Here is a 46,716-nt window from a genome sequence, read left to right as displayed (position 1 = left end):
AAAACACCACACTAGAGGCGCGGGAGAGCGCTGCAACCGCCTGAGTTTCGCTCTTGCCGGCAAGACAAGACGAAGCCCCGATCCGTTGCGCGGTCCGGGGCTCGTTCGTGTCGCGGGACGCCGATGCGCCCGCCCGACGTCAGCGTTTACTGCTGAGTCTTGAAGTACTTGGCGTAGATCTCGTCGTAGGTGCCGTTTTCCTTCAGCGTCGCCAGCGCCTCGTTGAAGCGCCCGGCGAGTTCCTCGTCGCGCGGACGGAAGGCGATGCCGAAGCCTTCGCCGAAGTACTTCTCCGGCTCGCTGATCATGTCGCCGACGGTGACGTAGTCGCCATCTTCGCTGTCGAGCAGGGTGGACTTGCCGACGGGGAAGTCGAGGAAGGCGATGTCGACGCGGCCGGCATCCATGTCCAGCACCAGGTCGTCGGCGGTGGTGTAGCGGCTGATATCGGCCACGTCGCCATACATGTCGGTGACGTAGTTGTCCTGCAGCGTGCCGCGCTGTACACCGATGGTCTTGCCTTTCAGCGTTTCGGGATAGACCGCATCGATACCGCTGTCGGCGGCGGCGAACCAGGCGGACGGCGGCTTGATGTACGGATCGGAGAAGAGCACGGTCTGGCGACGCTCGTCGTTGATCGTCATCGACGACATGATGGCGTCGTACTTGCGCGCCAGCAGCCCGGGAATGATGCCGTCCCAAGCCTGCACGACCCATTCGCAGTCGGCGTTGATCTGCTCGCACAGGGCGTTACCCAGTTCGATGTCGAAGCCGGTCAGCTCGCCGTCCGGCGTGCGGTACTCCATCGGCTCGTAGGGTACGTCGACGCCGAAACGCAGATGTTCGGTGTCCTGGGCCTGGGCGACGCCGGCGATCAGCGCGGCGCCGAGCAGGCTGGTAGTCAGCAGTTTCTTCATAGATCGCGTCTCTCTCGTGATGCGTATGTTCTTGTGTTGCGACTCGATCCCGGTGAATGCCGCCTCGTGAGCGGCGAGACGTCCAGGACATTCGATGGGCGACCATCGCAGCATAACGAATGCTTACACGATTGGATATCACCCAGTTTCAACGCCATGACGATTTCCGTGTACGTATACGGAAATCGGCTCATGGTGCCAGCAGATAGCCGCTGCGATGACTCTCGTGGCCAGCGATATCGGCGACGATCATCCCTGCAGTGGCCATGCGGCGCTGGCTGCGGGCATAGAACATGCCCGCTTGCGCGGCGCGTACCGGTTCGACGCGGTCAGTGAGCGGGTCGATGATCTCGGCGATCAGCTGGCCGGCCTCGACCTCGACACCGGGTTCCAGGTGGAACACCAGCAGCCCGCCGATCGGCGCATACAGGAAGTCCATCGCCGCCAGCTCGGTGGGCGGATAGGCCAGTTCGGGTAGCGCTGGCGCCTCGCCGGCGATCAGCCCGAGGTGCGTCATCCAGTCGAGAATCGCCTGGGCGTCGCGGCCGGCCAGATCGTGATCGACGTCCTGCTGGCCACGCAGTTCCAGCGTTATCGACTGGCAGCCGTAATCGACCGGAAAACGTTCGCCGAACTGCTGACGCAGCGTCTCCCACACCAGCGTGAAGCATTCGTCGAATGACTGGCCGCCGGAGTCGGTGGCCAGCATGCTGGCCTTGGCGCCGAAGTAGCGGGCCAGCGGTTCGAACACCGGCCAGGCCGCCGGCGTGGTATAGAGATGCTCGACGGCATCGAAATCGCAGTGCAGGTCGAGTACGAAATCGGCGCGGCAGGCCAGACGCTGCAGCGTGAGCCGCAGTGACTCCAGCGTGGTGGTTGGCCCTGTTTTCATGAGAGCCGCGTCCAGCGCGGCCGCGAAGCGATCGCGGATCATATTGCGGTTGTGGGCGACGTCGCTGCTCAATGCCTGTTCCAACTCATCGGCCACGATGTCGGCGACGCTTGCATAGCGACGATTGAAGTTGGTCAGGCTCTCGAAATCGTAGCGGCCCAGCGGCGTGTCCATCAGTTGCTGGTCGAGCCCGATCGGGTTGGCCACCGGCACCACGGTGACTCGGCACGCGAGTCGCCCCTGGCGCTCCAGTTCCGCCAGGCGCTGCTTCAGGATCCAGGCGACCAGCATGCCGGGCAACTCGTCGGCGTGCAGCGCGCCCTGGACATAGACATGACGCTCGGCATCGGCGGGACCGAAGTGAAAGCTGTCGATATGGCGCTCGGTGCCCGGCACCGGGCTGATCAGCGGCTGTTTCTGGTGCTCCACGACGCTTCCTCGAGTGGGCTTATTCGAATTTCTCGCAGTCGGCAGCGCTCGGCGGCACCGACAGGTCGTAGTCGAAATACTGGTTCATCAGCTTGTCGAAAGTGCCGTCGGCGTAGACTTCGCAGATCGCCTTGTCGAAGGTCTCGGCCAGATCGCGATCGCGCTTGCGGAAGGCCATGGCGGCGCCTTCGCCGAAGATCGACGTCGGCGTCTTGATGCTTTCGCCCAGTTGCTTGTACGGGCTGTCGTCGCCGCGGAAGTCGATCGCATCATTGGCGATCGGGAAGTCTTCGAAGGTCAGGTCGAGTCGGCCTGCCTTGAGGTCGTTGACTACCTCCTGGGAAGAGCCGTAACGGTGGATGTCGAGCACGTCGCCGTACTCCTGGGTGACGTAGACGTCACGAATGGTGCCGCGCTGCACGCCGACGGAGAGCCCTTTCAGCGAATCCTTGTCGTCGATGTCGATATCGCGGTCGCGGGCGGTGATCCACACGCTCGGCGTGTTGTAGTAGGGCAGCGAGAACAGCACCTGCCGCTCGCGCTCGGGGGTGATCGCCATCGACGACAGAATGGCGTCGTACTTGCGTGACAGCAGGCCAGGGATGATGCCATCCCAGCTCTGCTCGACCCAGTCGCACTCGAGATTGGCGCGGGCGCACAGCTCGTTGCCGAGATCGATTTCGAAACCTTCGAGATCGCCCTCCGCGTTGCGCACGACGAACGGCTCGTAGGGCACGTCGATACCCAGACGAATCGTGTTCTGGTCCTGGGCCATGGCCTGGCTGGAGACTTGGCCTATGAAAAGGGCGCCGACGAACAGGGCGCTGGTGATCCATTTATTCATGATGACTCTCGTTATGATGGTTTGATTGTGACGGTCGGTCCGGGTGACGATCAGGCCCCGCGAGGACGCAGGTGCGCCAGCAAGCGCTTTTCCAGTTTGCGGAAGACGAACATGATGCCGAACGTCAGGCACAGATAGATCAGCGCGACGAAGATGAAGGCCTGGAACGGCGCGTAGAAACGGGCGTAGACATAGTAGGCCGCACCGGTCAGGTCCATGATCGTGACGACGCTGGCGACCGCGCTGGCATGCAGCATGAATATCACTTCGTTACCATAGGCCGGCAGCGCGCGACGGAAGGCGCTGGGCAGAATGATGCGACGCATCATCAGCCTGCGCGACATGCCGTAGGCACGGGCCGCCTCGATTTCGCCCTTGGCGGTATTCTTGATCGCGCCGTGAAAGATCTCGGTGGTGTAGGCCGCGGTGTTGAGCGTGAACGCGATCAGCGCCGGGAAGAACGCCTGTTTGAACACCACCCAGAAGATGCTGTCCTGGATGCCGTCGAAGAACACCACGCCGTAGTAGACCAGGTAGAGCTGGATCAGCAGCGGCGTGCCGCGGAAGACGTAGGTGTAGGCGTAGATCGGCAGCTTGATCCAACGCCGCTTGGAACCCCGGCCGATCGCCAGCGGGACTGCCAGGATCACCCCGATCAGCAGCGACAGAAAGACCAGTTGAATGGTGGTGACCAGTCCGTTCCAGTAAAAGCCCAGGGTATTGGCGGTGAAGATCGCGTTACCGGACAGCAGTGCGGTAAACCAGCTATTCAATTGTTCCATTCGCTGGACTCCCCGAAACCGACGTTATAGCGCTTGGTCAACCTGGCGAAGCCCCATTCGGAAAGGGTGGCGATCAGCAGGTAGATCACCGCCACCGGCAGCATGAACAGAAAGGGCTCGTGGGTCGCCTTGGTCGCTTCGGCGGCTACCCGGACCATATCGGTCAGGCCGATGATCGAGACCAGCGCGGTGGTCTTCAGCAGCACCATCCAGTTGTTGCCGATACCGGGCAGGGCATGGCGCATCATCAGCGGAAAGCGCACGCGCCGGAATGCCAGCCAACCGCTCATGCCGTAGGCCCGGGCCGCTTCCATCTGGCCCTCTTCCACCGCCTGGAAGGCGCCGCGGAAGGTTTCGCCCATGTAGGCGCCGAAGATCAGGCCGATGGTGATCACGCCGGCGACGAAGGCATTGACGTTGATGAAAATGTCGATGTCGAAAGCGTAATAGAGCTGATCGGTGAGCATGTTGATGCCGATCTGGCCGCCGTAGAACAGCAGCATCATCAGCACCAGATCCGGCACGCCACGAATCAGTGTGGTGTAGAGCGTACCGATGCCATGCACGAAACGGTTGCGCGACAGCTTGGCACTGGCGGTCAGCAGCCCCAGGATGACCGCCAGAATCAACGACAGCACGGCCAGTTCGAAGGTGACCAGCGCCCCGTCGAGCAGGCGGGGGCCGTAGCCTTGCAGATCGATCATGATGTCCGCCTCAGTGCTTGGGCGCCAGGAACTGGCGCAGGCGCTCGGAGCGCGGGTTGTCGAGCACTTCGGCCGGGGGGCCGGACTCTTCGGCCACGCCCTGGTGCAGGTAGATCACCTGACTGGAGACATCCCGGGCGAAGGCGATCTCGTGGGTGACCAGGATCATGGTGCGGCCTTCCTCGGCGAGTCCACGCATGACCTTGAGCACGTCGCCGACCAGTTCCGGGTCGAGCGCCGAGGTCGGCTCGTCGAACAGCATCACCTCGGGGTCCATCGCCAGCGCGCGGGCGATGGCACCGCGTTGTTGCTGGCCGCCGGACATCTGGGTCGGGTAATAGTCGGCGCGCTCCAGCAGACCGACACGGTCGAGCAGGGCGCGCGCCTCGTCGACTGCCTGTTTCTTGGGTTTGCCGAGCACGTGAACCGGTGCCTCGATGACGTTCTCGAGCAGCGTCATGTGCGACCAGAGATTGAAGTTCTGGAACACCATCGACAGCTTGGCGCGGATCCGCTCGACCTGCTTCCAGTCCGCCGGTTCGCGGCCATGTTTGGTGGCGCGGAAATGGATCGCTTCGTTATGCACGATCAGTTCGCCCTCGTCGGGCTGTTCCAGCAGATTCATGCAGCGCAGGAAGGTACTTTTTCCCGAACCGGATGCCCCGATCAGGGTAATGACGTCGCCCTTGTGGGCTTCGAGAGAGAGCCCCTTGAGCACCTCGTGATTGCCGAAGCGCTTCTTGATGCCTCGCGCTTCCAGGGGAATGGGGGTCGCGGCCATGATGGTGTCCACCGAGTGGGTTGGCTGACGGGAAGCGATGCGGCATTTGAACGGCCCGACCTGCCATTGGCGATGGCACTGGCCTTGCCGACTCCCCGGCGAAAAATGCGGCGATTCTAGCAGTTTCGGCGTCAGGTTCCAGACAACCCACGCCCCAAGGCGCCGAGCCGTGTTGCCCCGTGTCGGTGAAATGCGACTAACTCGTTGTTCATGGAAGAAAACTCCTGAAAGACATTGTCGTTGTTGGAAACCGGCGAACAACGCTCAGGGCGACGCCGGTGGATCGCAGGGTCTGACCAGCAGTGCCGCGCGAGCGTTCAATTCGACGCGGGCATTGGGGAACACCACCGCCAACGGCGCCGTATCGACCACGAACTCGCCGGCCTCGCCATCTTCCGCCAGTCGCGTGCCGACCGGAAATTCCGTGAAGTTGGCCACGTCCTCGGCAAAACCGAGGCGGAACGCCTCGCTCTTGCGCATCAGCTCGAACGCGACCGCGAAGAAACGCAGCTCGCTCGTCGCGCCGGCGGGGCGTTCGCGCCCCTCGGCCAGTGCCGCCAGCCAGTCGCGCATGCCCGAGAGGGCCTCGAGATCGTTGGCGCCGAAGGGACGTACCTTGCCCAGCTCGAGTGTGTAGGCCTCGGCGGCATGATAGTGACGCGAATAGTGCGAGAAGGTCCAGCTGTGCTGATGCTGAAGCAGCACCGCCTGTAGCTCCGCCGCCGCCAGATCCTGCCAGCGCGACGCCGGTTGGGTCTCGGTATAGGGCACCACCGCGAAGCGCGGATATCGGCTGTCGCGAATCGCGGTATGCATGTCGAGATGCAGGCGCCGCTCGGGATGCCGGGCGAAGAAACCGTCGACGGCGCGCATCAGCTCACGGGCCCGCTCTGGCTCGTCGCCGCTCTGGGCCAGGTCACGCCGGAACAGGCGGTTGAGGTTGGTCGAGATGAACCGGGTCTGGGCGCGGATCGCGGGGAGATTGCCGAGAATGACCAGCATCGGCGCCTTGACATGCAGGCGGCCGGCCTCGAGCGCGGCCAACAACTCGCCGAGCAGTTCGATCGGTGCCGTTTCGTTGCCGTGAATGCCGGCGGAGATCACGACGCTGCGCGCGCCGGGGGCGGGCGTGTCCGGTATCAGTTCGAGGATCCCGGCGCCAAGCACGCGATAGCGGCCACCGGGCAGGCGTCCTTCGCGTTCCCTGCCCGGGTCGTCGTCATCGACAAGCGCCAGCGTGAGCCACTCATCCAGCATAAGGGGCTCGCGCGACGGAACGTGGCGCCAGGGCGGCATCGAGGGACAGGGGCAGTGGCGATGACGACATAAGCGCGGGCGTAGGAAACCTCTGATTAACTATTCCGCTGGGCAATACGGCGTTAAAAATCAACTCAACATGCTCATTTACACCCCGTAAACTCCGCTGTTTCGTTGATTTTTGCCTTGTCTTGCCTGCGCTCATGATGTTAATCCGAGGCTCCCTAGCGTACCGATTTCCGAAAGCGAAAAGTGAAATCAGCTTACCCCGCTGAGCCGACTCGGCAAGACCCGCTGTCGATAGGCTGAAAAAACACGCCCCTATCTTGAAAACGCCGCCTTGAAAACACGTTTCTGTCTTGAAAACCGCCGCCCGTCTGAAAGCCGCCAGTGCCTCTCACACGCCGCGCGTGCCGGTGTAGAGCGTGTAGATGGAGCGGCTCGCGGTCATCAACAACCGGTCGCGGTGTTCACCGATGAAGCACAGATTGGCGCATCTCTCCGGCAGCAGGATGCGTCCGATGCGATCGTTGTTGGGAGCGAAGATCGATATCCCGTCGTGCCCTTCGCCGCCAGCGGTGCCCGCCCAGAGATTGCCGTCGCGATCGAGCGCGATACCGTCGTAGGTCTCGGCATTCTGGCTGGAAACCACGACCTCGCGGTTGCTGAGCGACTTGCCGTCCTCGGCCAGTTCCCAGCGCGATATCGTGGCTGGCTCATCGGGAAAATGCGAAGGCGCGGTGTCACTGGCGTAGAGCTGGCGGCCGTCGGCGGAGAGCGCAACGCCGTTCGGTTTGCTCAGCTCGTCCGACAGCAGCAACGGTTCGTCCATGCCGTCGTCGACGTAGTAGATCGCCGGTTTGAGTTCGAGCGGACGCTTTTCGCCCTCGTAGTCGACGTGGGCGCCGTAGCCGGGATCGGTGAAGATGATCGCGTCATTGGCCAGCACCACCAGGTCGTTGGGGGCGTTGAGCCGCTTGCCCTGATAGTGGCTCGTCAGTTCGGTGAGCGTGCCGTCCCATTCGTAGCGCACCACGCGCGCCGGCGAGTGCTCGCAGGCGATCAGCCGGCCATGGTTGTCGAAGGCGTTGCCGTTGGAATGGCCGACGCCTTCGCGCAGCACGCTGACTTTTTCGGTGACTTCATCCCAGCGCATCTGCCGGGCGCGCGGAATATCGCTGAACACGGCGTAGCGACCGACGGCGTTCCAGGCCGGTCCTTCCAGCCACAGCCCGCCCGACCAATGGCGCTGGAGCGGCGTATTGCCGATGAAATAAGCCTTGAAGCGGTCGTCGAGCACCTGCCAGGCGGGGTCGGGATAGCGCGTCGGCGGCTCGCCGGTGGTCGCGGCCATAAGCGAAGGCGAAACCGCGGCGGCGGCACCCATCGCGGCCGTGGCGCTCAGGAACTGTCGGCGATCGAGATTCATGGCGGGCTCCTTGCGAATCGATTTTACTCGTCATGCCGACTCTCCAATATAGGCAAGTCGCGCGTGGCGGGAAGGAACTCTCCGCGTTGTCGCGACCAAAGTGCGAGATCGTGGCCAGGCTTCGAGCGGCGTCGATATCAGGCGTCGGCAACCCCGCCGGCTCCGGGACGCGAAAGGCGGGGAGGGTCGTGCTCGACCGCGACGAGCTCGTCGACCGGGAAGTCGAGTTCCCGGGCACGCGCCACCAGCGACTGGTAGGTCTCGTCCCGCAGGCTCGGCCGGCGCGACAGGATCCATAGGTAGTCGCGGTCCGGTCCCGCCACCAGCGCGTGCTGATAGTTTTCGTCCAGCTCCAGTACGCTGTAACCGGCATAGAAGGGGCCGAAGAAGCTGACCTTGAGGTGGCCGACGTCCGCTTCGCCGACGAAGCTGGCATGACCCTCGGCGTATTCCCAGCGCTGTTCGTTTGAATCGTAGCCTCGGTTGACGATACGAATGCCGCCGTCGTCGCGACGGCTGTATTCGGCCGTCACGCACTCGAGACCGCGTTCGAAGCCGTGATCGAGGCGGGCGATCTCGTACCACTGGCCCAGGTATTGATCGAGCTGAAAGTCGGCAACAGGACGGGTCCCTTCCGGGGCGCCGGTGCAACCCGCGAGCAAGGTGAAAGGGGCGAGCCAGGTTAGGCGCGGATAGCGAGGGAGACAGGATGGCAACAACATGAGGGTCCTTCCTTCTGAAGCTGCTGTTGAGAGTCTCGCGATGAGAAAAAGTTGCATCTGACAAAGGGCTTCTTCACCCCCATGCGCCCTAGGCCATGTACGAAAATTGTCTGCGCTCGGCCATACGGCGTTAAAAATCGGCTCAAGATACTCATTTACTACATGTAAACTCCGTTCTTTCGCCGATTTTTTCCTTGTCTGGCCTTCGCTCGCCGGCTTTTCATACACGCCCTAAGTCGGATGTTCCTGCCGGGTCATCTATGATGTATTGTGTCAATAATATTATCGATAATTTTGACGACGAGGATTTCCATGACTGGCGATGACTCTCGCGACGACAGCAAGACCGGCCTGAACCAAGGCCTGGTGAACTATGGCGATGCCGGCTTTTCGTTGTTCCTGCGCAAGGCTTTCATCAAGGGCGCGGGGTACAGCGACGATGCGCTCGACCGCACCATCGTCGGCATCGTCAATACCGGCAGCGGCTACAACCCGTGCCACGGCAACGCGCCGCAACTGATCGAGGCGGTCAAGCGCGGGGTGATGCTGGAAGGCGGCTTGCCGATCGAATTCCCGACGATCTCGGTCGCCGAGAGCTTCTCGACCCCGACCAGCATGTACCTGCGCAACCTGATGGCGATGGATACCGAGGAGATGATCCGCGCCCAGCCGATGGACGCGGTGGTGCTCATCGGCGGCTGCGACAAGACGGTACCGGCCCAGTTGATGGGAGCGGCCTCGGCCAACCTGCCGATGCTCGAACTGGTCACCGGCGCCATGCTGACCAGCGGGCATCGCGGTGTTCGAGTGGGGGCGTGTACCGACTGTCGCCGCTACTGGGGCATGTATCGCGGCCAGGAGATCGACGACCGGGAGATCGAAGAGGTCAATGCCAAGCTGGTCGGCAGCGTCGGCACCTGTTCGGTGATGGGCACGGCCAGCACCATGGCTTGCTTGAGCGAGGCGCTGGGCATCGCCCTGCCGGGTAGTGCCTCGCCCCCGGCCGTCACCGCGGACCGTATGCGCGTCGCCGAGCGCAGCGGGCGACAGGCGGTGATCAATGCCAGAGCCGGCGTGACCCCGGACCGGATTCTCACCGAGAAGGCGTTCGAGAATGCGCTGCGAGTGCTGCTGGCGATCGGCGGCTCGACCAACGGCATCATCCACCTCACCGCGATCGCCGGGCGCATGGGTATCGACATCGACCTGGAAGCCTTCGACCGCATGAGTCGCGAGACGCCGGTGCTGGTCGATCTCAAGCCCTCGGGGCAGCACTACATGGAGGATCTGCACCGCGCCGGTGGGCTGCCCACCGTGCTGCGGGAATTGCGTCCGCTGTTGCACCTCGATGCCATGACCGTCACCGGCCGCACCCTGGGCGAGGAGATCGACGCGGTGCCGGCATTCGAACAGCAGGTGGTGCAGCGTTTCGACCAGCCGCTCTATCATGCCGGCGGCATCGCCTTCCTGCGCGGCAACCTGGCGCCGGATGGCGCGATCATCAAGCAGTCGGCGGCGAATCCCCAACTGATGGAGCACGAAGGGCGTGCGGTGGTGTTCGAGGACGCCGAGGACATGGCAGCGCGGATCGACGACCCGGAGCTGGACGTCAGTGCCGAGGACGTGCTGGTGCTCAAGCGGATCGGTCCCGTCGGCGCGCCGGGGATGCCGGAGGCCGGCTACCTGCCGATTCCGCGCAAACTCGCGCGGCAGGGCGTGCGCGACATGCTGCGGATCTCGGATGGGCGCATGAGCGGTACCGCGGCAGGCACCATCGTGCTGCACGTGACGCCGGAAGCCGCCCTGGGCGGGCCGCTGGCGCTGGTCGAGAATGGCGACCGAATTCGGCTGAGCGTCAGCCAGCGGCGGCTTGAACTGCTGGTCGACGAGGCCGAACTCGAACGCCGTCGCGAGGGCTGGCGGCCGCTCGTCATCGAGGCCGAGCGGGGCTATCGCAAGCTGTTTCTGGAGCAGATCACCCAGGCCGACCAGGGCTGCGACTTCTCCTTCCTGCGGCCGCCGAACATCCAGCGCCGGGTACCGAAGTGAAAGGCCTGCCTTGCCGCTGGCGTCAGTCCTTCTCCCGCAGCCGGTAGAGGTGCAGGTAGCGTTCCTTCGATGGCTGCAGGTGCTGGTAGCACAGCTGATGCAGGCGCGGGCGATCCTGGCGTTCGAGGGCGTCGATCATCGCGATGTGTTCGTCGCGGGCCAGGATGATGTTGTCGTGATCGGTGGTGCCGATGAAGCGGATCGCGTGGGCCTTCTGGGCGAATTCATTGATCGTGTCGGCCAGGTAGGCATTGCCGCAGGCGGCGAACAGCGCGCGGTGGAAGGCGATGTTGTGACGGAACACCGCGCGTAGATCGCCGCTCTCGACGGCGGCGCTGTGTTGCGCCTGGATCGATTTCAGCGAGTCGATCAGCGCCGGCGGCGCGGGCATGGGGATGCGTTCCGCCGCGGCTTCCTCCAGCAGCTCGCGCATGACGTAGATCGCCTCGACCTCTTCCGGCGTATAGGATTTGACGAAGGCGCCGCGATTCTTGATGCGTTCCACCAGGCCGATGCTCTCTAGCTGAAACAGCGCCTGGCGCACCACGTGCCGCTTGCCGGCGAAGCGCTGCATCAGGTCCTCCTCGACCAGTCTCTCCTTCGGATGCAGCCGACTCAGCACGATGTCCTCTTCGATCGCCGAAACGATGTCCGTGACGCTACCCGTCTCCACGGCGGCGTCCTCGTTCTCGCTCCCTTGGCGCCGATCCGCAGTGGCGGGGGCGGGTGTGGCGATGTCTTGCTTTGACATGAACATATTCCCGTAACGGTGAATGGCGGCCCCCAGTCAGCCGTTGGCATTGTCCTCGGCGGCAAGGGGCGGGGCAAGCCGCGCCCCGAGCATTGGCGTGTCTTTGCGGAATCGATCCTGCACTGCCGTTCGGCCGGAATGGGTGCCGCTGCCCGATTTGGTACGCCATTACTGCTTTAGTCTGTATTGGCGTCAATATTATTGACAATTTGATCGATAAATTAATACGTTTCTTTCGGCATCACAACGACAAACGAACTCCGCCAGAGAGGTACCGAACATGCACGCCAAAACTCTTCGCCGCTGGCTGTCGATCGCCGCCGCGGCATTCGCGATATCGCCGTTGGTTCAAGCCGCCGACTACACGGCCAGTGACGAAATCACCGTGCTGCAAGGATTCAAGCCGGGCGGCGGCAGCGACACCTTGGCGCAGTTGGTGCAACCGCGTCTGAGTGAGATTCTCGGTGTCGACTTCGTCAACGAATACATGCCCGGCGCGACGGGGGCGGTTGCCTGGACCCGTCTGGCCAAGCAGTCTCCCAACGATGGCAGTGTCGTCAGCATCACCAATACGCCGATGTTGATGACCAACTACATCATGAACGATGCCATCAGCTACACCACCGACGAGCTGACGCCGATCGCCAACGTGGTCACCGACCCGGGCATCGTCGTGGTCAATGCCGACAGCCCCTACCAGACCATCGAGGATCTCTTCGACGCCGCCAGGCAGAACCCGGGGACCGTCACCATCGGCAACTCCGGAGTCGGTGGCGACGACTTCTTCACCACCATCCTGCTCGAGCAGGCCACCGGACTGTCGTTCAAGAAGGTGCCGTTCCAGGGCGACGGTCCGTCCGCGACCGCGGCCATGGGCGGCAAGATCGACGCCAGCTTCAACAACGTGGGCAACGTCTATGGCCAGGTTCAGTCCGGCAATCTGCGGGCGCTGGCAGTGTTTGCCGAGGAGCGTCTCGATAGCTTGCCCGACGTGCCGACCCTGAAGGAGAAAGGCATCGATGTGGTGGCCGGTTCCTCGCGCGGCTACAGCGCCCCGGCCGGTATTCCCGACGAGGCCCGGCAGCAGCTGATCGAGGCGTTCCAGACCCTGGCCCAGGATCCCGATTTTCAGGCCGAAGCCAAGAAGCGGGCGATGAATCTCGACATCGTCACCGGCGACGACTACCGCGCGATGTTCGAGCGGATGGAAAGTCAGTATCGCCAGGTATGGGACGAAGTGAAGGACGACGTCGCCCAGTAACCGACTTGCTAGAGTCGACGGCATCGAAGGAGACCAGGAGATGAATATCAGCCGCTTGTTGCTGGGCCTGTTCGGTATCGCCGTGGCCGGCGTCTTCTTCTTCGATGCCAGCAACTATCCCCGGGCGGCGGCGCAGATGCCGATGATCTATTCGGTGGCGGTGGCGCTGCTGTCCGCGGCGATGATCGGCGACGAACTGGTGCTCAAGCGCCGTCGCGCGATCGCCGGAGGCCAGAGCCGGGGTAAGGAAATGGCGGCAGCGCCAGCCGAGCCGAAGCGCTGGCTGGCGGTGGCTGCCATCTTCGCCCTGGCAATGGGTTACGTCGCGCTGATGACGACGCTCGGCTACATCGTCGCTACCGCGCTGTTCATGGCTGCGGCACTGGCGATCCTGCGTACCGTGGGCTGGCGCTTCGCGCTGATTGCCGGCGCGGTGCTGATCGCCGTCGTCTGCCTGGTCTTCGTGCAATTCCTGGGACTGCCGATTCCCCTGCTGCCGTCCTTTCTATGAATGCCCGGGCGGACGAGTCCCGCGCCGTCCGGGTGCTGCTGGTCGTTGGAGGACCCTAGATCATGGATTCCTCGCTGGTGATGACGGGGTTGGTCAATGTGCTCAGCCTGACCAACATCGCTTGTATCCTGGGCGGCACCCTGCTGGGAATGTTCGTCGGCGCCATGCCGGGATTGTCGGCGACCATGGCGCTGGCGTTGTTGCTGCCGCTGACGTTCAGCTTCGATCCGGCGACCGGGCTGAGCATGCTGGCATCGCTCTATGTCGGCGCCTCCTACGGCGGCTCCATCGCGGCGATCCTGCTGCGTACGCCGGGCACGCCGTCGGCCGCCGCCACCGTGCTCGATGGCTTTCCGATGTCGCAGCAGGGCAAGGCGGGGCAGGCCCTGGGTATCTCGCTGTTCGCCTCTTTCTTCGGCGGTTTGATGAGCGGCATCGCGCTGCTCACCGCCGCGCCATTGCTCGGCACCCTGGTGCTGGAGTTCGGCCCGGTGGAACTGTTCGCCATCGCCGTGCTGGGCATCACCATCATCGGTTCGCTGGCGCAGGGTTCGGTCGTCAGCGGCCTGCTCTCCGGCGGGCTGGGTCTGCTGGTGAGCACGGTAGGAATGGACCTCACTACCGGCACGCCGCGCATGACCTTCGGCCAGATCAACCTGTTCTCGGGAATCGACTTCACCGTGGCACTGATCGGGCTGTTCTCGGTACCGCAGGCGCTGGCGCTGATCGAGAACTCGCATCGCAGCAACAAGGTGGCAAGCCGCATCACCGACCGCCTGGTGCCGCGGCTTGCCATCATCAAGCGGCTGATGCCCAACATTCTGCGCTCCAGCGGGATCGGCATCATCGTCGGGCTGATCCCGGGCACCGGCGGCGATACCGCCAGCTGGTTCGCCTACAACGAGGCCAAGCGCTTCGCCAAGGACAAGAGCCGCTTCGGCAACGGCGAGATCGCCGGCGTCGCCGCACCCGAGGCGGCCAACAACGCGGTGGTCGGCGGGGCGCTGATTCCGACCATCGCGCTCGGCATTCCCGGCAGCTCCTCCACCGCGATCCTGCTCGGCGCGCTGATGGTCCAGGGCATCCTGCCGGGCCCGAACCTGCTGACCGACTACGGCGATGTCACCTACACCCTGATCTGGGCAGTGATCCTGGCCAACGTGGCGCTGCTGATCGTGGGGCTGGCATTCACCAAGATGAGCGTTTCGGTGACCAGGATCCCGGACGGCTTCGTCGCCTGCGCCATTCTCACCTTGTGCATCATCGGCGCCTTCGCGATCAACAACAGCCTGTTCGATGTCGGGCTGATGCTCGGCTTCGGTCTGTTCGGCTACTGGCTGAGCAAGGCCGGGGTGTCGCCGGCACCGATGGTGATCGGGCTGATCCTGGGGCCGGTGATGGAAACCAGCTTCCAGCAGTCGATGCTGATCGGCAACGACAGCTTCGGCGTCTTTCTGCAAAGTCCCATCGCCAGCGTGCTGCTGGTTCTCGCACTGCTGTCGATCCTGCAGGCCACGCCTGTCTTCCGTTGGCTGCGCCAGCCATTCAAGCGCCGCCTCAAACATGGCTGACGCGCCAGGGGGGCGCCACGAACCGGGGCCCCATGCCCCAGGCCATCACCCAATTGGAGTAGAGCAATGACACGAATCACCGATGTGCAGGCACGCACGGTCAGCGTTCCGCTGGACAATCCGACCAGTTTTTCCAACCGTCAGGTATTCAAGCGCGACTACGCCCTGGTGCGGGTTACCGGTGACGATGGCGTCAGTGGGATCGGCTTCTGCTACGGCGGCAACAACGCCGGCGAACTGGTGACCAGGGCGGTGCGCGATCTGCTCAGGCCGGTGTTGCTGGGTGAGGATGCCTATCGGGTCGAGGGGCTGTGGCAGGAGATGTACCAGGAAGGATTGCTGCACGGGCGCACCGGCTCGGTGATGCGGGCTCTCAGCATCCTGGACGTGGCACTGTGGGATCGCAACGCCCGCGCCGCCGGCCTGCCGCTCTATCGCTTCCTGGGTGCGAGCGACGAGACGAGCGTGGCGGCCTATGCCAGCGGCGGTTACTACCTCGACGGCAAGACCCCGGCCAAGCTGGCCGAGGAGATGACCGGCTATCTGGCCCAGGGCTTCAAGGCGGTGAAGATGAAGGTCGGCCGCGAGGATCTGGCCGGCGAGGAGGCGCGCCTGGCGGCAGTGCGCGAGGCGGTCGGCCCCGACGTGCTGCTGATGATGGATGCCAACAACGCCTGGCGCGACCTGCCTTCGGCGCTGGCGTTCATGCGCATGGCCGAACCCTATTCCCCCTACTGGATCGAGGAGCCGTTCAGCCCCGACGATATCGACAACCATCGCCGCCTGGCCGAGCGTACGCCGATACCGGTGGCGACCGGCGAGATCGAGGCCGGCCGCTGGCGCTTCAAGGAGCTGCTCGACAAGGAGGCGGCGATGATCCTGCAGACCGACGCGGCGGTCTGCGGCGGGGTGACGGAGTTCCGGCGCGTGGCGGCCACCGCGGCCAGTTACGGCGTGGAGGTTTGCCCGCACTGGTTCCATGACCTTCATGTTCACTTGGTGGGGGCGACGCCCAACGCACCTTTCGTCGAATTCTTCGCCGACGACCAGGTGCTCAATTTCCGACGCCTGGTCGATACCCAATTGACTTTCGCCGACGGCCGGTTGAACTTGCCTCAGACACCCGGGCTGGGATTCGATTTCGACGAGCAGGCGCTGGAACGCTACGCCGTCGAGCCCTGGTCCTGAAGATCGATAGCCGAGAATGCTGACAAACTATTGCGCTCGCCCATGCGGCGTTGAAATCCGCCTCAAAATGCTCATTTACTCTCTGTAAACTGCGCTTCTTCGGCCGATTTCGCCTTGCCTGGCCATCGCTCGTGACGTTTGTCAGCATCCTCAGCCGCGGGTCGGTCGTGACCGGCCCGCACCCCGTTTGCACCAAGAGGTCCGCGCCCATGTCGTCGCCTGTTTCCTGTCCTACCGTGCTGTCGCCGGTCATCACTCCCTTCAACGACGATCTCGCGCCCGCTGCCGAGCGCTTCGTCGCCCACTGTCGCTGGCTGGTTTCCAACGACGTCGGCCTGGCGATCTTCGGCACCAATTCCGAAGCCAACTCGCTGTCGATGCAGGAGCGCCAGGCGTTGCTCGACCGCCTGATCGCCGCGGAGATCGACCCGACGCGACTGATGCCCGGCACCGGTTGCTGTTCGATACCGGACAGCGTGACCCTGACGCGACACGCGGTGGCCCATGGCGTCGGCGGTGTGCTGATGCTGCCGCCGTTCTACTACAAGGGCGTCTCGGAGGAGGGGCTGTTCCGCTTCTATGCCGAGGTGATCGAACGCGTCGGCGACGATCGGCTGCGGCTCTATCTCTACCACATCCCGCCGGTGGCCCAGGTGCCGATCGGCCTCGGCCTGATCGAGCGGCTGCTGAAGCGCTACCCTGGTGCCGTGGCCGGGATCAAGGACAGCTCGGGGGATTGGAGCAACACCCAGGCGGTGATCGACGCCTTCGGCCAGCAGGGCTTCAGAGTCTACGCCGGCAGCGAGCGCTTCCTGCTGCCGACGCTGCGTGCCGGCGGCGCCGGCTGCATCAGCGCCACCGCCAACGTCAATCCGCGAGCGATCTCCTCGCTGGGGGCGGATTGGCAGCGGGAAGGCGCGGACGAGCGCCAGGCGGCGTTGAACGAGATTCGCGACATCTTCGAGAGCGTACCGATGATCCCCGCACTCAAGGCGGCTACCGCCTATTTCAGCCACGACGAGGCCTGGGAACGCCTGCGTCCGCCCCTGGTGCCGCTCGACGGCGCGCAACGCGAGAAGCTGTTGGCGGCACTTGCGCGGGTCGGCTTCGACATGCCCGGACTGGCCGCTTGAGCGGCATCGCCGTAGAGTCGTTACGCGATACGTGCATACAATAAGGACCCTCAGTGACAGCCCAACGACGTCGACTTTCCCGCATTCGCAATTTCATGGACCTCGAGCGTGCCGGCAAGCGTCATCTGCCCAGGCCGATCTACGGTTACGTCGCCAACGCCGCCGAAGAGGGCAAGAGCCTGGCCGCCAATCGTGCCGCCTTCGACGACTACTGCTTCGTGCCTCGCGCGCTGATCGATGTTTCCAAGGTCTCGCTGGTGACCGAATTGTTGGGGGCGCGCTATGCCGCGCCGTTCGGCATCGCGCCGATGGGCATCAGTGCGCTGTCGGCCTATCGCGGCGATCTGGCATTGGCCCGGGCCGCTTCGAAAGCCTCGATTCCGATGATCATGAGCGGCTCGTCGCTGATCCCGATGGAAGAGGTCGCGGCGATCGACGGCAGCGACTGGTTCCAGGCCTATCTTCCGGGGGATCGCCCGGGGATAGAGGCGCTGATCGAACGCATCGAACGCGCCGGGTTTCGCAACCTGGTGATCACCGTCGACTACGCCGTGCCGCCCAACAGCGACAACAACCGGCGCAGCGGCTTCTCCTCGCCGATCCGGCCCAGTCTCAGGCTGGCGCTGGATGGGCTGGTCAGGCCGCGTTGGCTCTATGGCACCTTCTACAAGACCCTGCGCCACCACGGTATCCCGCACTTCGAAAACAACTACGCCACCCGCGGCATTCCGGTGATCTCTCGCCATGTCAATCGTGACTTTTCCGGCCGTACGCATCTCGACTGGGAATATCTGGCATTGGTGAGGGAAGCCTGGTCGGGCAACTTGGTCGTCAAGGGCATTCTTCATCCCGAGGATGCCAAACGTGCCAAGGATCATGGCGCCGACGCGATCATCGTGTCCAACCATGGTGGCCGGCAATTGGATGGCGCCATTGCCCCCTTGCGCGCGCTGCCGGAGGTGATCGCCGCCGTCGGGGACTTTCCGGTGATGATCGACAGCGGCTTTCGCCGCGGCACCGATGTGTTGAAGGCACTCGCCCTGGGGGCGCGCTTTGTCTTCTTCGGGCGTCCGTTCAACTACGCTGCCGCCTACGCCGGTGAAGCCGGTGTCAGCCACGCGATCCGGCTGATGCACGAGGAAATCGCCCGTGACATGGCGCTGCTCGGGATCACACAGGTCGACCAAATGGATATGACGCGTCTGCGTCAAAGCCGCTAGGTGTCGCTTCCTGCGTTCTCTCCAGCCTGCGTCTTCGCTTGGCTCGGAGTATCCATGGGAGCCTGTTCCGACTGAGGGAAATATGACAACCTGCCTATTCCGTATAGGCTCGGGACTCCTCCAATCGTTCGACACGGAGCTGGCCGGAGTCATGCGAAAGTATGGGATACGCCAATAACCGAGATAACAGGGAATCGTGCAATGACGTCACTATCCGAATCCGATTATCGAGCCAGTTAGGCTTCGTTCCGGGAGATAGGATGCATTCCGAGAGCTATTCCGAGCTTACTTCTGCCCTGGAATCTGCGACTCTGAGTCGCTGTCAATTTCAGGTTAGGACGTATCCTTGATAATGGACGTATCGAATATACGGTGCCATGGAATCAAGCAATGGAGTCGCGGTGCATGCTGCGGCTTCTAAGCGGCTGGCTGCTGTTGGCGGCAGCGGTGCTCTGCTCCTTGTCGAGTCATGGCGATGACTCGACGGTCCTGGTGATCACCAACCCCACCGTGAATCAGGCGTCCTTACCGTTGGAGACCGTCAGAGCGATTTTCGCCATGCGGCAGCGAACGCTACCGGGGGGACAGGCCGTTCATGTCTTCGTCCTATCCGACAATAACCCCATTCATGAGGATTTCTCGAAGAGAATCCTCGGCGTCTATCCGCACCAACTCAGGTTGGCATGGGACCGGGCGGTCTTTTCCGGCACTGGACAGGCACCCAACGAGGTAGCCGATGAGACAGCCATGCTCGAGGCCGTCGCTTCCACGCCTGGTGGTATCGGCTATGTCAAACAATCCAGTCTGAATAATCAGGTTCAGGTGCTCAGCGTTGAATAGATTGACTCGCTTGTCTGCTGTCGCGCTCGGGGCCAGCATGACATTGATGGCTTTACCCCGAGCCCACGCTCTTGAAGTGTCGGATACGCTGCAGATGCATGGCTTCCTGAGTCAGGCACTGATCATCACTGATCATAACGACTTCTTCGGCCCGAGTAGTGAAGGTGGGGGGAGTTGGGAATATACCGAACTGGGATTGAATGCGTCTTTTCGGCCGTTGAGCAACGTTCTCGTGGGAGCGCAAGTACTATCTCGGCAGGCGGGAAGTGACGAAGAACTCACCGAGCCAGAGCTCGATTATGGAATCGTTGACTACCAGTTCTTAACCAATGAAGAGAGCACGATAGGCGCCCAATTTGGACGTTTTAAAAACCCATTCGGTTTATACAATCAAACCCGCGACGTTGCCGCTACACGCCCAAGTATATTGTTACCACAGTCCATCTATTTCGATCGTACGAGAACGCCAGCACTGACCGCGGACGGCATAATGGGCTATGCCGAGAAACGCCTGGATAACGGTGTTGTCAGACTGCAACTCGGTTTCGGGGAACCGCGGTTCGATAGTCAGGTCGAAGGCTCCCTTCTAGGAAGGAAAGATACTGGCAATTTTTCAGGGAAATCCTCCTACATCGGCCAGCTGAGATATGAGTATGGCGGCGGTACTGCCATCATGGCGCTGACCAATGTAAATGTCCGTGCCGGATTTAATTCGAAAGAGTCGGGGCCGGGCGATGGTGGTTTTACTTTTAAGCCTTGGATTCTGTCCTTCCAATATAATCAGGAAAACTGGTCACTGACTACAGAATACGCTATCCGTCCCATCGTAATGAGTGGATTCAAAGAATCCTACAATTACGACATTACGGGAGAAAGCTGGTACCTGCAATTCACGCGGAGGCTTAGTGAAAAATGGCAATGGTTGCTCAGATACGATTCTCTTGTGATAGACCGTAGTGATCGTTCGGGTCGGGAGTTTGCTGATAAAACTGGTCAGCCGACCTATTCGAGGTATGCCAGGGATTGGACAACAGGCCTGCAATGGCAGCTATATCCCCGGCTACTGCTATCATCTGAGCTTCATCATGTTAAAGGAACAGGATGGCTTCCAGTAATTAATGAAAACCAGTCTGACTCCCAAGATAAATACTGGGATATGCTTCTTTTTCAGCTGTCATACTTTTTTTAAAGATAAAAAATGAGTTTGGCTAAAAGGCACGCCCAATGAGATGTCACAAGAGAGTCGTCCAGATAGGACTTAAATGGCGAGCCCTGTTTTTGACCAGTTTGTTGCTGTTGGCTTTGGCAAGCCTGATTGCCTGGGTGAGTAATCATGCGCTGGTTCAACAGTTTAATTATTCACAGAAAATATTTTATGAACGCCAAAGACATGACGTTTTTTTAACTTTGCAGCGTTCCGCAGATAGCATGCGTCAAATAGCAAGTGTCATCGCTTCTTCATCAACCTTGAGGTCGGCTTTGCTAGCGGCCGATGTGTCGAGTATCGAAGCTTCTTTGAAATCCCAGTGGCCAACACTCCAATTAGATGCTGGGATCGATGACGTCAGTATATATAACAAGGATATGGTGAAAATCGTCAGCATAGGCCAAATGACTTCAGACACGGGAAAAGAACTGGGGGTTGATTGGTTAAAATCAGTCATAGAAATGGAACAACCGGATACAAAACTACTATGTCATCATGAATGCCGACAATACATGGCCGTTCCCATCCTTGTGAAGGGAACGAACGCCGGTGTAGTGATGGTGTCCAGGTCGCTGGCTGATGTGACTCGATATATGCAAAAAAGCTCCGGAAGCGAAATTGCATTATTGGTCAGATCGAAAAAGCATCCGGATAAAGCTGAGCGTTACATTGCGAATTGGAATTCTACCATAGTAGCGCTGACGCATGAGTCGAGCAGTTTTCCGCTTATTGAAGGAATTTCCAATAGTGCCAGTTTCGAAAATATTAACGGCAAGGTTTATCGTTATTCTGAATCGGGAAGAGAATACGAGGTTATCGCGATACCGATAGAAGGCGAAGGAGATGAAGTTGACGATCACTCCGGCTATTTTGTGTTGATTTCTAACGTTACCGACCAAGTGAAGTCTATTTCACAAACGACTCGTACGGTGTTGTTGATTGCCTTGGGTGGATGGATAGCAGCTGAGATCCTTCTATTTTTTATCTTGCGGTACCGCATGAATCGATTGAAAAATATTAGCCAGAAGTTACCGTTTTTGGCTAATCGTAGATATAACGTCATGCGGAGCGAGCTTGCCCCTAGCAGATCATTCTTTCAGGATGAGATTGATGTATTAGAAAGCACTGCGATTGATTTGGAAATCAAACTTGAAGAGCTGGAGATAGAGGTTAGTAAGCGAGGTACTGAACTCGAAGCTAGGGTCAGGGAGCTGGCAAGAGAAAGAGATTTCGTTTCCGGGCTTTTTAATACGGCTCAGGTGTTGATCGTAATTCATGATCGCTGCGGCAATATTACCTTAGCCAATCATTTCTGTCAGGCTATCACAGGGTTGTCTGAGCAGGAACTAAAAAAAAGCACTTTTCAACAGCTGTTTGCCGCGGACTTGGACTTGGTTCGTATCGATGAGTTTTTTGATAATGGTGGACAACAAGAGAGTGATGTAGCCTCGAGTGATGGCGAGGTCAAAGTCATTGTATGGTATCATACCCCTTTGCAGTATGAGGAACTTGGTAGGCAGGAACTTATTTCGGTAGGAGTCGATATCACGGATAGGAAGTTGGCTGAACGCCGGCTGGCTTGGTTAGCCAACCGGGATCCGCTAACGGAACTGTATAACCGACGCTTTTTCAAGGAGGCCTTGCAACGAGCGGTAATTCCAGGAGCTTTCGGCGCGGTACTCTATCTGGATCTCGATCGGTTCAAGGAAGTGAACGAGGCCAGTGGGCATCAATCTGGTGATCAGCTGCTTCGCGCTGTTGCCACGGCGTTGGCAGATTTGAGTCACGGCAATATCGTGGCCCGGCTGGGTGGGGACGAATTTGCCATCTTGCTAGAAAATGCCTCAGAACAGACAGCGACCGAGATGGCCCAAAGAATTGCCGATCGTCTGGAGCAAAAGACCTTGAGTATAGAAGGACGTGTACATAGGGCAAGCGCGAGTATTGGTGTGGCTCTGTATCCCGATAACGGTGACCATCCTGACGAATTGATGGCGAATGCCGATTATGCCATGTACCGGGCGAAGGAAGACGCAGGGCAGCGCTGGCACCTTTTGTCGCCGGAACAGCAAGGTCGGGAAGAGCTGAAGCAACGAATATATTGGGTCGAGAATATCCGCAATGCGCTATTGAATAATCAGTTCGAATTAATGGTTCAACCTATTTTTCGACTATCGGATTTGAATGTGCAGCATTACGAGCTTCTTCTTCGCCTAAAAGACGAGAACGGGATATATCTGTCTCCGGCTATCTTCATTCCCATTGCGGAGCGAAGCGGCCAGATCGTTGCCATTGATCGATGGGTATTGTCTAACGGTATCGGACTGATATCCCGATTATCCTCAAAAAACGCCGTTCTTGCTGTCAATCTTTCGGGTCAATCGTTGCATGACACTGGGCTCACGGATTTCATGAAACGCGAATTTGACCGCCATCAGGTCGAGCCCAAACGTCTCATTATTGAAGTCACGGAGACCGCAGCGGTAACCGATTTCACAGCGGCTAGAGGTGTGCTTGAAAGTATTAGAATGCTGGGTTGCCAAGTGGCCCTGGATGATTTCGGGGTCGGGTTCAGTAGTTTTTATTACCTGGGTCAACTCCCGGCGGATTACATCAAGATTGATGGCTCTTTCATCAGGGCATTGCCAGATAGCGAAGAAAATCAATTAATCGTCAAAGCGATAGCTGATATTGCTAGGGGTATGGGTAAAAAGATCGTTGCCGAGTTTGTCGATAAAGAATCCATATTGCCCTATCTAGAAAAATACAAAATCGACTATGTCCAAGGATATTACTTAGGTCGACCGACAACTATTTCAGACGCCGGGTTTGGTTAATAACCAAAGGGCAGGGGGCTGCAATGATAGATGAATTCCTGGATCGTTTTCAGGTCATTTTGGCAACAACAGCAGATGAGAAAGATCGTGTTTTCTCGCTGCGGCATCAAGTTTATTGTGAAGAGTTGGGGTATGAACCTCTCAATCTCAAAGATCGTATCGAGAGGGATGAGTTCGATACGCGATCTCTTCATTGCTTGATTGAGCATCGATCTACCGGACTGGCTGCCGGTTGTATGCGGGTCGTGATTCCCGATGCTTCCTCAGCCAAATTTTCTCAACTGCCAATCGAGGAGCATTGCCGTCAGTTTGATGCCGTCGTCGAGTGGGGACGCAGATCAATCGATCGTAATAGTCTATGTGAAATTTCTCGAATTGCGATACCTCGATATTTCCGTACTCAAATGCACAAGCAGAGAGAGTCGGCCGTTACTGGCCTGGGTGAGTTAGTATTCACCAAACAGGAGCGCCGTGTGTTTCCGTTGATTGGCGTCAGCCTGTTCCTCTGCGCGACCGCTCTGACGGGGATTGCGCAAAGACATCACGTATTGGCCATGATGGAAAACCGCTTCTATCGCTTACTGGCCAGAACGGGATTAAAATTTGAACAGGTGAGCCGGCCTATGCAGTTTCGTGGTCAAAGGGCTGCTTTTTATATTGATCAGAGAAATGCTGAAAATGAATTACGTGAATCTGTAAGACAACTCTATGCTGTAATAAAAGAAGATCTAACAGTGCAATATGCTTTGGAAGTCAGTTCGTTGCACCATTTGATTGGAAGGCCCGTTTGTTCTCCTTATTGAGCTGGCAAGTCGGCGTGGCCATGTGGGCATCGCCACGCCTGTAGCTCCTATTTCTCAATCGCTGCAGCGATCGCCTTGCCTAGACTTTCCGTCGTTCCCTGGCCCTTGAGATCCGGCGTCAGCGCCGACTTGTCGTCGTTGGCTAGCACTTTCTCGATAGCGCCGACGATCGCCTCGCCCGCGTCCTGGTGGCCTAGATGCTCCAGCATCATCGCGCCGCACCAGATCTGACCGATCGGGTTGGCAATGCCCTTGCCGGCGATGTCCGGCGCGCTGCCGTGAACCGGTTCGAACAGGCTCGGGAACTTGCCTTCCGGATTGATGTTGGCCGAAGGAGCCACGCCGATGGTGCCGGTACAGGCGGGGCCGAGGTCGGAGAGAATGTCGCCGAACAGGTTGCTGGCGACGACGACATCGAACCAGTCCGGATGCAGCACGAAATTGGCTGTGAGAATGTCGATGTGGAACTGGTCGACGCTGACGTCCGGATAGCTTTTGGCCATCGCTTTCACCCGCTCGTCCCAGTAGGGCATGGTGATCGAAATGCCATTGGACTTGGTTGCCGAGGTCAGCTTCTTGCGCGGCCGGCTCTGGGCCAGTTCGAAGGCGTATTTGAGCACCCGGTCGACCCCGGTACGGGTCATCACGGTTTCCTGCATCACCGTTTCACGCTCGGTACCTTCGAAGATCTTGCCACCAATGCTCGAGTACTCGCCCTCGGTGTTTTCGCGCACCACGTAGAAGTCGATATCGCCGGGTTCGCGGTCGGCCAGCGGGCTCTTGATGCCGGGCATCAAACGGCAGGGGCGCAGGTTGATGTACTGGTCGAAGTGGCGGCGGAACTGCAGCAGGGAGCCCCACAGCGAAACGTGATCCGGCACCTTTTCCGGCCAGCCCACCGCACCATAGAAGATGGCATCGAAGCGTGACAGCGTTTCGAACCAGTCGTCCGGCAGCATCTGGCCGTGTTGCAGATAGTAGTCGCAGCTGCCGAACTCGAAATGCTCGAATTCGAGCTGGACAGCGAAGCGTTTGGCGGCCTCTTCGAGCGCGCGCAGGCCCTCCGGGACCACTTCGATACCGATGCCGTCGCCGGGAATGACCGCGATCTTGTGAGTCTTGTCTTGAGCCATGATGAGATTACCTCATGAAGTCGCTGAGATGCTGGAAGACCGCGTCCGGGGCTTCCTCGGGAAGATAGTGGCCGCAAGGCAGCGCACCGCCACTGACGTCGCTGTCGGAGACCGCGCGCCACTCTTTCAGTGCGTCGAAGCAGCGTCCGATGGTGCCGAATTCGCCCCACAGCGCCTTGAGCGGCATCGTCAGATAGCGGCCGGCATCGCGATCGGCACGATCGTGTTCCAGATCGATGGTTCGCGAAGCGCGATAGTCCTCGCAGAGTCCGTGAGCCGCGCCGGGCAGGGCGAGGCAGCGTTGATATTCGGCGATGGCGCGGGGATCGAAAGGCGCCAGCCCCGCATGGCGTCCGCCCATGATTCGCGTGACATAGTTGGCCGGCGAGGTCTCGATCCACGACTCCGGCAGCGGCGTCGGCTGAATCAGGAAGAACCAGTGCCAATAGGCCGTGGCGAAGGCGAGGTCGGTGGCTTCATACATCGCCAGCGTCGGCGCGATATCCAGCACCATCAGCTTGTCGACCCGTTCGGCGTGATCGAGCGCCAGCCGGTGGGCGACCCGACCGCCGCGATCGTGGCCACACAGGTAGAAATGCTCGAAGCCCAGCGCCCGCATGACGGCGACCTGGTCCGCCGCCATGCGCCGCTTGCTGTAAGCGACGTGCTGCTCGTCGCCGGGCGGTTTGCTGGAGTCGCCGTAGCCGCGCAGATCGGTGGCGACCACCGTATAACGTTCGGCGAGTCGCAGGGCGAGGCGGTGCCAGATGGTATGGGTCTGCGGATGGCCGTGAAGCAACAACAGCGGCGGGCCTTTGCCGCCGGTCACGCCATGGATGGAAACGCCTTCTTCCACTGCGATATCGAAAACGCGAAAACCTTCGAACATGACTCGCCCGTTCCGTTTGGGATCGATGCCATCAGTGTAGTGTCTGACGAAGGAGAGATAATCGGGCTATGATGCAACCAACTCTTGAATACAAGTGGAGAATAAGGTGTCGTCACTCGACGATCTCGCTTTTTTCCAGCACATTGCGCAAGCGGGCAGCCTGACCGGCGCCGCCCGTGAACTCGGGCTATCGTTGTCGGCGGTGAGCAAGCGTCTGCAGCAACTGGAGTCGCGTCTGGGCGTCTCTCTGGCAGCGCGCACGACCCGGCGGCTGACACTGACCCCGGAAGGCGAGCGCTATCTCGCGCGGGGCGCGGTGATTCTCGACGATCTCGGCGATCTCGAGAATTCATTGCGCGACCAGCGGGCGTCACTGTCGGGCCGGCTGCGCATCAATGCCACCTTCGGCTTCGGACGCCGCCATGTCGCGCCGCTGATATCGCGTTTTGCCGAACAGCATCCTCAGTTGGAACTACTGCTCGAATTGACCAATTTTCCTCTCGGTCTCGACGAGCAGGGATTCGATATCAACATCCGCGTCGGTGAGCCACCGGACTCCCGCTGGATCGCCAGGCGGTTGCTCGCCAATCGCAGAATCCTGTGCGCCGCACCGCGCTATCTCCGGCAGGCGCCGCCGCTCGAACGCCTCGAGGACCTCGGCGCCCATCGTTGCCTGATCGTGCGTGAGAACGACAACGACTATTCATTGTGGCGGTTCGAGGCCGCCGACGGCTCCCGCGCGCAGCGTTCGGTACGGGTTCACGGGCGGCTTGCGAGCAACGATGGCGAAGCGATGACTCGCATGGCGCTCGACGGACATGGGGTCTTGTTGCGCTCATGGTGGGACGTACATGAACCATTGGCGCGCGGCGAGTTGGTGGCGCTGCTTCCCGAATGGCGGGGGATTCGCGCGGATTTCCATCTGCTCTATGTGGCCCGGTCGCGGGGCAGTGCCCGGGTCAAACGCTTCGTCGACTTCATGATCGCGGAGATGGCCGGCCGCGTGCCTGCGCTGCCCTGAAGGCGCCACCGGAATTCGGCAGTCCAGGCGCGACAGGGGACACGGGTAAAAAAATGCCCACCAGGGGATGGTGGGCAAGTAAGGGATCATTCAAGGGAACACCTACTCAGAGTGCCGGGTGTTCCAATAGTTCCGAGAGGGGTCAAAAAAATCGGCACGAATTTGTAACGCTTTTTTGCTAGCGCCGCTTCTGCCTTGCACCTCGATTCCTGCGCTTTGATTCAGAAAGAGAAAGTCTTCTTGACCTCGGGCCATGCGGGCTCGCCATCCAGAGTAGTCACATCCTTCAGCATGGATTCCACACGATCCGGATGCTCCTCGATCCAGGTCTTGGCGACCTCTGCCACCGGTTTCTCGTCCAGGCCATATTGCTGGATCATCCAGCTCTGCTCCGCAGAGGTAAACGAGAACTGGTTGAAGAAGGTCACCAGGTTAGGGTTGGCCTCGGCATAGTCGCTGGCCATCAGCGTACGCACATCGCTGGCGCCATTGCCTTCGCCGAACAGGTTCTTCTCGTCGCTCAGGTAGCGCATCGGCAGTTCGAGGTTCATCCAGTGCGGTTTCCAGCCGACCCAGACGATGGGCTCGTGATTGGCGATGGCGCTCTTGGCGGCGCTCAACATGCCCACGGTACTGGTATCGACCAGTGTCCAGTCGCCGAGCCCCCAGGTATCCTCGTCGATCGCCTTGTTGAGGATCTCGCTGGCGGCGGAACCGGCACCGAAGCCGTAGATTTCGCCCTTGAACTCGTCACGATGCGAGTCCAGGTCGGCGAACGAAGTGATGCCCTGGTCGTAGACGTAGTCCGGCACGGCGAGCGTCATCTGCGCGCCGGTGACGTTGGTCGCCAGACGTTGGATGCTGCCGTCGGCTTCGAGTGGCTCGAGCATCGGATTTTGCGCTGGCAGCCAGGCGCCGAGAAAGACGTCGACGTCACCGGAATCCAGGCCCTGGTAGATCACCTGCAGGCCGATATCCTGAGCCTGGCTCTGATAGCCCAGCGGTTCCAATAGTTGACGAGCGATCTCGGTCTTGACGGTAATCCCCGGCCAGGCCGGAACGCCGAAAACGACACTGTCGTCGGCTGCTTGGACCTGAGTCGCGGCCAGGAAACTCAGGCCGGCGCTCAGCGTGAGGGCGAATAGGGGTTTGGCAGGTTGCATTTGTTGTCTCCTGTGATTCCCTGATCGATGATCCCGTTGGCAGCGGACCATGCAGAAAAGCCGCCCGGTCTCCCGAGCGGCTCGTATCAACGGCGACAAAACCGTTGGATTCTCATCGCGACGGCACCCGTAGATGCGATGGCATCGAAGACGTTACCGGATGACAAGAACTTCTCCTCGATGATTCTCCACCATCGTCGTTGTTAACGGCGTGTTTCTTTCAGTGTCTCTAGGATGCGGATTGCGCCAGGCTCTGACAAACGATTAATCTGGCCGCTAAGCCCAAGCATGGCTAATGCCCGACTTTGGCTATTAGACCAAAGATGAGAGAGCGATATGTCCGAATTGCCCCCGGTGTTATGGCTACAAGCGTTCGAGGCGGCAGCGCGAACCCTGAGTTTCACCGCAGCCGGGCGCGAACTGGGCGTGACTCAGTCGGCGATCAGCCAGCGCATCCGCTTATTGGAGGATCGCGTCGGTCAGCCGCTGTTCGTGCGCTACCCGCGCAGCCTGGCGCTGACCCCGGCCGGGCGGGCCTGGCTGCCGAGTGTCCAGGAAGCCTTCACGCGTCTGGCCGAGGGCACCTCGGAAGTGTTCGGCCCCAGCCCGGGGGCGCCGGTGACGCTGAGAGCAACGCCGGCGATGCAGCAAACCTGGCTGGTGCCGCGCCTGCTGAGCTTCCAGCAAGTTCGGCCCGACGTCACCCTGCGTCTGGTGAGCGCGATCTGGTCGGACGATTTCGGTGCCGAGGGCGCGGATCTGGAGATTCGTTACGGACATGGCGGCTGGAGCGACATGACCGCCGAGTGCCTGGGCGAGGAGCGCTTGCTGCCGGTCTGCTCCAGCGCGGTGGCTGCTCGGCTCAAATCCCCCGCGGACCTCGCCGGCGAGACACTGCTGCACGCGGCCGGTTTCGCCGCCGGCTGGCCACGCTGGCTGGTGCTGGCTGGGGTCGCCGGTTTGGAACAGCGTTGCCGGGCCATGATCTGCGATACCCATGTCACCACCCTGGCGCTGGCCTCCTACGATGGCGGTATCGCGCTCTCCCACCGGCGCCTGCTCGAGGCCAGTCGTGATCTGGTGGCGCCATTCGATCTCGACATGGCGACCAACGAAGCGTTCTGGCTGGTACGCCCCGCCAGTCGCCAACTGCGCGAGCCGGCGGCGGCGCTATGGGACTGGCTGCGGCAATCGAACTAGGGAGGCAATAGCAGTCTTGGCATGCGCTATGCTGAGTCAACGGCCTTCCACCCGGAGGTGGATCATGCAATTTTCGAAATCGACACAAGCGCGAGGAAACTCAGGCACCGGCCTCGCTATCATCCGGCGCGGCGTCGTCGCGTTGTTCGTCGCCAGCGTCCTGGGCATCAGCATGGTACCTTCGGCGGTCGCGGACGGGGTCTCCGTGGTCGACCCGAAGACCGGCCATCGCATTCGTCTGCCGGACAACGACCGCGATGGCAGGGCAGATTACGTTCCCAAGCGTCTGGACATCCACGTCAATCCCGGCCTGACCTACCCACGGGAAACCCGCGAGCGACCCAGCGGCGGTGGCTCGATCTGCCATGGCAATGATGGCGGCTCGACCATTTCCACCGCCCGCCGCGCCTGCGATCCGAGTGCGCCTGCCGGCGATGGCGGCCCCCAGACGTCACCGAACGACGCGCCGAGTCCGGGCACTTCCTCTACGCCGACCCGCCCGAATAGCTCCTCGTCGACCCAGCTCGATTGAATCTCAGGCAAGTTCCCGCACCGGGAAATAATCCCCGAACGCGGCGATCACGCGGTCGATATCGGCCATCGAGACATCGCGATGGGTGACGAAGCGCGGGGCGTAGAGCGCACCGACGAGGATGTCGCGCTCTTCCAGCCACTCATGCAGACGAGCCGGGTCGAATGCCGGGCGCGTGAACTCGACGAACACCATGTTGGTGGCCTGCGAGGTCACCGTAATGCCGTCGATACCGGCAAGACCTTCGGCCAGGCGCTCGGCCTTGGCGTGATCTTCCGTCAATTGCGGCAGGTGATGCTCCAGGGCGTATTCGCAGGCGGCCGCCAGCATACCGACCTGGCGCATGCCGCCACCGACCACCTTGCGCCAGCGCCGTGCCGTCTCGATGAACTCGGCCGGCCCCACGAGCAGCGTGCCCGCCGGTGCGCCCAGCCCTTTGGAGCAGCAGATCGACACCGTATCGAACGGCGCGCACAAGGCTTCCAGGCCGGCACCGGTCGCAGCCGCGGCGTTGCCGATCCGCGCGCCATCCAGATGCGTCGCCAGGCCATGACGCCGCGCCAGGGCAGTGGCCGCTTCGACATAATCGGCATCCAGCACCTGGCCGTGGAAGGTATTCTCCAGCGTCAGCAGGCGCGTGCGCGCGAAGTGTGGGTCGATCGGCTTGACCGCCGCCTCGATCTTCGCCAGCGGCAGCGAACCGTCCGCTTCATTCTCGATCGGCTGCGGCTGAATGCCGCCCAGGACCGCCGCGCCGCCGCCTTCCAGGCGATAGGTATGCGCCTGCTGGCCGACGATATACTCGTCGCCGCGCTGGCAATGGCTCAGCAGCGCCACCAGATTGCTCTGGGTACCGGAAGGGAAGAACAGCGCCGCCGCCTTGCCGGTACGCTCGGCGATGTAGTCCTGTAGTCGTTGGACGCTGGGATCGTCGCCCCAGACGTCATCGCCCAATGGTGCATCGAACATTGCCTGACGCATCGCGGCGCTGGGGCGGGTGACGGTATCGCTGCGAAGATCGATCATGGGAATTTGGCCTTTTGTACGTTGTGATCAGAGTGAAATGTTCGTGACGTTCAGTGACTATCGGCTCAGCACCTACCTTCTGTGGAATTGGAGAGATTGTACCGTCAAGACAGATTTGTTTCGTCACGGGGGCTGACGCATGATGCGAGTCACCTTCGATGAACCACGAAACGACAGGAGTACCGCATGAAACAGTACGTCATAGTGGCCTATGACTACACGGACGATGAAGCGCTCGAACGCCGGCTGGCCCATCGCGAAGCGCATTTGGCAGGAGTTCGTGAGCTCGCCAAGCAGGGGAAATTTATCAGTGGCGGCGCGATCCTGAACGATGACGGCAAGATGATCGGCTCCAGCGTTCACTTTCGCTTTGCCGACAGGCAGGAGCTGGATGCCTGGCCAATTTCCCTATTGGAAAAATAGGTAGTCCTGGTTAAAGCCTGCCAAGCCAGTACTGCGGACGTCGCCGGTCATGGGCAACCGCCAGAACTTGAAAGCCATCAGACTTTTCTCGGTAAACGATGGATAGCGGAAATCGGTGAAGGGGTGCTCTACGAATATCTGGAGACAACTCCACTTGCCAGGCTTTTGGTGACTCGCCAACTAATTTAGCCAAGGCTTCGAATTCCTCCATGAAGGCACCACCCAATCCCGGAACCTTTGATTCGTAATAACCAACTGATTCCAGGAACTCGGCTTCCGCTGCCGGGTGAAAAGAATAATTCATTTGATCAGAGCTTTGGCCTTCCTCATAACATCCTCACCGGACACAGCCTGAACCGAGCCACTATCTAGCTCTTCGGCCCTGCGTCGAGCCTCAAGCAGCCAGTCGGACCTGAGCTCTTCTTCTGACGGAGACTCCAGGCTCAACACCAGTCGCTGGACCAATTGTGCCCGTTCCTCCTTGGGGAGATGGAGCGCCTCGTCTTCAATTTTCTGAAGATTCATGGAAGAGACCTCTCGTTGACATACCATTCAATTCTGGCACGGATGAGTACCTGGTGCCACGGCTCAGCTTTACCGAACAACAGGATCTGGATGCCTGGCTCGAAACCTAGCCTTACATGACCGGGCGGGTGTGGGAGCACGTCGATATCCGCGAAGTGAAACTCTTCGACCCGAACGCCTGAGAATCATGACCGAGAATCAGTCACTGCCCATTCAGATTCGCCGCTTCTCAAGGCAGCGCCTCGCGAAGCCCTACCGCTGACCTACCAGCAACTTGCCGAGGCATTGGAGCTACACCCGCCACGCACCATCCAGCCCGTGGCGCAGGCACTGAGAATCCTGATGCGCGAGGATGCACAACAGAACCGGCCATTCATCGCCGTGCTGGTCGTCAGCCGGCACGGGGAAGGCTACCGGCGCAGGGCTTCTTCGATCTGGCGATGGAACTGGGGCGGCTTACCGCCACCCCAGCGCGGCATGCCGAGGCTTGGCGGGAGGAGTTTCGGCGTGTGCTGGCGGTTATGAAGTAGGCATCCACGGCAAACTTCTGACCGAAGCTGAAACTCGGGTTGTACGTCTTCAGTGCCGGTCGCCGGCCGAGATAGCCTTTTTGGATGGCCTGGTGGCAGGTAAGTTGATTAATTGCCAAGTCCGCTTTCGGCCAGAAGCGGACTTTCAGTGTGGATTGGCACAGCGCTGCGCTGAGGCGCCGGTCTGGCTGGTCGCTCTCAAGTGCGTTGTTATGCTTTGATCTCATGGGCAGCCTGCTTGCCATCCCATATCTTCGCCGCCTGCGCAATTCCCTGGACACGCTCGTACTGGCCGGGCTCTAAAAGATCGGCGAGTTCATAAATGAAGCCACCAGGCCCTTCTTCGGTCGCGAAATAAGCCAGCCGAACTCCGCTAGTGGGGATGGTGCCTTCCTGGGTCTTACGGTCTATCGGTCCCAGCCGCCTGCCGCCGCTGCAACCGCGCCAGCGGGTCCTGCCCAAAATACCGCTTCAGCAGATCGTAAAGATCGGGATAGACCTCGATCAGTTGATCCGGCGCCGTAAAAAACAGCTCGCAGCACACCGCGAAGCACTCGCCGGGGTGGGTGGCGGCGTAGTCGTCGATGGGGGTGGGTTCGTCGCGGGCGATGTGGGCTTGCAGGTCGTCCCAGACGTGGGTGAAGACGCGATGCCACTCCCGTGAGGTGACGTCGCTCGCGGCGGCCAGCGGCGGGAAGCCGTCGACATCCTGCGAGTTGCCCAGGTCGAGCTTGTGGGTGAACTCATGAATGATGACGTTGTAGCCGCTGTAATCGCCGCTGTTGTCGATATCGGGAATCGCCAGCGCCACCGGCCCGCGCCAGGAAGTCTCGCCGGCGCGTTCGTCGTCGTACTCGTGGACCACGCCGGCTTCGTCCATCTCTTCGACCCGGCGGTGAAACGCATCCGGCAGCAGGATGATGTCATGCACATTGGCGAATGCCGCCTGCGCGTCCTGCTCATCCCAACCGAGCGTCAGCAGGCAGGCCTGGGCGGCGATGGCGAGCTGCGCGGAGGCGTCGAACTCGACCCCGTCGCCGGCCACCCAGTGCTTGGTATGCAGCAGTTGCCAGGCGCGCGGACCGAGGCGTTCGGCATCGAAGTCTTCGAGATCGGCCAGCAACGGCACGGCATGACGTACGGCTCTCCACGCCTCGGGATCGAAGGGATGACGCGCGAGACGTCGCGCCTCGCGCCGACGGTGCCACCAAGCCATGCTTCAGCTCTCTTCCGCTTAGCTTTCTTCTTGACGGGCCCCGGACTTCCAAGACCAGTCGCGCAGGCGCAGGTCGTAGAGGTCCAGACGACGATCCTTGAGGTTGGTCACCGCGCCTTCGGCACGCACCAGCTTGAGCTTGGTCAGGTCGAGGTCGGAGAACATCACCATCTCGGTGTTGGGCGTGGTTTCCGACAGTACCGCATCGTGCGGGAAGGCGAAGTCCGACGGCGAGAACACCGATGACTGGGCATACTGAATGTCGAGGTTCTCGATCGACGGCACGTTGCCGACGCTGCCGCAGACGACCACGTAGCACTCGTTCTCGATCGCCCGTGCCTGGGCGCAATGGCGCACGCGCAGGTAGCTGTTCTTGGTGTCGGTCCAGAACGGCACGATCAGGATGTCCATGTCCTGCTCGGCAAGCAGCCGCGGCAGTTCCGGGAACTCGACGTCGTAGCAGATCAGGATGCCGACGCGGCCGGCATCGGTCTCGAACACCTGCAGTTCGTCGCCGCCCTCGACCACCCAGTCGCGGCGTTCCTGCGGAGTGATGTGCAGCTTGGCCTGGCGATCGATCTCGCCGTCCCGGTGGCAAAGGTAGGAGACGTTGTAGAGCTTGCCGTCCTCGCCGATCTCGACCATGGAGCCGGCGACGATATTGATGTTGTAGGAGACGGCCATGCGCGAGATTTCGGTCTTGAAGCGTTCGGTGAAACCGGCCAGGAACTGGATCGCCTCGACCTGATCGGTCTGGTCGGTGAGCGCCATCAGCGGGGTGTTGAACAGCTCGGGGAAGACGGCGAAATCGCTCTGATAGTCGGAGATCGCATCGACATAGAACTCCACCTGTTGGAGTACCGACTCCACCGAATCGAACTCGCGCATCTGCCACTGCACGGCACCGACGCGAACCTGGGTGCGCGGCGTCTCGATCACCCGGCTGGCCGGCTCGTAGAGGATGTTGTTCCATTCCAGCAGGGTGGCGTAGCCCATCGATTTCTCATCTTCGGGCAGATATTTCTTCAACAGCCGCTTGACCAGGAAGTCGTTGGCCAACTGGAACGACAGGATCGGATCGTGGAATTCCTTGCGCGCCACTCGCTCGATGTACTCGGTCGGCGACATCTCCTCGGCGTGCTGGTGATAGCCGGGGATGCGGCCGCCGGCGAGGATCGCCCGCAGGTTCATCGAGCGGCACAGATCCTTGCGCGCTTCATAGAGGCGTCGGCCGAGCCGGTAACCACGATAGGCGGGGTCGATCAGCACGTCGAGACCGTAGAGCGCGTCCCCCTCGGGATCGTTGAGAATGATCTCGCGATGGCCGATCAGCTCGTCGTATTTGTGCGGGTTGGAAAAACGTTCGTAGTTCACCTGCACCGTCAGCGCGACGCCGACGATCTTGCCGTCGTCCTCGACGATGATCTGACCATCGGGAAATTCGCTGATCAGCTTGTCGATGGTGAGTTTCGACCAGGCACCACCGATGTCGTCGTACACGGCATCCATCAGCCGCTTGAGCTGCGGATAGTCCTCGGGAGCGAGGTTGCGCAGGTTGAGATGCAGTTCTTCGAGAGACATGGCGCCCTTGCTTCAGCCGTTCGATGGAGAGACGAATTCTAACATGCCGCCTGGGATGGGCAGTGCCGCGCCTAGCGTGGTCGCGCCATCTTGAACTTGTATGCCTCACTGATCTCGAAATAGTCCGCCGAGCCGCCGCCGCGCAGTATCGGGCGGGCGTCGGCGGTCTGGTAGATGCCGTCGATCAGCAGGGTCGGGTCGATGTGCACGCCGACCACTTCCCCCAGTACCATCCAGGTATCGAGCTTGTCGCCGGCCGCCGACTGCAGCTGGATGGTCTGGGTCAGCTTGCACTCGAACACCACCCGCGCTTCCTTGACGTGAGGTACGCTCACCACGCGGGACGGCGCCGGGGTGAGACCGGCGAGTTCGAATTCATCGACGTCCGACGCGACCGTCGCGCAACTGGCGTTCATCGGTTCGGCCAGCGGACGGGTCGCCAGTTGCCAGCAGAATTCGCCGGTCGCCTCGATGTTGCGCACGCTATCCTTGTAGCCGACGCTGGCGAATCCGACGATCGGCGGCGTGTAATTGAAGCCGTTGAAGAAGCTGTAGGGTGCCAGATTCCGCTGGCCCTCCCGATCCTGGGAGGAGATCCAGCCGATGGGACGCGGGCCGACGATGGCGTTGAACGGATCGTGAGGCAGGCCGTGGCCGAGGCTCGGTTCGTAGAAGTGCGCGTTTTCGGGCATGCGAAATGATTTCCTGATAGCGGATCGAGGTGTTGAAGGATAGCCATATGTCTCACTCGCTTGCCAACGATTGCCTAGCCAGCGGCAGTATCGCCCGACGGGTTTTCGCGCCGGACCGGTTGTCGATCGGTCTGACGCTACCGCTGGTGCCGAGCGGGCAGGCGACAGTCGATGCCGAGGAGCAGCGGCGTCTGGCACGCCTGGCCGATGACGCCGGCTTCCGGGCATTGTGGGTTCGCGACGTGCCGCTCAACAGCGATGACTATCCCGACCCTGTGGGGCATCTCGATCCCTGGAGCTGGCTCGGTGCGCTGGCGGTGGAGACCCGACATATCGTCCTGGTCAGCGGCGCCATCGTGTTGACGCTGCGCCATCCGCTGCATGTCGCCAAGGCCGCGGCTTCGGTGGCGACGCTGGCGCAGGGGCGTTTCATACTCGGCCTCGGTTCCGGCGACCGCCCAGCGGAATATGCCGCCTTCGGCGAGCATGTCGACGAGCGCCGGCGGTTGTTCGCCGAGCACTGGGAGGTGGTCGCGCAAGCCCTGGCACAGCCGTCGGCTGTGGTGCCGGATCGGTGTGAGCCGGACGCACCGGCATTCGAGCTGCGCCCGCGTCCGTCTTCGCCGGTACCGCTGCTGGCGGTGGGTTCGGGGGGCCAGAGCGTCAACTGGATCGCCCGTCACGCCATCGGCTGGATGACCTATCACCGTGAGCCCGCTCAACAGCTGGATCGCTACCGGATGTGGCGCGGCGCGGTCGAACGCAGCGCCCAGGGGGCGTTTCGCGCCTTCGGCGAGGCGATGCGGCTCGAACTCGCGGCCGACCCGAACGCGCCGGCGACGCCGATCGAACTCGGTTACCGCACGGGATGGAAGGGGCTGGTCGACGTACTGGAGGCGCAGAGGAGGATGGGCATTCACCACGTATCGCTGAATCTGCGCCTCGACGGGCGGCCAGCCGATGCCATCATCGACGAGCTGGCCACCCAGGTGTTACCCCGCTTTCATACCGACTGAGCGTTCAGTCGGCGTGGCTGGCGAGGAACGTCAACGTGCGACCGTGAGCCAATGCCGAGGCGTGCTGGTTGTAGCTCGCCCGCGCCCAGCAGTTGAAACCGTGCTCGGCGCCACCGTAGAGATGCACTTCGACATCCTGGTTATCGGCAAACGCCTGGCGAGTCTGTTCGACGTGCTCGAGCGGAATATGGTCGTCCTCGGCGCCGAAATGGAACTGGACGGGCACCTTGAGCTCGTTGGCGCGCGGCAGGTATTCGGTCACGCCGCCGGCGTAGTAGCAGATCGCGGCGTCGACGCCGGCATCCAGGGCGCAGAGATAGGAAAAGACGCCACCCATGCAGTAGCCCACGGAAGCGATGGGACCTTCGCAGACGGGGCTGGCGCGCAGTGCCTTGGTCGCCGCACGCAGGTCGCTGATCGCCGTCGGATAGTCGAGCGCCTTCTTGTGGGCCACGGCGGCTTTCCAGTCGTCGCCGTCATAGCCCAGCTCGACGCCCGGCTCGTCGCGCCAGAACATGTCGGGCACGATCACAGCATAGCCATCCATGGCGTACTGCTCGGCGACGCCCCGCATGTGGCCGTTGACGCCGAAGATCTCCTGGATCAGCAGAATGCCGGGACCCTTGCCCTTGTGCGGCAATGCTTGGTACGCCTTGAAGGTCTTGCCGTCCTCGGCGGTGATTTCGATCCATTCGGTCTTGATGTTCGTTTGAGAATTGCTCTGAGGCATGATTGCTCCTTGTGGGCGGTTGTCCGGAATTTGAGATAAACGATGAAGCCCGAGACAGGAAGTCTAGCAGGCGAGGGAAGCCCCGAATGCATGCCATGTTCCGTAGCTTTCTAATTTTTCCTGCGATGGCTGAAAGTCTGCCCAACACCCCCTAAGCTGAGCGCTCTCGACAGCCTCTTTCCACTTGCAGGAGTCGCATGGACGCGTACAGCACGACCTGGCTGGCCGGCCAGTTGGGCGGCCTGGTCGCACTCGGCTTCATCATGATCGCCTTCGCCAGCCGCCAGGACGACCGACTGCTGGTCCATCTGATCTTCGCCAATGTCGCCTTCGCGACGCATTTTGCGTTATTCATGCAATGGACGGCCGCCGGTATCTCTCTGCTGGTCATCGCGCGAATTCTGCTGGCGCGACGCTTCAAGGGGCGCTGGAGCGTAATGCTGCCGGTGCTGGCGGTGAACGTCATCGTCGCGCTGGTGACCGCATCCGAGCCCGCCGATCTCTGGCCGCTGGCGGCCGGCGTGTTCGGCACCTTCGGCATGTTCATGCTGCGCGGCATTCCCATGCGGCTGATGCTGGCCGGCGCGGCTCTGGCGTGGCTCACCAACAACCTGTTGATCGGCTCGATCGGCGGCATCATCGCCGAGCTCCTGGCGCTGGGCACCAACCTCTTGACGATCTGGCGGCTCCGGCGCGGTCGCGGGCAGAGTGTCAACAGGGCCTAGACGATGGACTACGGCCTGCCGAGCAGGTTACCGAGCCATCGAATCACGGCTTGTACCTTGTCGTCCGGATGGCGAGACGAGGTGACGATGCGGTAACTCCCTTCTCCCGGTGTGGCGGTGCCGAACGGGGCGACCAGTTGTCCGTTCAGAAGGGCGTCGTTGACCAGCGGCGTGCGGCCAATGGTTACCCCCATGCCTCTGAGCGCCGCATTCATGACCATCTCCGAGGTATCCAGGCGCATCTCCCGTGGGGCGGGCGCGAGTTCACGGCCGGTGGCCACCACCCAGCGCTGCCAGTCGTCGGCGTGAGCGGCGTTCAGCAGGCGTCGCTGCTTCAGTGTCTGCTCGGCGCCATGCCGAGCGAGTTCTGGCGTGCATACCGGGAAGGCGTATTCGGGAAAGGAGAGAGGATCACCCTCCGTGACCGGTTTGCGCTCGTAGCGTAGTGCCAGGTCGATGCCCATGGCATCCAGATCCAGCAGGCGGGTAGTCGTGATCAATTGCAGTACGAGGTCTGGATGGTCGCTCTCCAGCCCGGCCACGAAAGGAATCAAGCCCAGCGAAGCGACCACCGGACCCACGGTTAGCGTGACGCCGGTTCCCCGCGAGGCGCCGAACAGGCGCTCGGTCAGGCCGGCGATCTCGGTCAGCGGCGCGGCGAGTTGATCGGCGTAGCGCCGGCCTGCCCCCGTCAATCGAATACCTCGACCTTGGCGCTCGACCAGCGGCGCGCGCAGATGGTCCTCGAGCTTTCTCAACTGATGGCTGACGGCGGAGTCGGTCACGTTGAGCCGACGCGCCGCAGCGCGTACGCCGCCGGCCCGTGCGACGGCAAGGAAGGTACTGCTGTCGTTTACCCTCGCTTATCTGGTTTCCGAACTGGTGCGCAACGTCAACGGCGTTCTCGCGCCCCACCTGCGCCGGGAATTTGCCTTCACGGCTTTCGATCTCGGTGTGCTGACGGCTGCTTTTCTAACGTCGCTGGCCGGGTCTCAACTCATTGTCGGGGTATTGCTCGATCGCTACGGTCCCAAGCGAGTCGTCGTCGCGACCATGGGGCTTGCCGCGATCGCCGCTGGCGGGTTTGCCGTGGCCGACGGTCTGCTACAGCTCGTGCTGGCCCGTTTCGTGATGGGCATCGGCCTCTGTGCCTGCTGGACCGGGGCCTACAAGGCGAATGCGCTGTGGTGGCCGGCCGAGCGCCTGCCACTCGTCAATGCCGTGACGATCGGCTTGGCCAGTCTCGGTTCGCTGATCGCCACCTGGCCGACCGAGGCGGTACTGGCGGCGCTCTCGTGGCGGTGGCTCTTTGCCGCTCTCGCCATTGGGATCGCGGTGCTTGCGGTCGTCATGTTGTTGGCCGTTCCCCGACATCCCCATGAGTCGCGTGAGAAGGAAACCGCCTGGCAAGATCAGATCGACGGCATGCTCGGCGTGGTGCGGAGCCGGCCATTCAGGGTGGTGGCGCCACTTTCCTTTGTTACCCAAGGCATGTGGATCGCCTATCAAGGGCTATGGGCCGGCGAATGGCTACGCCAGGTCGCGGGCCGGTCGGATACGCAAGCGGCAGCGGTGCTGACCGGGATGGCGCTGTCGATCGTCGTCGGCCAGCTAGGCTTCGGTACCGTCGCCGATCGGCTGGCGCGTCGTGACCGAGCGCTTTTTCGCCTGACGACGTTGCTCTGCGCCGTCTTCATCGGGACTCAGGTTTGCCTGCTGATCCATCCGCCGGGGTTCCACGGCATGGCATGGGCAGCCTGGGGCGCGCTGACAGCGGGACCGATTCTGGGTTATGCACTGCTGACGCGTCTGGTATCGCCTGGCGTCTCGGGTAGCGCGATCGCGTTATTGAACTTTTGTGGCGTCGCCTGCGGTGCCCTGTTCCAAGGAGGTATCGGGCTGATCGTCGACCTGATGGGTGAGATGGCGCCTGCAGGCGCACACCGGCTCGCCTTGCTGGGGCTGGTAGGGTTGCAACTGGCGGCGCTGGGTTGGATGGTGGTCGGCGCTCGGAGCCTGCACACGATGGTACCGGCTCCAGCACATGCCCTACGCGACTAGATGCTGCTCGAAGAAGCTGGTCAGTTTGTCGAACGGGATCACGTCCGTGCGATCGTACAGATCGGTGTGGTTGGCACCGGGGATGATCATCAGCTCCTTCGGTTCCGCCGCGTTGGCGTAAGCGGTTTCGCTGAAGTAGCGCGAGTGCGCGTTCTCGCCATGGATGAACAGCACCGGGCGCGGCGAGATTTCCGCGATGTAGGTCAGAAGCGGCATGTTCATGAACGACAGCGGGTTGGTGATCGTCCACGAACCGTTCGAGTTGAGCGCGCGCGGGTGGAAACCGCGCGGGGTGCGGTAGTAGTCGTGGTAGTCGACCAGGAACTGTGCCTCGCCGCCCTGAAGTTCATTCATTCGCGGGCCGTAGGCCGGCGTTCCCTTTTCCGCATCCAGCCAGCGCTGCTGGCCCAGTTGCTCCAACGCCTGGGTGCGCTGTTCGAGGGTCACGCTGTCGTTGTAGCCCTTGGAGAATACCCGGCTCATGTCGTACATGGTGCTGGCAACCACTGCCTTGACCCGCTTGTCCACGGCCACCGCGTTTAGCGCCATGCCGCCGAAGCCGCAGATGCCAATGATGCCGATGCGCTCGCGATCGACGGAAGGTTGCAGGCCGAGAAAATCGACTGCCGCGCTGAAGTCCTCGGTATTGATGTCCGGCGAGGAGACGTTGCGCGGCTCGCCGCCGCTCTCCCCGGTGTAGGATGGATCGAACGCCAGGGTGATGAAGCCGCGCTCGGCCATGGTCTGTGCGTATAGGCCCGACGACTGTTCCTTCACGGCACCATAGGGACCGCTGACGGCAATGGCCGCCAGCTTGTCGCTGGCGTTCTTCGGCGAATACAGATCACCCGCGAGGGTGATGCCGTAGCGGTTCTTGAAACTAACCTTGCGGTGATCGACCTTATCGCTCTCGGGGAAAACCTTGTCCCATTCGGATGACATATTCTGAGCCTCCACGTTGGAAATGTTGAAAAACGTCCCGGCCCCGATGGCGGCCATACCAATGCCGGCCATCTTCAGCAGGTGACGGCGTCCGATATCCAGCACTTCGCGCTCGATCGGTATGCCGATGGCGTCATTGTGCTCGCTCATGCGAATATTCCGCTCCAATGCGTCGATGCGGCCTATTCTAGGCGACGGATGCCGTGCTGATTAGCCCACTCCCTTCGTTTACAGTCATGCGAAAAATTCATGAATACCGTCGAGGAATCCGAAAAATCGATCGATTTCGTTGGACTTGCCCTGAACCCGCAAGGCGTATTTGCTCGCCTCCCTTGGCTCAATCCCGCACCAGCGCGGCGACCGCCTCGGCCACCGGCATCGGGCCGTCGGTCAGCTCGAAAATCTCGCGGCGGATCTCGGGCCGGTCGATCAGGGCAGACAGCACTCGCGCCACGTTGCCGCGGGCGACCGGGCCGTAGGGTATCGCCGGTCCCAGGCTCACTCGGCCATCGCCGTCCTCGTGCTGCAGCGTGCCAGGACGCACGATCACCCAGTCCAGGCCGGAGCGGGCCACGTCGACATCGGCGCGTTTCTTCTCCCGCATGTAATGCTCGAAACGCTCGTTGCGCGGCTTCTCGCGAGCCGATTCGGGAAAGGCCGAGACCAGATAGAAGCGCGAGATGCCCAGGTGCTTCGCCGCTTCGATGGCGTGGCCAGGGCCGTCGCCGTCTATCGCGGTGGTGCGCTCCAGGCCACTACCCGCCGCCCCGGCGGAAAACACGATGATGTCGCAGCCGTGCGCGGCTTCGACCAGATCGTCGACGCTCATCGTGATGATGTCGCCGAGCACCGGCGCCACGCCGGCATCGCTGAGCGCCTGTGCCTGCTCGGGCTTGCGGTGCAGGCCGACCACCTCATGCCCTGTCTGCCGCAGCAATGGGCCAAGGCGATGCCCGACGCCTCCGGTAGCGCCCATCAGAAAGACTTTCGACATGCGGGTCTCCTATCAGTTCTGGGAATGGTATGCCGCATCGCGAGTTGATCGATACGGCCTATCGCTCCCATCGTGGGTCGACTCAGGCCTCCGGGGCAAGTCCGAGGAGCCGGCGCAATTCGGGCGCCGTCATGTTGGCCTGGAAATCCAGACGGGTGGTGATCAGTCACGGATGTCGAACCAGCCAGGGGTGGCGGCGATGGCTTTCGCCTGAATAGCGGTATCACAGCCATATTCGTGAGCATTTTTCATAGCTGCTATCGGGTTTGAGTCATTAACAAGCCCTATCGATATTCCTAGACTTATCCTCGTAGCGATCTTTCGTGCCATCTCCAAGGATTGCGTACTCAACTAACGTTGACGCTCTCGCAGTTAAAGGCCAACTCTCAGCATTCACAGAGGGCATCCTCCATGTCCAACGATACACCCGTCTGGTTCATCACCGGCTGCTCCACCGGCTTCGGCCGCGAAATCGCAAAGCTCGTACTGTCGCTGGGATGGCGCGCAGTGGTGACCGCGCGCAAGGCTGAAAGCGTCGCCGACCTGGTTGCCGGAAACGAAGATCGCGCGCTGGCCGTGGCGCTGGATGTCAATCAGCAGCCGCAGATCGAACAGGCCATCGCCGCCGCCGAGGCCCGCTTCGGCCACATCGACGTGCTGGTCAACAACGCCGGCTATGGTTATTTCTCGGGCATCGAGGAAGGCGAGGACCAGGAAATCCGCCGCCAGTTCGAGACCAACGTGTTCGGCCTGGCCTCGCTGATCCGCCAGGCGCTGCCCGGCATGCGCGCCCGCAAGCGTGGCCATATCATCAACTTCTCTTCCATCGGCGGACTGATCGCCTACCCGGCGCTGGGTTACTACAACGCGACCAAGTTCGCTGTCGAGGCCATCTCCGAGGCGCTGGCCAAGGAAGTCGAGCCGCTGGGCATCAAGGTCACCATTGTCGAGCCGGGCGGCTTCCGCACCGACTGGGCCGGGCGCTCGGTCATCGAATCGGCCACCGTCATCGACGACTACGCATCAACGGCTGGCGCCTTCCGGCAGGCCATCAAGTCTGGCTCTGGCCATCAGGCTGGCGACCCGGCTCGCGCCGCCAAGGCGATGGTCGCCGTGTTCGAGGCCGAACAGCCGCCGCTGCGCCTGCTGCTTGGCGCGCAAGCCTACGGCCGCGCGATGGAGCGCCTCGCCGAACTGGACGAAAACTTCAAGACTTGGAAGGAACTGACCCTCAGCGCGGATTTCCCGGACGGCGAATAGTCACTCCATGGCCCAGCGCGAGCCGAGCGGCCCGCAAACGACGAGCCACCATGCGTCCGCTTCGCCCCTCGCGATTCTATGGCTGAGCCGTTGCACCGACAATATGGCTGGATCAACCTCCGAAGGCGCTGTTTGATTTTTATTCTCTGATCATCAATAGGTACGCGCTGAGATGACGCGGTTGGCGATTCAGCGCCGACGATCCTCGATCACTCGCCGACCACGGATACAGTCCGTCTCGTGCGGTTCGTCGATCCACGGCTCGGCAATGCCTTGCTCGATCCATGCCGAAACCGCCGGATGCGCCAGCAGACGTTCCGCATAAGCCGCCGACTCCTCTCCCAGCACGATGCCGTAGCCGCGCACGCGAACGGCAACCGGGGCGAACATGGCGTCGACGATGGTCAAGGTGTTGCCGGCCAACCACGGACCTCCGAATCGTTCCAGACCCTCCGTCCATAGTGCGTCGAGGCGTTCGATATCCTTGGACAAGCCATCGCTCGGCGCCCCCAGGTCGATGGTCAAGGCACAGTTCATCGAGCATTCGTCGCGCAGCGCGGTGAAGCCCGCATGCATCTCGGAACTGGCGCTGCGGGCCCAGGCGCGGGCGGCGCGATCGTCTGGCCACGCGGAGGGGTGCTCCTCGGCGATGTCGTCGAGAATCGCCAATGACTCCCAGACCACCCGCTCGCCGTCGTGCAGGCAGGGTACCTTCGCGGTAGGTGAGAAGCGCGTGAAGGCTCGCTGTTTGCCGGTGCCTTCGAACGGTGTCAGCACTTCCTCGAACGGGATGTCCAACGCGCGGAGTAGCACCCAGGGCCGCATGGACCAAGATGAGTAGTTCTTGTTGGCAATGAAGAGCCGATAAGACATGTCCATTTCCATAGGTCGATGAGAGCCCGAGTATGCGGGGAATGGAAAGTTTCGAGAAGGCTTCATGCCCTCATCGAATAACGACAGTGCGTTTTAAACTTTTTGATTCTTGCTCTCCGCCCTAACACTGAATGGTTGTTTTGCGAAGTTTATTCGCACGCCGATGAGAGGGTAGGTATGGCATCGATCCCGCTGACCGATATCAATAGCCCGTTGAGCGCCGATCAGGCTCGACGTGTGCAGCAGGCACTGGCGGATCTCGATGACGCGCAGCGCCAATGGCTGAGCGGTTATCTGGCCGGCCTGAATGCGCAGGCCGCCGAGTCGCCGGTCGCCACCCAGGTGCCAGCCGCTTCGACCATGTTGACGGTGCTCTATGGCAGCCAGACCGGCAATGCCGAGGGCGTGGCGGAGCTGGCGGCGGAGCGCGCCGGGGCCAAGGGTTTCGAGGTCGAGCTACTGAGCATGGCGGACTGCGGCAAGAAGCGCCTGAAGGCCGCCGAGCGTCTGCTGGTCGTGGTCAGCACCCAGGGGGATGGCGACCCGCCCGACACGGCGCTCGAATTTCACGAGCTGATGATGGGGCGCAAGGCGCCGAAGCTCGAGGGGCTGAAATTCGCCGTGCTGGGACTGGGCGATGCCAGCTACGAGCACTTCTGCCAGACCGGCAAGGAGTTCGATGCGCGACTGGCCGAGCTCGGGGGTGAGCGAATTCGCGCGCGTGTCGACTGCGATGTCGATTACGAAGATACCGCCGAGCGCTGGATCGACGAGGTGCTGGCGGTTCTGGAGGACGACCTAGCGGCGCCGGCGACCCAATCCGCATCGATAAGTGGCGCCGTGGCCCCCCAGCAGGCGGGATCGCAATACTCCAAGAAAAATCCCTACCTGGCCGAGGTGCTGACCGTCCAGCCGCTCAACGGCCGGGGCTCCGACAAGCAGACGTTGCATCTCGAACTGTCGCTGGAGGACTCGGGGTTGGAGTATCTGCCGGGAGACGCGGTCGGCGTGGTGCCGCAGAACGATCCCGCCCACATCGATGAACTGATCGAGACGCTCAAGCTCGACGCCGAGTCACCCCTGGACGAGGGACGCGTGCTGCGCGACGCGCTGCTGACGGATTTCGAGGTCACCACGCTGACGCGACCTTTTCTCCAACAGTGGGCCGAATGGTCCCAGGCGCCTGAGTTACGCCGTTTGCTGGGAGAAGACGCCCGCGACGAATTGCGCGACTGGCTGCAGGGGCGCCAGATCATCGACGTGATCGAGCAGTTCCCGGTCGATGGCATCGATGCCGCCCAGTTCGCCACGGCGCTGCGCAAGCTGCCGCCGCGCCTCTACTCGATCGCTTCGAGTCAGTTGGCGCTGCCCGACGAGGTTCACCTGACCGTTGCCGTGGTGCGTTACGAGACGCATGGCCGTGCCCGCAACGGCGTCACCACGACCTATCTGGCCGATCGTGTCGCCCCGGGCGACCGCGTGCCGATCTACATCGACCACAACAAGCATTTCAAGTTGCCGGACGATGACGACGCGCCGCTGATCATGATCGGGCCGGGCACCGGGGTGGCGCCGTTCCGCGCTTTTCTGCAGGAGCGCGAGGAGCGCGGTGCCAGCGGCGATAACTGGCTGTTCTTCGGCGACCGTCATTTCCGCAGCGATTTCCTGTATCAGGCGGAGTGGCTCAAATGGCGCCAGCAGGGCTTGCTGAATCGGCTGGACGTGGCGTTCTCCCGTGACCAGGCGGAAAAGGTCTACGTCCAGGATCGGCTGCGGGAACAGGCGGAAACGCTCTACGCCTGGTTGGAAGCCGGTGCCTACGTCTACGTCTGCGGCGATGCCGAGCGCATGGCCCCGGACGTGCATCGTGCGCTGCATGACGTCATCCGCGAGCAGGGCGGGCATGGCGAGGCGGGTGCCGACGATTATCTGCGCCGGTTGCAGCAGGAGGGGCGCTATCAACGCGACGTCTACTAGGAAAACACTGCATAAATGGCTGCACAGGCGAATCGCTGCGTTGCGCGGTGCGCGGAATCCTCACCTATACCCCATAGGC

At 61.4% G+C, this 46,716-nt stretch carries 44 protein-coding genes; 20 read left to right on the top strand and 24 right to left on the bottom strand.

What is annotated here, in order from left to right:
• Positions 1 to 146: 146 nt before the first annotated feature.
• From DOM57_RS05485 to DOM57_RS05440, 9 genes are all read right to left on the bottom strand, one after another.
• Entirely contained in the window at positions 147 to 917 is a 771-nt protein-coding gene (locus tag DOM57_RS05485; RefSeq protein WP_110648232.1) for an ABC transporter substrate-binding protein, read from the bottom strand.
• Between the two features lie 190 nt (positions 918 to 1,107).
• Positions 1,108 to 2,238 (bottom strand): succinylglutamate desuccinylase/aspartoacylase family protein, encoded by a 1,131-nt coding sequence (locus tag DOM57_RS05480; protein ID WP_110648231.1) that lies wholly within the window; start codon positions 2,236 to 2,238, stop codon positions 1,108 to 1,110.
• 19 nt (positions 2,239 to 2,257) lie between these two features.
• Complete coding sequence (locus DOM57_RS05475; RefSeq protein WP_110648230.1) at positions 2,258 to 3,082, bottom strand: transporter substrate-binding domain-containing protein; 825 nt, start codon at positions 3,080 to 3,082, stop codon at positions 2,258 to 2,260.
• 50 nt (positions 3,083 to 3,132) lie between these two features.
• The gene (locus DOM57_RS05470) at positions 3,133 to 3,864 is read right to left on the bottom strand and encodes an ABC transporter permease (protein ID WP_110648229.1); all 732 of its coding nucleotides are present in this window, start codon (positions 3,862 to 3,864) and stop codon (positions 3,133 to 3,135) included.
• Positions 3,852 to 4,568, bottom strand: a complete 717-nt coding sequence (locus DOM57_RS05465) for an ABC transporter permease (protein WP_110648228.1) — start codon at positions 4,566 to 4,568, stop codon at positions 3,852 to 3,854. The genes DOM57_RS05470 and DOM57_RS05465 overlap by 13 nt, the downstream gene beginning before the upstream one ends.
• A gap of 10 nt (positions 4,569 to 4,578) precedes the next feature.
• Positions 4,579 to 5,349 (bottom strand): ABC transporter ATP-binding protein, encoded by a 771-nt coding sequence (locus DOM57_RS05460; RefSeq protein WP_110648227.1) that lies wholly within the window; start codon positions 5,347 to 5,349, stop codon positions 4,579 to 4,581.
• A 264-nt stretch (positions 5,350 to 5,613) separates the two neighbouring features.
• Positions 5,614 to 6,606 (bottom strand): succinylglutamate desuccinylase, encoded by a 993-nt coding sequence (locus tag DOM57_RS05455; protein ID WP_110648226.1) that lies wholly within the window; start codon positions 6,604 to 6,606, stop codon positions 5,614 to 5,616.
• A gap of 397 nt (positions 6,607 to 7,003) precedes the next feature.
• Complete coding sequence (locus tag DOM57_RS05445; RefSeq protein WP_110648225.1) at positions 7,004 to 8,035, bottom strand: SMP-30/gluconolactonase/LRE family protein; 1,032 nt, start codon at positions 8,033 to 8,035, stop codon at positions 7,004 to 7,006.
• 137 nt (positions 8,036 to 8,172) lie between these two features.
• A complete protein-coding gene (locus DOM57_RS05440; RefSeq protein ID WP_110648224.1) occupies positions 8,173 to 8,757 on the bottom strand; it encodes a lipocalin family protein in 585 nt (194 codons plus the stop codon).
• Positions 8,758 to 9,069: 312 nt separating this feature from the next.
• On the opposite strand from DOM57_RS05440, the gene DOM57_RS05435 reads away from it, so the two are divergent.
• Entirely contained in the window at positions 9,070 to 10,806 is a 1,737-nt protein-coding gene (locus tag DOM57_RS05435) for an IlvD/Edd family dehydratase (protein ID WP_110648223.1), read from the top strand.
• 22 nt (positions 10,807 to 10,828) lie between these two features.
• Here the strand turns inward: DOM57_RS05435 and DOM57_RS05430 are convergent, their stop codons facing one another.
• Positions 10,829 to 11,557, bottom strand: coding sequence for a GntR family transcriptional regulator (locus DOM57_RS05430; RefSeq protein WP_110648222.1), 729 nt, complete (start codon positions 11,555 to 11,557; stop codon positions 10,829 to 10,831).
• Positions 11,558 to 11,837: 280 nt separating this feature from the next.
• On the opposite strand from DOM57_RS05430, the gene DOM57_RS05425 reads away from it, so the two are divergent.
• The 10 genes from DOM57_RS05425 to DOM57_RS05380 all read left to right on the top strand — a co-directional run bounded on the left by DOM57_RS05425 (position 11,838) and on the right by DOM57_RS05380 (position 24,128).
• Positions 11,838 to 12,818, top strand: coding sequence for a tripartite tricarboxylate transporter substrate binding protein (locus DOM57_RS05425; RefSeq protein WP_110648221.1), 981 nt, complete (start codon positions 11,838 to 11,840; stop codon positions 12,816 to 12,818).
• Between the two features lie 40 nt (positions 12,819 to 12,858).
• Positions 12,859 to 13,329, top strand: a complete 471-nt coding sequence (locus tag DOM57_RS05420) for a tripartite tricarboxylate transporter TctB family protein (RefSeq protein ID WP_110648220.1) — start codon at positions 12,859 to 12,861, stop codon at positions 13,327 to 13,329.
• A gap of 62 nt (positions 13,330 to 13,391) precedes the next feature.
• On the top strand, positions 13,392 to 14,900 hold the full coding sequence (locus DOM57_RS05415) for a tripartite tricarboxylate transporter permease (RefSeq protein WP_110648219.1): 1,509 nt from the start codon (positions 13,392 to 13,394) through the stop codon (positions 14,898 to 14,900).
• 66 nt (positions 14,901 to 14,966) lie between these two features.
• Complete coding sequence (locus DOM57_RS05410; RefSeq protein ID WP_110648218.1) at positions 14,967 to 16,088, top strand: mandelate racemase/muconate lactonizing enzyme family protein; 1,122 nt, start codon at positions 14,967 to 14,969, stop codon at positions 16,086 to 16,088.
• 209 nt (positions 16,089 to 16,297) lie between these two features.
• Positions 16,298 to 17,221: a dihydrodipicolinate synthase family protein gene (locus DOM57_RS05405; RefSeq protein WP_110648217.1), complete on the top strand. Its 924-nt coding sequence runs from the start codon at positions 16,298 to 16,300 to the stop codon at positions 17,219 to 17,221.
• Positions 17,222 to 17,274: 53 nt separating this feature from the next.
• A complete protein-coding gene (locus DOM57_RS05400; protein ID WP_239496125.1) occupies positions 17,275 to 18,441 on the top strand; it encodes an alpha-hydroxy acid oxidase in 1,167 nt (388 codons plus the stop codon).
• A 405-nt stretch (positions 18,442 to 18,846) separates the two neighbouring features.
• Entirely contained in the window at positions 18,847 to 19,281 is a 435-nt protein-coding gene (locus tag DOM57_RS05395; RefSeq protein WP_239496124.1) for a type 2 periplasmic-binding domain-containing protein, read from the top strand.
• Positions 19,282 to 19,318: 37 nt separating this feature from the next.
• A complete protein-coding gene (locus tag DOM57_RS05390) occupies positions 19,319 to 20,470 on the top strand; it encodes a hypothetical protein (protein ID WP_110648234.1) in 1,152 nt (383 codons plus the stop codon).
• A gap of 89 nt (positions 20,471 to 20,559) precedes the next feature.
• Positions 20,560 to 23,325: a bifunctional diguanylate cyclase/phosphodiesterase gene (locus tag DOM57_RS05385; RefSeq protein WP_162619450.1), complete on the top strand. Its 2,766-nt coding sequence runs from the start codon at positions 20,560 to 20,562 to the stop codon at positions 23,323 to 23,325.
• Positions 23,326 to 23,348: 23 nt separating this feature from the next.
• A complete protein-coding gene (locus DOM57_RS05380) occupies positions 23,349 to 24,128 on the top strand; it encodes a PEP-CTERM/exosortase system-associated acyltransferase (protein ID WP_110648214.1) in 780 nt (259 codons plus the stop codon).
• Between the two features lie 47 nt (positions 24,129 to 24,175).
• Here the strand turns inward: DOM57_RS05380 and DOM57_RS05375 are convergent, their stop codons facing one another.
• Positions 24,176 to 25,261, bottom strand: coding sequence for a tartrate dehydrogenase (locus tag DOM57_RS05375; protein WP_110648213.1), 1,086 nt, complete (start codon positions 25,259 to 25,261; stop codon positions 24,176 to 24,178).
• 7 nt (positions 25,262 to 25,268) lie between these two features.
• Entirely contained in the window at positions 25,269 to 26,150 is an 882-nt protein-coding gene (locus DOM57_RS05370; RefSeq protein WP_110648212.1) for an alpha/beta fold hydrolase, read from the bottom strand.
• Between the two features lie 106 nt (positions 26,151 to 26,256).
• Here DOM57_RS05370 and DOM57_RS05365 point away from each other — a divergent pair, with 106 nt between their 5' ends.
• Entirely contained in the window at positions 26,257 to 27,171 is a 915-nt protein-coding gene (locus DOM57_RS05365) for a LysR family transcriptional regulator (RefSeq protein WP_110648211.1), read from the top strand.
• 221 nt (positions 27,172 to 27,392) lie between these two features.
• Here DOM57_RS05365 and DOM57_RS05360 read toward each other — a convergent pair whose 3' ends face one another.
• Complete coding sequence (locus DOM57_RS05360; RefSeq protein WP_110648210.1) at positions 27,393 to 28,334, bottom strand: ABC transporter substrate-binding protein; 942 nt, start codon at positions 28,332 to 28,334, stop codon at positions 27,393 to 27,395.
• Between the two features lie 336 nt (positions 28,335 to 28,670).
• Here DOM57_RS05360 and DOM57_RS05355 point away from each other — a divergent pair, with 336 nt between their 5' ends.
• Both DOM57_RS05355 and DOM57_RS05350 read left to right on the top strand, forming a co-directional pair.
• Entirely contained in the window at positions 28,671 to 29,534 is an 864-nt protein-coding gene (locus DOM57_RS05355; RefSeq protein ID WP_110648209.1) for a LysR substrate-binding domain-containing protein, read from the top strand.
• Between the two features lie 64 nt (positions 29,535 to 29,598).
• The gene (locus tag DOM57_RS05350) at positions 29,599 to 30,066 is read left to right on the top strand and encodes a hypothetical protein (RefSeq protein ID WP_110648208.1); all 468 of its coding nucleotides are present in this window, start codon (positions 29,599 to 29,601) and stop codon (positions 30,064 to 30,066) included.
• Positions 30,067 to 30,069: 3 nt separating this feature from the next.
• Here the strand turns inward: DOM57_RS05350 and ltaE are convergent, their stop codons facing one another.
• Positions 30,070 to 31,092: a low-specificity L-threonine aldolase gene (gene ltaE, locus DOM57_RS05345; protein WP_110648207.1), complete on the bottom strand. Its 1,023-nt coding sequence runs from the start codon at positions 31,090 to 31,092 to the stop codon at positions 30,070 to 30,072.
• A gap of 186 nt (positions 31,093 to 31,278) precedes the next feature.
• On the opposite strand from ltaE, the gene DOM57_RS05340 reads away from it, so the two are divergent.
• Entirely contained in the window at positions 31,279 to 31,515 is a 237-nt protein-coding gene (locus DOM57_RS05340) for a YciI family protein (protein WP_110648206.1), read from the top strand.
• Positions 31,516 to 31,525: 10 nt separating this feature from the next.
• On the opposite strand, the gene DOM57_RS21725 is transcribed toward DOM57_RS05340, so the two are convergent.
• The 5 genes from DOM57_RS21725 to DOM57_RS05315 all read right to left on the bottom strand — a co-directional run bounded on the left by DOM57_RS21725 (position 31,526) and on the right by DOM57_RS05315 (position 36,059).
• Positions 31,526 to 31,819: a type II toxin-antitoxin system RelE/ParE family toxin gene (locus DOM57_RS21725; RefSeq protein WP_162619449.1), complete on the bottom strand. Its 294-nt coding sequence runs from the start codon at positions 31,817 to 31,819 to the stop codon at positions 31,526 to 31,528.
• Positions 31,816 to 32,040 (bottom strand): addiction module protein, encoded by a 225-nt coding sequence (locus DOM57_RS05335; protein ID WP_110648205.1) that lies wholly within the window; start codon positions 32,038 to 32,040, stop codon positions 31,816 to 31,818. The genes DOM57_RS21725 and DOM57_RS05335 overlap by 4 nt, the downstream gene beginning before the upstream one ends.
• A 930-nt stretch (positions 32,041 to 32,970) precedes the next feature.
• Positions 32,971 to 33,786, bottom strand: coding sequence for a M90 family metallopeptidase (locus DOM57_RS05325; protein WP_110648204.1), 816 nt, complete (start codon positions 33,784 to 33,786; stop codon positions 32,971 to 32,973).
• A gap of 18 nt (positions 33,787 to 33,804) precedes the next feature.
• Positions 33,805 to 35,367 carry a bifunctional GNAT family N-acetyltransferase/carbon-nitrogen hydrolase family protein gene (locus tag DOM57_RS05320; RefSeq protein ID WP_110648203.1) on the bottom strand — a complete coding sequence of 521 codons (1,563 nt, stop codon included), beginning with the start codon at positions 35,365 to 35,367 and terminating at the stop codon, positions 33,805 to 33,807.
• A gap of 71 nt (positions 35,368 to 35,438) precedes the next feature.
• Positions 35,439 to 36,059, bottom strand: coding sequence for a flavin reductase family protein (locus DOM57_RS05315; protein WP_110648202.1), 621 nt, complete (start codon positions 36,057 to 36,059; stop codon positions 35,439 to 35,441).
• A gap of 47 nt (positions 36,060 to 36,106) precedes the next feature.
• Here DOM57_RS05315 and DOM57_RS05310 point away from each other — a divergent pair, with 47 nt between their 5' ends.
• Positions 36,107 to 37,075: a TIGR03571 family LLM class oxidoreductase gene (locus DOM57_RS05310; RefSeq protein WP_110648201.1), complete on the top strand. Its 969-nt coding sequence runs from the start codon at positions 36,107 to 36,109 to the stop codon at positions 37,073 to 37,075.
• Positions 37,076 to 37,079: 4 nt separating this feature from the next.
• On the opposite strand, the gene DOM57_RS05305 is transcribed toward DOM57_RS05310, so the two are convergent.
• Positions 37,080 to 37,805 carry a dienelactone hydrolase family protein gene (locus tag DOM57_RS05305; protein WP_110648200.1) on the bottom strand — a complete coding sequence of 242 codons (726 nt, stop codon included), beginning with the start codon at positions 37,803 to 37,805 and terminating at the stop codon, positions 37,080 to 37,082.
• Between the two features lie 197 nt (positions 37,806 to 38,002).
• On the opposite strand from DOM57_RS05305, the gene DOM57_RS05300 reads away from it, so the two are divergent.
• A complete protein-coding gene (locus DOM57_RS05300) occupies positions 38,003 to 38,530 on the top strand; it encodes a YgjV family protein (protein WP_110648199.1) in 528 nt (175 codons plus the stop codon).
• An 8-nt stretch (positions 38,531 to 38,538) separates the two neighbouring features.
• Here DOM57_RS05300 and DOM57_RS05295 read toward each other — a convergent pair whose 3' ends face one another.
• Positions 38,539 to 39,315: a LysR substrate-binding domain-containing protein gene (locus DOM57_RS05295; RefSeq protein WP_110648233.1), complete on the bottom strand. Its 777-nt coding sequence runs from the start codon at positions 39,313 to 39,315 to the stop codon at positions 38,539 to 38,541.
• Position 39,316: 1 nt separating this feature from the next.
• Between DOM57_RS05295 and DOM57_RS05290 the strand changes: the two genes are divergently transcribed.
• A complete protein-coding gene (locus DOM57_RS05290; protein WP_162619448.1) occupies positions 39,317 to 40,591 on the top strand; it encodes an MFS transporter in 1,275 nt (424 codons plus the stop codon).
• On the opposite strand, the gene DOM57_RS05285 is transcribed toward DOM57_RS05290, so the two are convergent.
• Both DOM57_RS05285 and DOM57_RS05280 read right to left on the bottom strand, forming a co-directional pair.
• A complete protein-coding gene (locus DOM57_RS05285) occupies positions 40,580 to 41,683 on the bottom strand; it encodes an alpha/beta hydrolase (RefSeq protein ID WP_110648197.1) in 1,104 nt (367 codons plus the stop codon). The genes DOM57_RS05290 and DOM57_RS05285 overlap by 12 nt on opposite strands.
• Positions 41,684 to 41,870: 187 nt before the next feature.
• Positions 41,871 to 42,527: an SDR family oxidoreductase gene (locus DOM57_RS05280; RefSeq protein WP_110648196.1), complete on the bottom strand. Its 657-nt coding sequence runs from the start codon at positions 42,525 to 42,527 to the stop codon at positions 41,871 to 41,873.
• A gap of 357 nt (positions 42,528 to 42,884) precedes the next feature.
• On the opposite strand from DOM57_RS05280, the gene DOM57_RS05270 reads away from it, so the two are divergent.
• Entirely contained in the window at positions 42,885 to 43,787 is a 903-nt protein-coding gene (locus tag DOM57_RS05270) for an oxidoreductase (RefSeq protein ID WP_204352874.1), read from the top strand.
• A 189-nt stretch (positions 43,788 to 43,976) separates the two neighbouring features.
• Here the strand turns inward: DOM57_RS05270 and DOM57_RS05265 are convergent, their stop codons facing one another.
• The gene (locus DOM57_RS05265; RefSeq protein WP_110648193.1) at positions 43,977 to 44,660 is read right to left on the bottom strand and encodes a glutathione S-transferase family protein; all 684 of its coding nucleotides are present in this window, start codon (positions 44,658 to 44,660) and stop codon (positions 43,977 to 43,979) included.
• Between the two features lie 177 nt (positions 44,661 to 44,837).
• On the opposite strand from DOM57_RS05265, the gene DOM57_RS05260 reads away from it, so the two are divergent.
• The gene (locus DOM57_RS05260; protein WP_110648192.1) at positions 44,838 to 46,637 is read left to right on the top strand and encodes an assimilatory sulfite reductase (NADPH) flavoprotein subunit; all 1,800 of its coding nucleotides are present in this window, start codon (positions 44,838 to 44,840) and stop codon (positions 46,635 to 46,637) included.
• The last annotated feature ends 79 nt before the right edge of the window (positions 46,638 to 46,716 follow it).

The sequence above is a fragment of the Salinicola peritrichatus genome (assembly GCF_003206715.1).
In the GTDB taxonomy this organism is placed as follows: Bacteria; Pseudomonadota; Gammaproteobacteria; order Pseudomonadales; family Halomonadaceae; genus Salinicola; species Salinicola peritrichatus.
Note: the sequence above shows the minus strand (reverse complement) of the source record. Positions and strands in the feature narration are given on the sequence as shown.

Excerpts from the sequence above, each read along its gene's own strand:
- DOM57_RS05415 (WP_110648219.1), top strand. The coding sequence starts at position 13,392 with ATGGATTCCTCGCTGGTGATGACGGGGTTGGTCAATGTGCTCAGCCTG.
- DOM57_RS05435 (WP_110648223.1), top strand. The coding sequence starts at position 9,070 with ATGACTGGCGATGACTCTCGCGACGACAGCAAGACCGGCCTGAACCAA.
- DOM57_RS05430 (WP_110648222.1), bottom strand. The coding sequence starts at position 11,557 with ATGTCAAAGCAAGACATCGCCACACCCGCCCCCGCCACTGCGGATCGG.
- DOM57_RS21725 (WP_162619449.1), bottom strand. The coding sequence starts at position 31,819 with ATGAATTATTCTTTTCACCCGGCAGCGGAAGCCGAGTTCCTGGAATCA.
- DOM57_RS05360 (WP_110648210.1), bottom strand. The coding sequence starts at position 28,334 with ATGCAACCTGCCAAACCCCTATTCGCCCTCACGCTGAGCGCCGGCCTG.
- DOM57_RS05300 (WP_110648199.1), top strand. The coding sequence starts at position 38,003 with ATGGACGCGTACAGCACGACCTGGCTGGCCGGCCAGTTGGGCGGCCTG.
- DOM57_RS05410 (WP_110648218.1), top strand. The coding sequence starts at position 14,967 with ATGACACGAATCACCGATGTGCAGGCACGCACGGTCAGCGTTCCGCTG.
- DOM57_RS05350 (WP_110648208.1), top strand. The coding sequence starts at position 29,599 with ATGCAATTTTCGAAATCGACACAAGCGCGAGGAAACTCAGGCACCGGC.
- DOM57_RS05335 (WP_110648205.1), bottom strand. The coding sequence starts at position 32,040 with ATGAATCTTCAGAAAATTGAAGACGAGGCGCTCCATCTCCCCAAGGAG.
- DOM57_RS05425 (WP_110648221.1), top strand. The coding sequence starts at position 11,838 with ATGCACGCCAAAACTCTTCGCCGCTGGCTGTCGATCGCCGCCGCGGCA.
- DOM57_RS05420 (WP_110648220.1), top strand. The coding sequence starts at position 12,859 with ATGAATATCAGCCGCTTGTTGCTGGGCCTGTTCGGTATCGCCGTGGCC.
- DOM57_RS05440 (WP_110648224.1), bottom strand. The coding sequence starts at position 8,757 with ATGTTGTTGCCATCCTGTCTCCCTCGCTATCCGCGCCTAACCTGGCTC.
- DOM57_RS05475 (WP_110648230.1), bottom strand. The coding sequence starts at position 3,082 with ATGAATAAATGGATCACCAGCGCCCTGTTCGTCGGCGCCCTTTTCATA.
- DOM57_RS05465 (WP_110648228.1), bottom strand. The coding sequence starts at position 4,568 with ATGATCGATCTGCAAGGCTACGGCCCCCGCCTGCTCGACGGGGCGCTG.
- DOM57_RS05460 (WP_110648227.1), bottom strand. The coding sequence starts at position 5,349 with ATGGCCGCGACCCCCATTCCCCTGGAAGCGCGAGGCATCAAGAAGCGC.
- DOM57_RS05310 (WP_110648201.1), top strand. The coding sequence starts at position 36,107 with ATGTCTCACTCGCTTGCCAACGATTGCCTAGCCAGCGGCAGTATCGCC.
- DOM57_RS05315 (WP_110648202.1), bottom strand. The coding sequence starts at position 36,059 with ATGCCCGAAAACGCGCACTTCTACGAACCGAGCCTCGGCCACGGCCTG.
- DOM57_RS05260 (WP_110648192.1), top strand. The coding sequence starts at position 44,838 with ATGGCATCGATCCCGCTGACCGATATCAATAGCCCGTTGAGCGCCGAT.
- DOM57_RS05470 (WP_110648229.1), bottom strand. The coding sequence starts at position 3,864 with ATGGAACAATTGAATAGCTGGTTTACCGCACTGCTGTCCGGTAACGCG.
- DOM57_RS05485 (WP_110648232.1), bottom strand. The coding sequence starts at position 917 with ATGAAGAAACTGCTGACTACCAGCCTGCTCGGCGCCGCGCTGATCGCC.
- DOM57_RS05305 (WP_110648200.1), bottom strand. The coding sequence starts at position 37,805 with ATGCCTCAGAGCAATTCTCAAACGAACATCAAGACCGAATGGATCGAA.
- ltaE (WP_110648207.1), bottom strand. The coding sequence starts at position 31,092 with ATGATCGATCTTCGCAGCGATACCGTCACCCGCCCCAGCGCCGCGATG.
- DOM57_RS05325 (WP_110648204.1), bottom strand. The coding sequence starts at position 33,786 with ATGGCTTGGTGGCACCGTCGGCGCGAGGCGCGACGTCTCGCGCGTCAT.
- DOM57_RS05285 (WP_110648197.1), bottom strand. The coding sequence starts at position 41,683 with ATGAGCGAGCACAATGACGCCATCGGCATACCGATCGAGCGCGAAGTG.
- DOM57_RS05320 (WP_110648203.1), bottom strand. The coding sequence starts at position 35,367 with ATGTCTCTCGAAGAACTGCATCTCAACCTGCGCAACCTCGCTCCCGAG.
- DOM57_RS05375 (WP_110648213.1), bottom strand. The coding sequence starts at position 25,261 with ATGGCTCAAGACAAGACTCACAAGATCGCGGTCATTCCCGGCGACGGC.
- DOM57_RS05370 (WP_110648212.1), bottom strand. The coding sequence starts at position 26,150 with ATGTTCGAAGGTTTTCGCGTTTTCGATATCGCAGTGGAAGAAGGCGTT.
- DOM57_RS05455 (WP_110648226.1), bottom strand. The coding sequence starts at position 6,606 with ATGCTGGATGAGTGGCTCACGCTGGCGCTTGTCGATGACGACGACCCG.
- DOM57_RS05390 (WP_110648234.1), top strand. The coding sequence starts at position 19,319 with ATGACATTGATGGCTTTACCCCGAGCCCACGCTCTTGAAGTGTCGGAT.
- DOM57_RS05380 (WP_110648214.1), top strand. The coding sequence starts at position 23,349 with ATGATAGATGAATTCCTGGATCGTTTTCAGGTCATTTTGGCAACAACA.
- DOM57_RS05355 (WP_110648209.1), top strand. The coding sequence starts at position 28,671 with ATGTCCGAATTGCCCCCGGTGTTATGGCTACAAGCGTTCGAGGCGGCA.
- DOM57_RS05405 (WP_110648217.1), top strand. The coding sequence starts at position 16,298 with ATGTCGTCGCCTGTTTCCTGTCCTACCGTGCTGTCGCCGGTCATCACT.
- DOM57_RS05445 (WP_110648225.1), bottom strand. The coding sequence starts at position 8,035 with ATGAATCTCGATCGCCGACAGTTCCTGAGCGCCACGGCCGCGATGGGT.
- DOM57_RS05280 (WP_110648196.1), bottom strand. The coding sequence starts at position 42,527 with ATGTCGAAAGTCTTTCTGATGGGCGCTACCGGAGGCGTCGGGCATCGC.
- DOM57_RS05340 (WP_110648206.1), top strand. The coding sequence starts at position 31,279 with ATGAAACAGTACGTCATAGTGGCCTATGACTACACGGACGATGAAGCG.
- DOM57_RS05265 (WP_110648193.1), bottom strand. The coding sequence starts at position 44,660 with ATGTCTTATCGGCTCTTCATTGCCAACAAGAACTACTCATCTTGGTCC.
- DOM57_RS05395 (WP_239496124.1), top strand. The coding sequence starts at position 18,847 with ATGCTGCGGCTTCTAAGCGGCTGGCTGCTGTTGGCGGCAGCGGTGCTC.